Origin of the sequence: Pseudomonas sp. B5(2017), from assembly GCF_002112825.1 — a bacterium.
Taxonomy (GTDB): Bacteria; Pseudomonadota; Gammaproteobacteria; order Pseudomonadales; family Pseudomonadaceae; genus Aquipseudomonas; species Aquipseudomonas putida_Z.
The window spans coordinates 172,615-225,018 of sequence record NZ_NEIR01000009.1; the positions used below are offsets into that span (position 1 = coordinate 172,615).

71 protein-coding genes and 1 tRNA gene (1 of these 72 only partly in view) are annotated in these 52,404 nt (G+C 61.3%); 40 read left to right on the forward strand and 32 right to left on the reverse strand.

The genetic code is table 11. The features are described from left to right. From mnmA to CAG00_RS15525, 3 genes are all read right to left on the reverse strand, one after another. Positions 1-759, reverse strand: partial view of a tRNA 2-thiouridine(34) synthase MnmA gene (gene mnmA, locus CAG00_RS15515; RefSeq protein WP_075045646.1) — the 5' portion only. Its footprint begins 366 nt before the window's first position; the window shows 759 of its 1,125 coding nt (coding positions 1-759); its start codon is at positions 757-759; its stop codon lies off the left edge, out of view. Positions 760-818: 59 nt separating this feature from the next. After that, a complete protein-coding gene (locus CAG00_RS15520) occupies positions 819-1,259 on the reverse strand; it encodes an NUDIX hydrolase (protein ID WP_003251227.1) in 441 nt (146 codons plus the stop codon). A gap of 191 nt (positions 1,260-1,450) precedes the next feature. After that, on the reverse strand, positions 1,451-3,676 hold the full coding sequence (locus CAG00_RS15525) for an NADP-dependent isocitrate dehydrogenase (RefSeq protein WP_085664675.1): 2,226 nt from the start codon (positions 3,674-3,676) through the stop codon (positions 1,451-1,453). A 427-nt stretch (positions 3,677-4,103) separates the two neighbouring features. Here CAG00_RS15525 and icd point away from each other — a divergent pair, with 427 nt between their 5' ends. Next, the gene (gene icd, locus CAG00_RS15530; RefSeq protein ID WP_025339776.1) at positions 4,104-5,360 is read left to right on the forward strand and encodes an NADP-dependent isocitrate dehydrogenase; all 1,257 of its coding nucleotides are present in this window, start codon (positions 4,104-4,106) and stop codon (positions 5,358-5,360) included. A 73-nt stretch (positions 5,361-5,433) separates the two neighbouring features. Here icd and cspD read toward each other — a convergent pair whose 3' ends face one another. Further along, positions 5,434-5,688: a cold shock domain-containing protein CspD gene (gene cspD / locus CAG00_RS15535; protein ID WP_025339775.1), complete on the reverse strand. Its 255-nt coding sequence runs from the start codon at positions 5,686-5,688 to the stop codon at positions 5,434-5,436. Between the two features lie 230 nt (positions 5,689-5,918). Here cspD and clpS point away from each other — a divergent pair, with 230 nt between their 5' ends. Beyond that, the gene (gene clpS, locus CAG00_RS15540; protein WP_013973290.1) at positions 5,919-6,281 is read left to right on the forward strand and encodes an ATP-dependent Clp protease adapter ClpS; all 363 of its coding nucleotides are present in this window, start codon (positions 5,919-5,921) and stop codon (positions 6,279-6,281) included. A 30-nt stretch (positions 6,282-6,311) separates the two neighbouring features. Then, positions 6,312-8,582, forward strand: coding sequence for an ATP-dependent Clp protease ATP-binding subunit ClpA (gene clpA / locus CAG00_RS15545; RefSeq protein ID WP_025339774.1), 2,271 nt, complete (start codon positions 6,312-6,314; stop codon positions 8,580-8,582). Positions 8,583-8,747: 165 nt separating this feature from the next. On the opposite strand, the gene infA is transcribed toward clpA, so the two are convergent. The 3 genes from infA to aat form a co-directional block, all read right to left on the reverse strand. Then, complete coding sequence (infA, locus tag CAG00_RS15550; protein ID WP_002553999.1) at positions 8,748-8,966, reverse strand: translation initiation factor IF-1; 219 nt, start codon at positions 8,964-8,966, stop codon at positions 8,748-8,750. Positions 8,967-9,068: 102 nt separating this feature from the next. Further along, positions 9,069-9,776, reverse strand: coding sequence for an arginyltransferase (locus tag CAG00_RS15555; RefSeq protein WP_085664676.1), 708 nt, complete (start codon positions 9,774-9,776; stop codon positions 9,069-9,071). A 56-nt stretch (positions 9,777-9,832) separates the two neighbouring features. Then, positions 9,833-10,513: a leucyl/phenylalanyl-tRNA--protein transferase gene (gene aat / locus CAG00_RS15560; RefSeq protein ID WP_085664677.1), complete on the reverse strand. Its 681-nt coding sequence runs from the start codon at positions 10,511-10,513 to the stop codon at positions 9,833-9,835. 35 nt (positions 10,514-10,548) lie between these two features. Between aat and CAG00_RS28815 the strand changes: the two genes are divergently transcribed. The 7 genes from CAG00_RS28815 (at position 10,549) to cysG (ending at position 18,559) form a co-directional block, all read left to right on the forward strand. After that, positions 10,549-10,821 (forward strand): hypothetical protein, encoded by a 273-nt coding sequence (locus CAG00_RS28815; protein WP_162276771.1) that lies wholly within the window; start codon positions 10,549-10,551, stop codon positions 10,819-10,821. Between the two features lie 78 nt (positions 10,822-10,899). Next, the gene (locus CAG00_RS15565) at positions 10,900-13,449 is read left to right on the forward strand and encodes a DNA translocase FtsK 4TM domain-containing protein (protein ID WP_371257947.1); all 2,550 of its coding nucleotides are present in this window, start codon (positions 10,900-10,902) and stop codon (positions 13,447-13,449) included. 62 nt (positions 13,450-13,511) lie between these two features. Then, entirely contained in the window at positions 13,512-14,147 is a 636-nt protein-coding gene (gene lolA, locus CAG00_RS15570) for an outer membrane lipoprotein chaperone LolA (protein ID WP_015270967.1), read from the forward strand. A 12-nt stretch (positions 14,148-14,159) separates the two neighbouring features. Beyond that, positions 14,160-15,485 carry a replication-associated recombination protein A gene (locus CAG00_RS15575; RefSeq protein WP_013973284.1) on the forward strand — a complete coding sequence of 442 codons (1,326 nt, stop codon included), beginning with the start codon at positions 14,160-14,162 and terminating at the stop codon, positions 15,483-15,485. Further along, a complete protein-coding gene (gene crcB, locus CAG00_RS15580; protein ID WP_075045642.1) occupies positions 15,482-15,856 on the forward strand; it encodes a fluoride efflux transporter CrcB in 375 nt (124 codons plus the stop codon). Before CAG00_RS15575 ends, crcB begins: the two co-directional genes overlap by 4 nt. Positions 15,857-15,886: 30 nt before the next feature. After that, positions 15,887-17,167: a serine--tRNA ligase gene (serS, locus tag CAG00_RS15585; RefSeq protein WP_025339770.1), complete on the forward strand. Its 1,281-nt coding sequence runs from the start codon at positions 15,887-15,889 to the stop codon at positions 17,165-17,167. Then, entirely contained in the window at positions 17,168-18,559 is a 1,392-nt protein-coding gene (cysG, locus tag CAG00_RS15590; protein WP_085664678.1) for a siroheme synthase CysG, read from the forward strand. Between the two features lie 116 nt (positions 18,560-18,675). Here cysG and CAG00_RS15595 read toward each other — a convergent pair whose 3' ends face one another. From CAG00_RS15595 to CAG00_RS15635, 8 genes are all read right to left on the reverse strand, one after another. After that, a complete protein-coding gene (locus tag CAG00_RS15595) occupies positions 18,676-19,635 on the reverse strand; it encodes a glutathione S-transferase family protein (protein ID WP_013973281.1) in 960 nt (319 codons plus the stop codon). 92 nt (positions 19,636-19,727) lie between these two features. After that, on the reverse strand, positions 19,728-20,732 hold the full coding sequence (locus tag CAG00_RS15600; protein ID WP_085664679.1) for a glycosyl transferase family protein: 1,005 nt from the start codon (positions 20,730-20,732) through the stop codon (positions 19,728-19,730). Next, positions 20,729-21,064 (reverse strand): TusE/DsrC/DsvC family sulfur relay protein, encoded by a 336-nt coding sequence (locus tag CAG00_RS15605; protein ID WP_003258880.1) that lies wholly within the window; start codon positions 21,062-21,064, stop codon positions 20,729-20,731. Before CAG00_RS15605 ends, CAG00_RS15600 begins: the two co-directional genes overlap by 4 nt. Further along, positions 21,061-21,357: a sulfurtransferase complex subunit TusB gene (tusB, locus tag CAG00_RS15610; protein ID WP_085614914.1), complete on the reverse strand. Its 297-nt coding sequence runs from the start codon at positions 21,355-21,357 to the stop codon at positions 21,061-21,063. The genes CAG00_RS15605 and tusB overlap by 4 nt, the downstream gene beginning before the upstream one ends. Then, positions 21,357-21,716, reverse strand: coding sequence for a sulfurtransferase complex subunit TusC (gene tusC, locus CAG00_RS15615; protein ID WP_085664680.1), 360 nt, complete (start codon positions 21,714-21,716; stop codon positions 21,357-21,359). Before tusC ends, tusB begins: the two co-directional genes overlap by 1 nt. Before the next feature lies 1 nt (position 21,717). Beyond that, complete coding sequence (gene tusD / locus CAG00_RS15620) at positions 21,718-22,110, reverse strand: sulfurtransferase complex subunit TusD (RefSeq protein ID WP_013973276.1); 393 nt, start codon at positions 22,108-22,110, stop codon at positions 21,718-21,720. A 184-nt stretch (positions 22,111-22,294) separates the two neighbouring features. After that, positions 22,295-23,674 carry a nucleobase:cation symporter-2 family protein gene (locus CAG00_RS15625; RefSeq protein WP_013973275.1) on the reverse strand — a complete coding sequence of 460 codons (1,380 nt, stop codon included), beginning with the start codon at positions 23,672-23,674 and terminating at the stop codon, positions 22,295-22,297. A 293-nt stretch (positions 23,675-23,967) separates the two neighbouring features. Then, a complete protein-coding gene (locus CAG00_RS15635) occupies positions 23,968-24,639 on the reverse strand; it encodes a Bax inhibitor-1/YccA family protein (RefSeq protein ID WP_003251184.1) in 672 nt (223 codons plus the stop codon). 134 nt (positions 24,640-24,773) lie between these two features. On the opposite strand from CAG00_RS15635, the gene CAG00_RS15640 reads away from it, so the two are divergent. Further along, a tRNA-Ser gene (locus tag CAG00_RS15640) sits at positions 24,774-24,861 on the forward strand. 110 nt (positions 24,862-24,971) lie between these two features. Here CAG00_RS15640 and CAG00_RS15645 read toward each other — a convergent pair. Genes CAG00_RS15645 through CAG00_RS15685 form a run of 9 tightly spaced genes read right to left on the reverse strand, consistent with a single transcriptional unit; the run spans position 24,972 to position 29,217 of the window. Further along, entirely contained in the window at positions 24,972-26,033 is a 1,062-nt protein-coding gene (locus CAG00_RS15645; protein ID WP_085664681.1) for a tyrosine-type recombinase/integrase, read from the reverse strand. A 1-nt stretch (position 26,034) separates the two neighbouring features. Beyond that, the gene (locus CAG00_RS15650) at positions 26,035-26,280 is read right to left on the reverse strand and encodes a DUF4224 domain-containing protein (protein WP_085664682.1); all 246 of its coding nucleotides are present in this window, start codon (positions 26,278-26,280) and stop codon (positions 26,035-26,037) included. A gap of 36 nt (positions 26,281-26,316) precedes the next feature. Beyond that, a complete protein-coding gene (locus CAG00_RS15655; RefSeq protein ID WP_085664683.1) occupies positions 26,317-26,814 on the reverse strand; it encodes a hypothetical protein in 498 nt (165 codons plus the stop codon). Positions 26,815-26,865: 51 nt separating this feature from the next. Then, positions 26,866-27,177, reverse strand: coding sequence for a hypothetical protein (locus tag CAG00_RS15660; protein ID WP_085664684.1), 312 nt, complete (start codon positions 27,175-27,177; stop codon positions 26,866-26,868). Positions 27,178-27,220: 43 nt separating this feature from the next. Then, entirely contained in the window at positions 27,221-27,595 is a 375-nt protein-coding gene (locus tag CAG00_RS15665) for a hypothetical protein (protein ID WP_085664685.1), read from the reverse strand. Further along, complete coding sequence (locus CAG00_RS15670) at positions 27,592-27,987, reverse strand: phage protein NinX family protein (RefSeq protein ID WP_085664686.1); 396 nt, start codon at positions 27,985-27,987, stop codon at positions 27,592-27,594. Before CAG00_RS15670 ends, CAG00_RS15665 begins: the two co-directional genes overlap by 4 nt. After that, on the reverse strand, positions 27,984-28,283 hold the full coding sequence (locus CAG00_RS15675; protein ID WP_139832782.1) for a hypothetical protein: 300 nt from the start codon (positions 28,281-28,283) through the stop codon (positions 27,984-27,986). Before CAG00_RS15675 ends, CAG00_RS15670 begins: the two co-directional genes overlap by 4 nt. After that, positions 28,280-28,540: a hypothetical protein gene (locus CAG00_RS15680; protein ID WP_139832783.1), complete on the reverse strand. Its 261-nt coding sequence runs from the start codon at positions 28,538-28,540 to the stop codon at positions 28,280-28,282. Before CAG00_RS15680 ends, CAG00_RS15675 begins: the two co-directional genes overlap by 4 nt. After that, positions 28,537-29,217, reverse strand: coding sequence for a hypothetical protein (locus CAG00_RS15685; RefSeq protein ID WP_085664688.1), 681 nt, complete (start codon positions 29,215-29,217; stop codon positions 28,537-28,539). Before CAG00_RS15685 ends, CAG00_RS15680 begins: the two co-directional genes overlap by 4 nt. Positions 29,218-29,444: 227 nt before the next feature. On the opposite strand from CAG00_RS15685, the gene CAG00_RS15690 reads away from it, so the two are divergent. Continuing rightward, a complete protein-coding gene (locus CAG00_RS15690; RefSeq protein WP_256579000.1) occupies positions 29,445-30,851 on the forward strand; it encodes a hypothetical protein in 1,407 nt (468 codons plus the stop codon). Positions 30,852-31,095: 244 nt separating this feature from the next. After that, the gene (locus CAG00_RS15695; protein ID WP_085664690.1) at positions 31,096-31,275 is read left to right on the forward strand and encodes a hypothetical protein; all 180 of its coding nucleotides are present in this window, start codon (positions 31,096-31,098) and stop codon (positions 31,273-31,275) included. Positions 31,276-31,301: 26 nt separating this feature from the next. Here CAG00_RS15695 and CAG00_RS15700 read toward each other — a convergent pair whose 3' ends face one another. Next, entirely contained in the window at positions 31,302-31,847 is a 546-nt protein-coding gene (locus CAG00_RS15700) for a hypothetical protein (protein ID WP_085664691.1), read from the reverse strand. 99 nt (positions 31,848-31,946) lie between these two features. On the opposite strand from CAG00_RS15700, the gene CAG00_RS15705 reads away from it, so the two are divergent. After that, the gene (locus CAG00_RS15705) at positions 31,947-32,513 is read left to right on the forward strand and encodes a hypothetical protein (protein WP_085664692.1); all 567 of its coding nucleotides are present in this window, start codon (positions 31,947-31,949) and stop codon (positions 32,511-32,513) included. 75 nt (positions 32,514-32,588) lie between these two features. Here the strand turns inward: CAG00_RS15705 and CAG00_RS15710 are convergent, their stop codons facing one another. From CAG00_RS15710 to CAG00_RS15735, 6 genes are all read right to left on the reverse strand, one after another. Beyond that, positions 32,589-33,047, reverse strand: a complete 459-nt coding sequence (locus tag CAG00_RS15710; RefSeq protein WP_085664693.1) for a hypothetical protein — start codon at positions 33,045-33,047, stop codon at positions 32,589-32,591. Beyond that, positions 33,044-33,313, reverse strand: a complete 270-nt coding sequence (locus CAG00_RS15715) for a hypothetical protein (RefSeq protein WP_038408982.1) — start codon at positions 33,311-33,313, stop codon at positions 33,044-33,046. The genes CAG00_RS15710 and CAG00_RS15715 overlap by 4 nt, the downstream gene beginning before the upstream one ends. Positions 33,314-33,331: 18 nt before the next feature. Beyond that, entirely contained in the window at positions 33,332-33,715 is a 384-nt protein-coding gene (locus CAG00_RS15720; protein ID WP_085664694.1) for a response regulator transcription factor, read from the reverse strand. Positions 33,716-33,721: 6 nt separating this feature from the next. Next, entirely contained in the window at positions 33,722-34,573 is an 852-nt protein-coding gene (locus tag CAG00_RS15725) for a ParB N-terminal domain-containing protein (RefSeq protein ID WP_085664695.1), read from the reverse strand. Between the two features lie 146 nt (positions 34,574-34,719). Next, entirely contained in the window at positions 34,720-34,914 is a 195-nt protein-coding gene (locus CAG00_RS15730; RefSeq protein WP_085664696.1) for a hypothetical protein, read from the reverse strand. Further along, positions 34,911-35,348: a tellurite resistance TerB family protein gene (locus CAG00_RS15735; RefSeq protein ID WP_085664697.1), complete on the reverse strand. Its 438-nt coding sequence runs from the start codon at positions 35,346-35,348 to the stop codon at positions 34,911-34,913. Before CAG00_RS15735 ends, CAG00_RS15730 begins: the two co-directional genes overlap by 4 nt. 373 nt (positions 35,349-35,721) lie before the next feature. Here CAG00_RS15735 and CAG00_RS15740 point away from each other — a divergent pair, with 373 nt between their 5' ends. Next, positions 35,722-36,039, forward strand: a complete 318-nt coding sequence (locus CAG00_RS15740) for a DUF1654 domain-containing protein (RefSeq protein ID WP_085664698.1) — start codon at positions 35,722-35,724, stop codon at positions 36,037-36,039. 30 nt (positions 36,040-36,069) lie between these two features. On the opposite strand, the gene CAG00_RS15745 is transcribed toward CAG00_RS15740, so the two are convergent. Beyond that, positions 36,070-36,951: a LexA family transcriptional regulator gene (locus CAG00_RS15745; protein ID WP_085664699.1), complete on the reverse strand. Its 882-nt coding sequence runs from the start codon at positions 36,949-36,951 to the stop codon at positions 36,070-36,072. Positions 36,952-37,056: 105 nt separating this feature from the next. Between CAG00_RS15745 and CAG00_RS15750 the strand changes: the two genes are divergently transcribed. From CAG00_RS15750 to CAG00_RS15865, 25 genes are all read left to right on the forward strand, one after another. Further along, positions 37,057-37,251: a Cro/CI family transcriptional regulator gene (locus CAG00_RS15750; protein ID WP_176240891.1), complete on the forward strand. Its 195-nt coding sequence runs from the start codon at positions 37,057-37,059 to the stop codon at positions 37,249-37,251. A 158-nt stretch (positions 37,252-37,409) separates the two neighbouring features. Then, positions 37,410-38,267: a replication protein gene (locus tag CAG00_RS15755; protein WP_085664701.1), complete on the forward strand. Its 858-nt coding sequence runs from the start codon at positions 37,410-37,412 to the stop codon at positions 38,265-38,267. Then, positions 38,257-39,069, forward strand: coding sequence for an ATP-binding protein (locus tag CAG00_RS15760; RefSeq protein WP_085664702.1), 813 nt, complete (start codon positions 38,257-38,259; stop codon positions 39,067-39,069). Before CAG00_RS15755 ends, CAG00_RS15760 begins: the two co-directional genes overlap by 11 nt. 2 nt (positions 39,070-39,071) lie before the next feature. Continuing rightward, on the forward strand, positions 39,072-39,368 hold the full coding sequence (locus CAG00_RS15765; protein ID WP_013971297.1) for a DUF1364 domain-containing protein: 297 nt from the start codon (positions 39,072-39,074) through the stop codon (positions 39,366-39,368). Next, a complete protein-coding gene (locus tag CAG00_RS15770; protein ID WP_085664703.1) occupies positions 39,365-39,793 on the forward strand; it encodes a VRR-NUC domain-containing protein in 429 nt (142 codons plus the stop codon). Before CAG00_RS15765 ends, CAG00_RS15770 begins: the two co-directional genes overlap by 4 nt. After that, the gene (locus CAG00_RS15775; protein WP_085664704.1) at positions 39,790-41,088 is read left to right on the forward strand and encodes a site-specific integrase; all 1,299 of its coding nucleotides are present in this window, start codon (positions 39,790-39,792) and stop codon (positions 41,086-41,088) included. The genes CAG00_RS15770 and CAG00_RS15775 overlap by 4 nt, the downstream gene beginning before the upstream one ends. Beyond that, on the forward strand, positions 41,085-41,354 hold the full coding sequence (locus CAG00_RS15780; RefSeq protein ID WP_085664705.1) for a hypothetical protein: 270 nt from the start codon (positions 41,085-41,087) through the stop codon (positions 41,352-41,354). Before CAG00_RS15775 ends, CAG00_RS15780 begins: the two co-directional genes overlap by 4 nt. Then, positions 41,351-41,668: a hypothetical protein gene (locus CAG00_RS15785; protein WP_085664706.1), complete on the forward strand. Its 318-nt coding sequence runs from the start codon at positions 41,351-41,353 to the stop codon at positions 41,666-41,668. The genes CAG00_RS15780 and CAG00_RS15785 overlap by 4 nt, the downstream gene beginning before the upstream one ends. An 11-nt stretch (positions 41,669-41,679) precedes the next feature. Then, on the forward strand, positions 41,680-42,069 hold the full coding sequence (locus CAG00_RS15790; protein ID WP_085664707.1) for an antiterminator Q family protein: 390 nt from the start codon (positions 41,680-41,682) through the stop codon (positions 42,067-42,069). Between the two features lie 177 nt (positions 42,070-42,246). Beyond that, positions 42,247-42,567, forward strand: coding sequence for a DUF2513 domain-containing protein (locus CAG00_RS15795; RefSeq protein ID WP_085664708.1), 321 nt, complete (start codon positions 42,247-42,249; stop codon positions 42,565-42,567). Between the two features lie 175 nt (positions 42,568-42,742). Then, positions 42,743-43,066 carry a phage holin, lambda family gene (locus tag CAG00_RS15800; RefSeq protein ID WP_010952643.1) on the forward strand — a complete coding sequence of 108 codons (324 nt, stop codon included), beginning with the start codon at positions 42,743-42,745 and terminating at the stop codon, positions 43,064-43,066. A gap of 4 nt (positions 43,067-43,070) precedes the next feature. Then, positions 43,071-43,265: a hypothetical protein gene (locus CAG00_RS15805; protein WP_085664709.1), complete on the forward strand. Its 195-nt coding sequence runs from the start codon at positions 43,071-43,073 to the stop codon at positions 43,263-43,265. After that, entirely contained in the window at positions 43,265-43,603 is a 339-nt protein-coding gene (locus CAG00_RS15810) for an HNH endonuclease (protein WP_041506011.1), read from the forward strand. The genes CAG00_RS15805 and CAG00_RS15810 overlap by 1 nt, the downstream gene beginning before the upstream one ends. A 157-nt stretch (positions 43,604-43,760) precedes the next feature. Beyond that, the gene (locus CAG00_RS15815; protein WP_085664710.1) at positions 43,761-44,261 is read left to right on the forward strand and encodes a terminase small subunit; all 501 of its coding nucleotides are present in this window, start codon (positions 43,761-43,763) and stop codon (positions 44,259-44,261) included. Between the two features lie 3 nt (positions 44,262-44,264). After that, a complete protein-coding gene (locus CAG00_RS15820) occupies positions 44,265-45,944 on the forward strand; it encodes a terminase large subunit (protein ID WP_021784908.1) in 1,680 nt (559 codons plus the stop codon). Between the two features lie 150 nt (positions 45,945-46,094). Beyond that, positions 46,095-47,405 carry a phage portal protein gene (locus CAG00_RS15825; RefSeq protein ID WP_085664711.1) on the forward strand — a complete coding sequence of 437 codons (1,311 nt, stop codon included), beginning with the start codon at positions 46,095-46,097 and terminating at the stop codon, positions 47,403-47,405. Positions 47,406-47,408: 3 nt separating this feature from the next. Beyond that, complete coding sequence (locus CAG00_RS15830; protein ID WP_085664712.1) at positions 47,409-48,266, forward strand: head maturation protease, ClpP-related; 858 nt, start codon at positions 47,409-47,411, stop codon at positions 48,264-48,266. 2 nt (positions 48,267-48,268) lie between these two features. Further along, positions 48,269-49,456, forward strand: coding sequence for a phage major capsid protein (locus CAG00_RS15835; RefSeq protein WP_085664713.1), 1,188 nt, complete (start codon positions 48,269-48,271; stop codon positions 49,454-49,456). A gap of 48 nt (positions 49,457-49,504) precedes the next feature. After that, positions 49,505-50,038: a hypothetical protein gene (locus tag CAG00_RS28820; protein WP_176240892.1), complete on the forward strand. Its 534-nt coding sequence runs from the start codon at positions 49,505-49,507 to the stop codon at positions 50,036-50,038. Positions 50,039-50,042: 4 nt separating this feature from the next. Further along, positions 50,043-50,384: a head-tail connector protein gene (locus tag CAG00_RS15845; RefSeq protein WP_085664715.1), complete on the forward strand. Its 342-nt coding sequence runs from the start codon at positions 50,043-50,045 to the stop codon at positions 50,382-50,384. Continuing rightward, positions 50,381-50,707: a phage head closure protein gene (locus tag CAG00_RS15850; RefSeq protein WP_085664716.1), complete on the forward strand. Its 327-nt coding sequence runs from the start codon at positions 50,381-50,383 to the stop codon at positions 50,705-50,707. Before CAG00_RS15845 ends, CAG00_RS15850 begins: the two co-directional genes overlap by 4 nt. A gap of 8 nt (positions 50,708-50,715) precedes the next feature. Continuing rightward, the gene (locus CAG00_RS28825; RefSeq protein ID WP_176240893.1) at positions 50,716-50,886 is read left to right on the forward strand and encodes a hypothetical protein; all 171 of its coding nucleotides are present in this window, start codon (positions 50,716-50,718) and stop codon (positions 50,884-50,886) included. A 3-nt stretch (positions 50,887-50,889) separates the two neighbouring features. Further along, on the forward strand, positions 50,890-51,465 hold the full coding sequence (locus CAG00_RS15855) for an HK97 gp10 family phage protein (RefSeq protein ID WP_085664717.1): 576 nt from the start codon (positions 50,890-50,892) through the stop codon (positions 51,463-51,465). After that, positions 51,458-51,844, forward strand: coding sequence for a DUF3168 domain-containing protein (locus tag CAG00_RS15860; RefSeq protein WP_085664718.1), 387 nt, complete (start codon positions 51,458-51,460; stop codon positions 51,842-51,844). The genes CAG00_RS15855 and CAG00_RS15860 overlap by 8 nt, the downstream gene beginning before the upstream one ends. Before the next feature lie 55 nt (positions 51,845-51,899). Then, positions 51,900-52,397: a hypothetical protein gene (locus CAG00_RS15865; RefSeq protein ID WP_085664719.1), complete on the forward strand. Its 498-nt coding sequence runs from the start codon at positions 51,900-51,902 to the stop codon at positions 52,395-52,397. Positions 52,398-52,404: the final 7 nt, after the last annotated feature.

Below are 52,404 nucleotides of genomic sequence, written 5' to 3' on the forward strand. Positions count from 1 at the left end.
AATACCCAGGCCCTGGCGCTGGCCGATGGTGTGGTACATCAGGCCGTGGTGGCGGCCGATCACTTCACCGTCGGTGGTCTCGATGTTGCCCGGCTGGGCCGGCAGGTATTGCTTGAGGAAGTCGCTGAAGCGGCGCTCGCCGATGAAGCAGATGCCGGTGGAGTCCTTCTTCTTGGCGGTGGCCAGGCCGTGCTTTTCGGCAATGGCGCGTACTTCGGGCTTTTCCAGCTCGCCAACCGGGAACAGGGTGCGGGCGATTTCCTTGCCGCCGACGGCGTGCAGGAAGTAGCTCTGGTCCTTGTTCGGGTCCAGGCCCTTGAGCAGTTCGGTGAGCTCGCCGGTGTCGCGGCGGCGCACGTAGTGGCCGGTGGCGATCAGGTCGGCACCCAGCGACAGGGCGTAGTCGAGGAACGCCTTGAACTTGATTTCGCGGTTGCAGAGGATGTCCGGGTTGGGCGTGCGGCCGGCCTTGTACTCTTCGAGGAAGTGCTCGAACACGTTGTCCCAGTATTCGGCGGCGAAGTTGGCGGTGTGCAGCTTGATGCCGATGCGGTCGCACACGGCCTGGGCGTCGGCTAGGTCTTCACGGGCGGTGCAGTATTCGGTGCCGTCGTCTTCTTCCCAGTTCTTCATGAACAGCCCTTCCACCTGGTAGCCCTGCTCCATGAGCAGAAGGGCGGAGACGGAAGAGTCCACGCCGCCGGACATGCCGACGATAACGCGGGTCTTGGCGGGGTCTTTGAGTGCTGGGCTGGTCATGGTTACCGGTGTGTATCAAGGGGGAAAAACGCCGATTCTATCAAACCTGCGGCGGCGCGTCAGTCGCGCAGCAGGTCGAGGCTGTGCAAGGGGCCTTTCAGGTAGTCGTCGAGGCAGCGTGGCACCAGCTCGCTGCGCCAGCGGGTGGGGTCGGCCAGCAGTTCGTCGCGGGTCAGCCACACGGCGCGGACGATGTCGCTGTCCAGCGCCAGGTCGGCGTGATGGCGCACGGGGCGGGCGGCGAAGCAGATGCGCTGGTAGGTCACGCCGTTGCTTGGGGCGGTGTACAGGTAGATGCCGACCACGCCGGTGAGCTCGACTTCCCAGGCGGTTTCTTCGAGGGTTTCGCGCAGGGCGGCCTGGGGCAGGGTCTCGTTGGGTTCGAGGTGGCCGGCGGGCTGGTTGAAGACGTGCTGGTTGGCTTTGAATTCTTCGACGAAGAGGAACTTGCCTTCGTGTTCGACGATGGTGGCGACGGTGATGTGGGGTTGCCAGGTCATGAACAGCTCCTTAGAGGCCTGCACAGCCCCTGTGGGAGCGGGTTTACCCGCGAATGCGTCAGTGGATTCGCCATCGCATTCGCGGGTAAACCCGCTCCCACAGGGTCCGCGCTGGCGGCCAGAAATCGTTTATCCAGAAAGCACAAACCCCGGTGCGTGGCCGGGGTTTGTGCTGTTACTTCAAGCGAACCTTACAGGGCGGCAATGGCGCTGTTCAGGGTCTGGCTTGGGCGCATCACCTTGGCGGTCAGCTCGGCATCCGGAGCGTAGTAGCCACCGATGTCGGCCGGCTTGCCCTGGACGGCGTTGAGCTCGGCGACGATGGTCTCCTCGTTCTCGGTCAGGGTCTTGGCCAGTGGTGCGAAGCGTGCCTGCAGGGCAGCGTCGTCGTTCTGCGCAGCCAGGGCCTGGGCCCAGTACAGGGTCAGGTAGAAGTGGCTGCCGCGGTTGTCGATACCACCGACTTTGCGCGAAGGCGACTTGTTGGTGTCGAGGAACTTGCCGGTGGCCTGGTCCAGGGTGTTGGCCAGCACTTTGGCGCGCGGGTTGTCGTAGGTGTTGCCCAGGTGCTCCAGGGAAGCGGCCAGGGCCAGGAATTCACCCAGCGAGTCCCAACGCAGGAAGTTCTCTTCCACCAGCTGCTGCACGTGCTTCGGTGCCGAACCGCCGGCGCCGGTTTCGAACAGGCCGCCACCGCTCATCAGCGGCACGATCGACAGCATCTTGGCGCTGGTGCCCAGTTCCATGATCGGGAACAGGTCGGTCAGGTAGTCGCGCAGCACGTTGCCGGTCACCGAGATGGTGTCCTTGCCTTCGCGGATGCGGGCCAGGGAGAACTTGATGGCGTCGACCGGTGCCAGGATACGGATGTCCAGGCCGGAGGTGTCGTGATCCTTCAGGTACTTCTGCACCTTCTCGATCATCACGCCGTCGTGGGCGCGGGCCGGGTCCAGCCAGAACACTGCAGGGGTGTTGCTCAGGCGGGCACGGTTGACGGCCAGCTTGACCCAGTCCTGGATCGGCGCGTCCTTGACCTGGCACATGCGGAAGATGTCGCCGGCTTCGACGTTCTGCTCGAGAACGACCTGGCCTTTGCTGTCGACCACGCGCACGACGCCGTCGGCCTTGATCTGGAAGGTCTTGTCGTGGGAGCCGTATTCTTCGGCCTTCTGTGCCATCAGGCCGACGTTCGGTACGCTGCCCATGGTGGTCGGGTCGAAGGCGCCGTTGGCCTTGCAGTCTTCGATGGTGGCCTGGTAGATGCCGGCGTAGCAGCGGTCCGGGATGATCGCCTTGGCATCCTGCAGTTCGCCGGCGGCGTTCCACATCTTGCCCGAGTCACGGATCATGGCCGGCATCGAGGCGTCGACGATGACGTCGCTCGGCACGTGCAGGTTGGTGATGCCTTTGTCGGAGTTGACCATGGCCAGGGCCGGACGCTGGGCGTACAGGGCTTGGATGTCGGCTTCGATCTCGGCCTGCTTCTCGGCTGGCAGGTCCTTGATACGGGCGTACAGGTCGCCGATGCCGTTGTTGGCGTTGAAGCCTACTTCAGCCAGGGCGGCGGCGTGCTTGGCCAGCACGTCGTTGTAGAACTCTTCGACGATGACGCCGAACATGATCGGGTCGGAGACCTTCATCATGGTGGCTTTCAGGTGTACCGACAGCAGCACGCCGGAAGCCTTGGCATCGGCGATCTGCTCGGCGATGAAGGCTTTCAGGGCCTTGCGGCTCATGGTGGCGCAGTCGATGACTTCGGCAGCTTTTACCGCAGTCTTTTCTTTCAGTACGGTGGTGTTGCCGTCTTTGCCGACCAGCTCGATGCGCAGGCTGTCGTCAGCTTCGATCAGTGCGGCTTTCTCGCTGCCGTAGAAGTCGCCCTGGGTCATGTGGGCAACGTGCGACTTGGAGTCGGCAGCCCATGCGCCCATCTTGTGCGGGTGCTTGCGGGCGTAGTTCTTGACCGACAGCGGCGCGCGGCGGTCGGAGTTGCCTTCGCGCAGGACCGGGTTCACGGCGGAACCTTTGATGCGGTCGTAGCGGGCGCGGGATTCTTTCTCTTCCGCGGTGGCTGGCTCGTCGGCGTAGTCAGGGATGTTGAAGCCCTTGCCCTGCAGTTCCTTGATCGCGGCTTTCAGCTGCGGTACCGAGGCACTGATGTTCGGCAGCTTGATGATGTTGGCTTCAGGGGTGGTAGCCAGCTGGCCCAGTTCCGCCAGGTGATCGCCTACTTGCTTCTCTGCGCCCAGTTGCTCCGGGAAGGCGGCGAGGATACGGCCAGCCAGGGAGATGTCGCGGGTTTCGACGGCGATGTCAGCCGAAGCGGTGAAGGCTTCGATGATCGGCAGCAGCGAGTAAGTGGCGAGGGCGGGGGCTTCGTCGGTGAAGGTATAGATGATCTTGGAACGGGTGGGCATGCGGGTTAACTCTCTGTGTGCTGAGCGTGCTCGAGTCTCGTGGTGCGCAGGGTAGGCGCATCGCCCTGGCAACGCCATGAGCGGAAAGTCGAGAGGCTGCGAGCGGTGATGGTGGATGCATCAGTCGAGCGTCAAGTGCTGGGCTGCGGTAACAGTCCAGGCTTCGTGGCCAGGCTTTGTGTCCATTCATGGCCAAGGGCGGTCCGCATTTTTCCAAGGGATCGCCCCGATGACCCTTCGGTCGCGGCGGAGTATACCAAACCATTCGGGCTAATCAGCAAGGCCAAGTGATATCGGCCCATTTATAAGACCAAAGACTAAGCGGCAATGTGGCGGGTTGTCGCATGCCTTGCAGGTCGGCAGATGTGGTTTAGGCTCAGTGGATCGCATGATGTCCAATCACACCCGACAGCGGAGTAGTGCAAGCATGGGATACCAGAAAATCAAGGTTCCGACCGACGGCGCGAAGATCACCGTCAATGCAGACCATTCGCTCAACGTTCCCGACAACCCGATCATTCCTTATATCGAGGGCGACGGGATTGGCGTCGATGTCTCGCCGGTAATGATCAAGGTAGTCGACGCCGCCGTGCAGAAGGCCTACGGCGGCAAGCGCAAGATCGCCTGGATGGAGGTGTACGCCGGCGAAAAAGCCACCCAGGTGTACGACCAGGACACCTGGCTGCCCCAGGAAACCCTCGATGCCGTGCGTGATTACGTGGTGTCGATCAAGGGGCCGCTGACCACCCCGGTGGGCGGCGGTATCCGTTCGCTCAACGTGGCCTTGCGCCAGCAACTGGACCTGTACGTGTGCCTGCGCCCGGTGCTGTGGTTCCAGGGCGTGCCCAGCCCGGTGAAAAAACCCGGCGATGTGGACATGGTGATCTTCCGCGAGAACTCCGAGGACATCTATGCCGGCATCGAGTGGAAGGCCGGTTCGCCCGAGGCGAACAAGGTGATCAAGTTCCTCAAGGAGGAAATGGGCGTTACCAAGATCCGCTTCGACCAGGACTGTGGCATTGGCGTCAAGCCGGTGTCGAAGGAAGGCACCAAGCGCCTGGTGCGCAAGGCCCTGCAGTATGTGGTGGACAACGACCGCGAGTCGCTGACCCTGGTGCACAAGGGCAACATCATGAAGTTCACCGAGGGTGCCTTCAAGGACTGGGGCTATGAAGTGGCGCGCGACGAGTTCGGGGCCGAGCTGCTCGATGGTGGCCCATGGATGAAGTTCAAGAACCCCAAGAGTGGCCGCGAGGTCATCGTCAAGGACGCCATCGCCGACGCCATGCTGCAGCAGATCCTGCTGCGCCCGGCCGAGTACGACGTGATCGCCACCCTCAACCTCAACGGTGACTACCTGTCCGATGCCCTGGCGGCGGAAGTGGGCGGTATCGGCATTGCGCCGGGTGCCAACCTGTCCGACACCGTGGCCATGTTCGAGGCCACCCACGGCACCGCGCCCAAGTATGCCGGGCAGGACAAGGTCAACCCGGGTTCGGTGATCCTGTCGGCGGAGATGATGCTGCGGCACATGGGCTGGACCGAGGCGGCGGACCTGATCATCAAGGGTACCAATGGCGCGATTGCTGCCAAGACCGTGACCTATGACTTCGAGCGCCTGATGGACGGCGCCAGGCTGGTGAGCAGTTCAGGCTTTGGCGATGAAATGATCAAGCATATGTAAGGCAACGGAAAACCGGCCGCTTCCAGTCAGGAGGCGGCCGGTTTTTTCGTGTACCGGCAGGCAGCGCGGCAGTTCAGGCGTCGGCAGTGCTGCTGGTGTGCGGAGCCCTGGCGGCCGCGGCGGCAGTGGCGCTGCTGATATTCACCGCGTGCAGGCCTTTGGGGCCCTGGACGATGTCGAAGCTCACGGCCTGGCCGGCCTTGAGCGTCTTGTACCCGTCCATCTGGATGGCTGAATAATGAGCGAACAAGTCGTCAGTCTTGCCCTCTTCATTGATGAATCCATAGCCCTTGGCATTGTTGAACCACTTGACTTTACCGCTTGCCATCCCTATGTCCCTCTGCAAAGGACTCCATCACTGGAGTATCATCCACTTCATCCGCATACGAACCATGCGAAAAATCTGGTTGACTGCGCGGATCTTTATCGACCACGGTGGGTTCTTATTGGTTGTAACACCGTTTTGCCGATAGTCAAGGTCGCCCGGCGCCTGCGCTGGCCGTGCCCTTCGCAGTCAACCCACAACCTTAACCTGTCGCTCATGATGAAATTCTTTCCATGCATGCACCTAGTGAGATTCGACTAACATTCAATCAGGATCGCCCGCAATCGAATGAGGACGACGGCTCGGGTCTTGCAGTTCAGGAAGCCAAGCCGATCCTGCAGGCGCCACCGATGTACAAGGTGGTTTTGTTCAACGATGACTACACGCCGATGGATTTCGTCGTCGAAGTGCTCGAGACGTTCTTCAATCTGAACCGCGAGCTGGCGACCAAGATCATGCTGACCGTCCATACCGAAGGGCGGGCAGTGTGCGGATTGTTTACCCGTGACATCGCCGAAACAAAGGCTATGCAGGTCAACCAATACGCCAGGGAAAGCCAGCATCCGCTACTCTGTGAAATCGAGAAGGACGGTTAATCGCCGACCACTTGGGTATGAGGTGAAGCTATGTTAAACCGCGAGCTCGAAGTCACCCTCAATCTTGCCTTCAAGGAGGCTCGTTCGAAGCGTCATGAGTTCATGACCGTCGAACATCTGCTGCTGGCACTCCTTGACAATGAGGCTGCCGCGACCGTTCTGCGCGCCTGTGGCGCCAATCTCGACAAACTCAAGCACGACCTGCAAGAGTTCATCGATTCCACCACACCCCTGATCCCGGTCAACGACGAAGATCGTGAAACCCAGCCGACCCTGGGCTTCCAGCGTGTGCTGCAGCGTGCCGTGTTCCACGTGCAAAGCTCCGGCAAGCGTGAAGTCACTGGCGCCAACGTGCTGGTGGCGATCTTCAGCGAACAGGAAAGCCAGGCCGTGTTCCTGCTCAAGCAGCAGAGCGTGGCCCGCATCGACGTGGTCAACTACATCGCCCATGGCATCTCCAAGGTGCCGGGCCATGGTCCGCATTCCGAAAACGACCAGGAAATGCAGGATGAAGAGGGCGGCGATACCGCCTCTTCGAGCAACCCGCTGGATGCCTATGCCAGCAACCTGAACGAACTGGCCCGTGCCGGCCGTATCGACCCGCTGGTAGGCCGCGAGCAGGAAGTTGAGCGCGTGGCGCAAATCCTAGCCCGTCGGCGCAAAAACAACCCGCTGCTGGTGGGTGAGGCAGGCGTGGGCAAGACCGCCATCGCCGAAGGCCTGGCCAAGCGTATCGTCGATGGCCAGGTGCCCGATTTGCTGGCGCAGAGCGTGGTGTATTCCCTCGACCTCGGCGCACTGCTGGCTGGTACCAAATACCGTGGTGACTTCGAGAAGCGCTTCAAGGCGCTGCTCGGCGAGCTGCGCAAGCGCCCGCAGGCGATCCTGTTCATCGACGAAATCCACACCATCATTGGTGCCGGTGCGGCGTCGGGCGGGGTGATGGATGCGTCCAACCTGCTCAAGCCATTGCTGTCGTCCGGTGAGATCCGTTGCATCGGTTCGACCACCTTCCAGGAATTCCGCGGCATCTTCGAGAAGGACCGTGCCCTGGCGCGGCGCTTCCAGAAGGTCGATGTCAGCGAGCCATCGGTCGAAGACACCGTGGGCATCCTGCGTGGCCTGAAAGGGCGCTTCGAAAGCCACCACAACATCGAGTACAGCGACGAAGCCTTGCGCGCCGCCGCTGAACTGGCCTCGCGCTACATCAATGACCGGCACATGCCCGACAAGGCCATCGACGTGATCGACGAAGCCGGTGCCTACCAGCGCCTGCAGCCGGAGGCCAACCGCGTCAAGCGCATCGACGTGCCGCAGGTCGAAGACATTGTCGCCAAGATCGCGCGGATTCCGCCGAAGCACGTCACCAGTTCCGACAAGGAACTGCTGCGCAACCTCGAGCGTGACCTGAAGTTGACCGTATTTGGTCAGGACCAGGCGATCGATTCGCTGGCCACCGCCATCAAGCTGTCCCGCGCCGGCCTCAAGTCGCCGGACAAGCCTGTCGGTTCGTTCCTGTTCGCCGGCCCGACCGGCGTCGGCAAGACCGAAGCAGCACGGCAGCTGGCCAAGGCGCTGGGCGTGGAGCTGGTGCGCTTCGACATGTCCGAGTACATGGAGCGCCACACCGTGTCGCGCCTGATCGGTGCGCCTCCTGGCTATGTTGGCTTCGACCAGGGTGGTTTGCTGACCGAGGCGATCACCAAGCAACCGCACTGCGTATTGCTGCTCGACGAAATCGAGAAGGCCCACCCGGAAGTCTTCAACCTGCTGTTGCAGGTGATGGACCACGGTACCCTGACCGACAACAACGGGCGCAAGGCCGACTTCCGCAATGTGATCCTGATCATGACCACCAACGCTGGCGCAGAAACCGCCGCCCGGGCCTCGATCGGCTTTACTCATCAGGACCATGCGTCCGATGCCATGGAAGTCATCCGCAAGAGCTTCACGCCGGAGTTCCGCAACCGCCTGGACACCATCATCCAGTTTGGCCGCCTGAGCCACGAGACGATCAAGAGCATCGTCGACAAGTTCCTTATCGAACTGCAGGCGCAGCTGGAAGACAAACGTGTGCTGCTGGAAGTCAGCGATGATGCACGCGGCTGGCTGGCGGCCTCGGGCTACGACGTGCAGATGGGTGCGCGGCCGATGGCGCGGCTGATCCAGGACAAGATCAAGCGGCCGCTGGCCGAGGAGATCCTGTTTGGCGAACTGGCCGAGCATGGTGGTGTGGTGCACGTCGACCTGCGCGATGGCGAGCTGGTGTTCGACTTCGAGACCACGGCTGAGGTTGCGTGACAGATTGGGCCGCTATGCGGCCCTTCGCGGGCACGCCCGCTCCCACAGGGGGATAGTTAATACCTGTGGGAGCGGGCGTGCCCGCGAAGGGCTGCAAAGCAGCCCCTACAATCCTGAAGGCACAAAAAAGCCCGGCACATGGCCGGGCTTTTTCATGGCTTGAGCTTAGCGCGCACGGTAGGTGATGCGGCCCTTGCTCAGGTCGTAGGGCGTCAGTTCGACGCGGACCTTGTCGCCAGTGAGAATACGGATGTAGTTCTTGCGCATCTTTCCGGAGATGTGCGCGGTTACGACGTGCCCGTTTTCCAACTCCACGCGGAACATGGTGTTGGGCAGGGTGTCGACGACAGTACCTTCCATTTCGAAGCTGTCTTCTTTCGACATGCAGTAGAGCCCTCGGATCCAGTGTTGGCCCGACGCATAACCGCACCGGGCAAAAAAGTGGCGTGGATTATGCCCGAAAACTGTGTGTCAAGCCAATGCCTTTCAGTTGAGGGTGACCCAGCGCTGATTTATCAACAGTTCGATAGGCCGATACTGCGTCTTGTAGTTCATTTTCTTGCAGTTCTTGATCCAGTAACCCAGGTAAACCGCCTCGAGGTCCTGGCGCAGGGCTTCGGTGATCTGCCAGAGGATGGCGAAGCGGCCCAGGCTGCGACGTTCTTCGTCCGGCTCGTAGAAGGTGTACACCGCTGACAGGCCGTTGGGCAGCAGGTCGCACACCGCTACCGCCACCAAGCGGCCTTCCAGGCGGAACTCGTAGAACCAGCAGAACGGCAGGTCGCGCACCAGGAAGGTGGAGAACTGGTCGCGGCTGGGCGGGTACATGTCACCGTCGGCGTGGCGCGTTTCGATATAGCGCCGGTACAGCTCGAAGTACTCTTCCTTGAACGCCGGGCGCGCGGCGGTCACGGTCAGGTCGGCGTTGCGCTTGAGGATGCGCCGTTGCTGGCGGTTGGGGATGAAACGCGCCGCCGGGATGCGTGCCGGCACGCAGGCATTGCAGTTCTGGCAATGCGGACGGTACAGGTGGTCGCCACTGCGGCGGAAGCCCATTTCCGACAAATCGGCGTACACGTGCACATCCATCGGCTGGCTGGGGTCGAGGAACAGTGTGGTTGCCTGTTCGTCGGGCAGGTAGCTGCAGGAGTGGGGCTGAGTGGCATAGAACTTCAACCGCGCCAACTCTGTCATGATCAACCCCCTCGGTGAGACTTTGCTTTAAGTGTAAGCCAGCTATGGGAACTCGCCTAGGGACGCCATGTGGCGCTGTTGGGCTGGTCGAGGTGGCGTGCCAGGTAGCCGGCGAACTCGGCGCGGCTGATGGCGTGGGCGCCCAGGCTGTGCAGGTGGTTGGTCGGCATCTGGCAGTCGATGAGGACGAAACCGGCCTGGCGCAGGTGGTTGACCAGGGTCACGAAGCCGACCTTGGAGGCATTGTCGGCGCGGCTGAACATCGATTCGCCGAAGAACAGCTGGCCCATGGCCAGGCCGTACAGGCCGCCGACCAGCTCGCCATCCTGGCGCACCTCCACCGAATGGGCGATGCCGCGCCGGTGCAGCTCGCAGTAGGCGGCGCGCATGGTGTCGGTGATCCAGGTACCGTCGGCGTAGTCGCGTGGCGCGGCGCAGGCGGCGATCACCGCCGGGAAGTCGGTGTCGAAGCTGACCTGGTAACGACCCTGACGCATCAGCTTGGCCAGCGAGCGCGACACGTGCAGCTGCTCCGGGAGCAGCACCGTGCGCGGGTCGGGCGACCACCAGAGGATCGGCTGGCCGTCCTGATACCACGGGAAGCAGCCATGGCGATAGGCCTGCACCAGGCGCTCGGGGCTCAGGTCGCCGCCGGCAGCGAGCAGGCCGTTGGGGTCGTGCAGGGCCTTTTCCAGGGGCGGGAAGGTCAGCGAGTCGCGGGTCAGCCAGGTGAGCATGGTCTATCGTGCGGTGGGGGAGGGGAGAGGGCAGCATGGCGCGGGTGAAAAGCAGGGTCAATCTCTTTGGCTTCTTCGCGGGCGCGCCCGCTCCCACAGGCCATGTGCAGGCGCTGAAGCCTGCTGGGGTACCTGTGGGAGCGGGCAAGCCCGCGAAGAGGCCGGCACAGGCGATGAAAATAGGCAATTTCCTACACATTCATGAGACAGCAGGCACCATCCGCTACATTTGCTGTCACACCTGTGCAAAAACACAGCATAAGCCTTTGTCACAAAAGAAAATGCATGCTCAAATTGCAGCTATATGAAAGTCGCCCCCGGCCATACCCCCATCTGGCGTGCCGCCATGGCGGCTGGCGGGCAGTAATGTTAAAAGTAGTGGTTCATTGGCCGCACCGTCGGCCGATCACTATTGGACGCGCAGCACGCGCAGGAATAGACGCGTTTTGAAGAAATCCACCGCAACTCCAGCTCCCTTGCCCGTCCCCCTGTGGCGGCAGCAGCTGCATTATCGCCTCAAGGAAGGTGCGTTGATCGCTGTCGGCGCCCTGTGCCTGTACCTGTGGATGGCGCTGCTGACCTACGATACGTCGGACCCGGGCTTCAGCCACACCAGCAACGTCGACCAGGTGCAGAACGCCGCCGGGCGTGCCGGTGCCTACTTCGCCGACATCCTGTTCATGGTGCTGGGGTACTTCGCCTACATCTTCCCGCTGCTGCTGGCGATAAAGACCTGGCAGATCTTCCGCGAACGCCACCAGCCCTGGGACTGGAGCGGCTGGCTGTTCTCCTGGCGGCTGATCGGCCTGGTGTTCCTGGTGCTGTCTGGTGCGGCGCTGGCGCATATCCATTTCCACCCGCCTGCGAGCATGCCGTTCTCCGCCGGTGGCGCACTGGGCGAGAGCCTGGGCGACCTGGCGCGCAACCTGCTGAACGTGCAGGGCAGCACGCTGATGTTCATTGCCCTGTTCCTGTTCGGCCTGACCGTGTTCACCGACCTGTCGTGGTTCAAGGTGATGGACCTGACCGGCAAGATCACCCTCGACCTGTTCGAGCTGGTGCAGGGCGCCGCCAACCGTTGGTGGGAAGCACGCAACGAACGCAAGCGCCTGGAGGCGCAGCTGCGCGAGGATGAACCGGTGGTCAAGGCCGCGCCAATGGCCGCCGACAAGCGCGAACCGGCCAAGCCGGCGCTGCGCGAGCGCATCTTCAAGCGTGAAGAAGCACCTGCCCAGCCGGTCGAGCCACGTGAGCCAACCCTGTCGCGCGAGCCTGTGGTGCCACGCGAGTCGCCGGCACCACGTGAGCCGGTAATCTCCCGCGAACAACCTGCCGCGGCCCCTATGATCGTGCCGCCGACACCCGCCAGGGCGCCGGAGCCGAGCAAGCGGGTGATGAAGGAGAAGCAGGCGCCACTGTTCGTCGACAGCGCGGTGGAAGGCACCTTGCCGTCGATCTCCATCCTCGACCCGGCCGAACAGAAGAAGATCGAGTACTCGCCGGAATCTCTGGCCGGTGTCGGCCAGCTGCTGGAAATCAAACTCAAGGAATTCGGCGTGGAAGTGGCGGTGGACTCGATCCACCCGGGCCCGGTGATTACCCGTTACGAAATCCAGCCGGCCGCCGGTGTGAAAGTCAGCCGTATCGCCAACCTGGCCAAGGACCTGGCGCGTTCGCTGGCAGTGACCAGTGTGCGTGTGGTCGAGGTCATCCCCGGCAAGACCACCGTGGGTATCGAGATCCCCAACGAGAACCGGCAGATGGTGCGTTTCTCCGAAGTGCTGGCTACGCCGCAGTACGACGAGCAGAAGTCGCCGGTCACCCTGGCCCTGGGCCACGACATCGGCGGCAAGCCGGTGATCACCGACCTGGCCAAGATGCCGCACCTGCTGGTGGCCGGTACCACCGGTTCCGGTAAGTCGGTGGGTGTGAACGCTATGATCCTGTCGATCCTGTTCAAGTCCAGCCCGGAAGACGCGCGGCTGATCATGATCGACCCGAAAATGCTTGAACTGTCGATCTACGAGGGCATCCCGCACCTGCTGTGCCCGGTGGTCACCGACATGAAGGATGCCGCCAACGCCCTGCGCTGGAGCGTGGCCGAGATGGAGCGGCGCTACAAGCTGATGGCGGCCATGGGCGTGCGTAACCTGGCCGGCTTCAACCGCAAGATCAAGGACGCCCAGGAAGCCGGCGAGATCATCCATGACCCGCTGTACCGCCGCGAGAGCATGGACGATGAGCCGCCTGCGCTGAAAACCCTGCCGACCATCGTGGTGGTGGTCGACGAATTCGCCGACATGATGATGATCGTCGGCAAGAAGGTCGAAGAGCTGATCGCCCGTATCGCCCAGAAGGCACGTGCGGCCGGTATCCACCTGATCCTCGCTACCCAGCGCCCGTCGGTGGACGTGATTACCGGCCTGATCAAGGCCAACATCCCGACCCGCATGGCGTTCCAGGTGTCGAGCAAGATCGACTCGCGGACCATCATCGACCAGGGTGGTGCCGAACAGCTGCTGGGCCACGGTGACATGCTGTACATGCCGCCGGGCACCAGCCTGCCGATTCGTGTGCACGGCGCGTTCGTCTCCGACGACGAGGTGCACCGCGTGGTGGAAGCGTGGAAGCTGCGCGGCGCCCCGGACTACAACGACGACATCCTCAACGGCGTCGAGGAGGCCGGCAGCGGCTTCGAAGGCGGCGGCGGTGGTGGCGATGGCGAAGATTCGGAAAGCGACGCCCTGTATGATGAGGCCGTGCAGTTCGTGCTGGAGAGCCGCCGCGCGTCCATCTCGGCCGTGCAGCGCAAACTGAAGATCGGCTACAACCGCGCCGCCCGCATGATCGAAGCCATGGAAATGGCCGGCGTGGTCACCCCCATGAACAGCAACGGCTCGCGGGAAGTGATAGCCCCGGGCGGCCCGCGCGACTGACGAACACCTTGCCGGGCGCCAACGGTGGCGCCCGGCCTTTTCAATGCTCGATGAGGACTCCCATGCGCGCGATTCGCATGCTGTTGGTTTCTGCCCTGGCCGCGGCTTCTGTGTCGGCCACCGTATCGGCTTATGCCGGTGAGCAAGACGTACAACGCCTGACCCAATTGCTGGAAAAGTCGCAGACCATCGAGGCCAACTTTTCCCAGCTGACCCTGGACGCCGGCGGCACCAGCCTGCAGGAAACATCCGGCAAGATGACCGTCAAGCGCCCGGGCCTGTTCTACTGGCACACCGATGCGCCGCAGGAGCAGGTGGTGGTATCCGACGGCAAGAACGTCACCCTGTGGGACCCGGACCTGGAGCAGGCCACCATCAAGAAGCTCGACCAGCGCCTGAACCAGACCCCGGCGCTGCTGCTGTCCGGTGACGTGTCGAAGATCAGCCAGAGCTTCGACATCAGCTCGAAGGAGCAGGGCGAAGTGATGGACTTCACCCTCAAGCCGAAGACCAAGGACACCCTGTTCGACTCGCTGCGCGTGTCGTTCCGCAAGGGCCTGATCAACGACATGCAGCTGATCGACAGCGTCGGCCAGCGCACCAACATCCTGTTCAATGGCGTGAAAGCCAACCAGGCGGTGCCGGACAGCAAGTTCAAGTTCGACATCCCCAAAGGCGCGGACGTCATCAAGGAGTAACCAGAGCTCGCCATGGACCTGTTTCGAAGCGAACCCGTCGCCCAGCCCCTGGCCGCTCGCCTGCGCCCGTCCAACCTGGACGAGTACGTCGGCCAGGAGCACCTGCTGGCGCGCGGCAAACCGCTGCGCGAGGCGCTGGAGCAGGGTGCGCTGCACTCGATGATCTTCTGGGGGCCGCCTGGGGTGGGCAAGACCACCCTCGCGCGGCTGCTGGCGCAGTTCTGCGACGCGCACTTCGAAACGGTGTCGGCGGTACTGGCCGGGGTGAAGGAGATTCGCCAGGCGGTCGAAGTGGCCAAGCAGCAGGCTGGCCAGTACGGCCGCCGTACCATCCTGTTCGTCGACGAAGTGCACCGCTTCAACAAGTCGCAGCAGGATGCCTTCCTGCCCTATGTGGAAGACGGCACCCTGCTGTTCATTGGCGCCACCACCGAAAACCCGTCGTTCGAGCTGAACAACGCATTGCTGTCGCGGGCGCGGGTGTATGTGCTCAAGAGCCTGGACGAGGCGGCGCTGCGCAAGCTGGTCAACCGCGCGCTGACTGAAGAGCGCGGCCTGGGCAAGCGCAACCTGCGGGTTGGTGACGACGCCTTCAAGATGCTGATGGCCGCCGCCGATGGCGATGGCCGGCGCATGCTCAACTTCCTGGAAAACGCCTCGGACCTGGCTGAAGACGGCAGCGAGATCGACGTCGAGATGCTGCAGAGCCTGCTCGGCGACAGCCGCCGCCGCTTCGACAAGGGGGGCGAGGCGTTCTACGACCAGATTTCCGCGCTGCACAAGTCGGTGCGCGGCTCCAACCCCGATGGCGCCCTGTACTGGTTCGCGCGCATGCTCGACGGCGGCTGCGACCCGCTGTACATCGCCCGCCGCGTGGTGCGCATGGCCAGCGAGGACATCGGCAACGCCGACCCGCGCGCGCTCAGCCTGTGCCTGGCGGCCTGGGATGTGCAAGAGCGCCTGGGCAGCCCCGAGGGCGAACTGGCAGTGGCCCAGGCCATCACCTACCTCGCCTGCGCACCGAAGAGCAACGCGGTGTACATGGGCTTCAAGACCGCCCTGCGCGAGGCCGCCGAGCACGGTTCGCTGGAAGTGCCGCTGCACCTGCGCAACGCCCCGACCAAGCTGATGAAGCAACTGGGCTATGGCGACGAGTACCGCTATGCCCACGATGAACCCGACGCCTATGCCGCCGGCGAAGACTACTTCCCCGAGGAGCTCGAGCCGCGCCAGTACTACCAGCCGGTGCCTCGTGGCCTGGAACTGAAGATTGGCGAGAAGCTGCGCCACTTGGCCGACCTTGACCGCAACAGCCCCCGCCAGCGGAGAAAACCGTGATTGCACTGATTGCCGCCGTCAGCGCTGGCGGTATTGCCGGTACCTTGTTGCGCTTTGCTACCACCAACTGGGTGGCTGCCCACTGGCCACGGCACTTCTATCTCGGTACGCTGGCGGTCAACCTGATTGGCTGCCTGCTGATCGGCCTGCTCTATGGCCTGTTCCTGCACAAGCCGATCGTGCCGGTCGAGCTGCGCGCCGGGCTGATCGTCGGCTTCCTCGGTGGCCTGACGACTTTTTCCTCCTTTTCGCTGGATACCGTACGCCTGCTGGAAAGCGGGCAAGTGCCGCTGGCTCTGGGCTATACCGGTATCAGCGTGGTGGGCGGGCTGCTCGCGACCTGGGCCGGCCTGTCCCTGACCCGATTCTGAACCAACACCTACACATAACGAGAGAACGATATGCTCGATTCCAAACTGTTACGCGGCCAACTTCAGGAAGTGGCGGATCGCCTGGCCTCCCGTGGCTTCAGCCTGGATGTCGCGCGCATCGAATCACTGGAAGAGCGCCGCAAGGCTGTGCAGACCCGCACCGAGCAGCTGCAGGCCGAGCGTAACGCCCGTTCCAAGTCCATCGGCCAGGCCAAGGCCAAGGGCGAAGACATTGCGCCGCTGATGGCCGACGTCGAGCGCATGGCCAACGAACTGGCTGCCGGCAAGACCGAGCTGGACGGCATCCAGGCTGAACTGGATGGCATCCTGCTGACCATCCCCAACCTGCCGGACGCCAGCGTACCGGTCGGTGCCAGCGAAGACGACAACGTCGAAGTGCGCCGTTGGGGCACGCCGAAGGCCTTCGACTTCGAAATCAAGGACCACGTCGCCCTTGGCGAAGTCAGCGGTGGCCTGGACTTCGAAGCCGCCGCCAAGCTGTCTGGCGCACGCTTTGCCGTGCTGCGCGGCCCGATCGCCCGCCTGCACCGCGCCCTGGCGCAGTTCATGATCAACCTGCACACCGGCGAGCACGGCTACGAGGAGCACTACACCCCGTACCTGGTCCAGGCCCCGGCCCTGCAGGGCACCGGCCAGCTGCCGAAGTTCGAGGAAGACCTGTTCAAGATCAGCCGCGAAGGCGAGGCCGACTTCTACCTGATCCCGACCGCCGAAGTGTCGCTGACCAACCTGGTGGCCGGTGAAATCCTCGACGCCAAGCAGCTGCCACTGAAACTGGTTGCCCACACCCCGTGCTTCCGCAGCGAAGCCGGTGCTTCCGGCCGTGACACCCGCGGCATGATCCGCCAGCACCAGTTCGACAAGGTCGAGATGGTGCAGGTGGTCGAGCCATCCAAGTCGATGGAAGCCCTGGAAGGCCTGACTGCCAACGCCGAGCGCGTGCTGCAGCTGCTGGAGCTGCCGTACCGCGTGCTGGCCCTGTGCACCGGCGACATGGGCTTTGGTGCGGTGAAGACCTACGACCTGGAAGTGTGGGTACCAAGCCAGGACAAGTACCGCGAAATCAGCTCGTGCTCCAACTGCGGTGACTTCCAGGCGCGCCGCATGCAGGCCCGCTGGCGCAACCCGGAAACCGGCAAGCCAGAGCTGGTGCACACCCTCAACGGCTCCGGCCTGGCCGTAGGCCGTACCCTGGTTGCCGTGCTGGAAAACTACCAGCAGGCCGACGGTTCGATCCGTGTGCCGGAAGTGCTGAAGCCTTACATGGGCGGCGTCGAGGTTATCCGCTAAATGGATTACCTGCCGCTGTTCCACAAGCTGCAGGGCGGCCGCGTGCTGGTCGTTGGCGGCGGTGAGATCGCCTTGCGCAAGGCGCGCCTGCTGGCCGATGCCGGCGCCGCGCTGCGCGTGGTGGCACCGGATGTCGACGGCCAGTTGGCCGCGCTGGCCCGGGAAGGTGGCGGCGAGGTGCTGGTGCGCGGCTATCAGGCAGCCGACATGGTCGGTTGCCGGCTGGTGATCGCGGCCACCGACGACCCCGGGCTCAATGCCCAGGTGTCGGCGGATGCGCAGGCCCTCAGCCTGCCGGTCAACGTGGTGGATGCGCCGGCCCTGTGCACGGTGATCTTCCCGGCGATCGTCGACCGTTCGCCGTTGGTGGTTGCGGTATCCAGTGGCGGGGATGCTCCGGTGCTGGCGCGGTTGATTCGCGCCAAGCTGGAGGCCTGGATCCCGTCCGCCTATGGCGAGCTGGCCGGCCTGGCCGCGCGCTTCCGCGACAAGGTCAAGGCCTTGTACCCGGACGTCAACCAGCGCCGTGGCTTCTGGGAAACCGTGTTTCAGGGGCAGATTGCCGAGCGCCAGCTGGCCGGGCAGGGCGCCGAGGCCGAGCGCCTGTTGCAGGCGATGGTCGACGGTGCACCGGTGCAGCAGGGCGGTGAGGTGTACCTGGTGGGGGCGGGCCCGGGCGATCCGGACTTGCTGACCTTCCGTGCCTTGCGCCTGATGCAGCAGGCCGATGTGGTGCTGTACGACCGCCTGGTGGCACCGGCGATCATCGAGATGTGCCGCCGCGATGCCGAGCGTATCTACGTGGGCAAGCGTCGCGCCGACCATGCCGTGCCTCAGGACCAGATCAACCGCCTGCTGGTCGACCTGGCCCGGCAGGGCAAGCGTGTGCTGCGCCTGAAGGGCGGCGACCCGTTCATCTTCGGCCGGGGCGGCGAAGAGATCGAAGAACTGGCCGAGCATGGCATCCCGTTCCAGGTGGTGCCGGGCATTACCGCGGCCAGTGGGTGTTCCGCCTATGGTGGGATTCCGCTGACTCACCGCGACTATGCCCAGTCAGTACGTTTCGTGACCGGGCACCTGAAGGATGGCACCAGCAACCTGCCTTGGCATGACCTGGTGGCGCCGGCACAGACTCTGGTGTTCTACATGGGCTTGGTGGGCTTGCCGACCATCTGCGCCGAGCTGATTCGCCATGGCCGCGCGGCCAGTACCCCGGCGGCGCTGGTGCAGCAGGGGACTACGCGTAATCAGCGGGTGTTCACCGGCACCTTGGCGGACTTGCCGGAGCTGGTGGCCCAGCATGAAGTGCATGCGCCGACCCTGGTGATTGTCGGGGAAGTGGTGCAGTTGCGTGACAAGCTGGCCTGGTTCGAAGGTTCGCAGAACAGCTGAAATCGTTGGGGCCGCTTTGCGGCCCATCGCGACATAAGGCAGCTCCTACAGGAGATAGCGATCCCCTGTAGGAGCTGCCTTGTGTCGCGATGGGCTGCAAAGCAGCCCCTGCAATCTCAAGCCTGCCAAATCCCCTTGCCTGCCAACCGCTCCCGATCATGGGGCAGGTTGAAGTCTTGCAGCGGCCCCTTGGGCACGATCCCGTTCGGGTTGATGGTCTTGTGGCTCATGTAGTAGTGCTTCTGGATATGCTCCATGTCCACTGTGCCCGCCACCCCCGGCCACTGGTACAGCTCACGCAGCCAGTTCGACAGGTTGTGATAATCGCTCAGGCGGCGCAGGTTGCACTTGAAATGTCCGTGGTACACCGCATCGAAGCGCACAAGGGTGGTGAACAGGCGCACATCGGCCTCGGTCAGGTATTCCCCGGCCAGGTAGCGGTTGCGGCTCAGCAAGTCTTCCAGGTAGTCCAGTTCGTTGAACACTTCGTCAAACGCCGCCTCGTAGGCTTCCTGCGTAGTGGCAAAGCCTGCGCGATACACGCCGTTGTTCACCGCCGGGTAGATGCGCTCGTTCAGCGCCTCGATGGTCGGGCGCAGCGGCTCTGGGTACAGGTCCAGTGTATTGCCGGTCAGTTCGTTGAACGCGCTGTTGAAGATGCGGATGATCTCCGACGACTCGTTGTTGACGATGCGTTTCTCTTTCTTGTCCCACAGCACCGGTACAGTCACACGGCCGGTGTAGTGCGGGTCATCCTGGGTGTAGCGCTGGTGCAGGTACTGCAGCGCGTCGAGGTGGTCACCGCTGGAGCCTTGCTGCTGGTCGAAAGTCCAGCCATGGTCCTGCATCAGCCAGCTGACCACCGACACATCGATCAACGGCTCCAGGCCCTTGAGGGCACGGAAGATCAGGGTGCGGTGCGCCCATGGGCAGGCCAGCGAGACGTACAGGTGGTAGCGGCCAGCTTCGGGAGCGGGCAGCTGATTGCGGCGTTGGGCGTTTTCGCGTTTGAACGTGCCGTCCTTGCCGTTTTCATACCACTGGTCATGCCAGCGGCCGTCGATCAAAAGGCCCATGGTGAGCTCCTCGGAACAAAGTTGTTTGTCGTTGGAGCCCAGTCTAGGGGAAAACGTTCGAATAACTAGCGCAAAGACTGCACTCTTACTATCTAGTTATTCGATTGGTTGCGTGCGCCCCAGTAACCGCGTGCCGTGGCGAAAGCCTGCTCACGGTCCTGGCCCAGGCCGCGCAGGGCCAGGGCGATGGTCGCGACCACGGCCATTTCACCGTAGCTGTCCTCGGCCTCGCCACGCCAGACCGCCAGCAATTGCTCGGGTTGCAGGCTTGGCGGCTTCACGTGGCGGCGTTCGCTCAGCGCTGCCCATTCCTCGTCCCAGGCTTCGCCGGCGGTGGTGCCGTACAGATGGCTGATGACATCGGGGTTTACCTCGATCTCGCCGCCATCACCCTTGATTACCACGGCATGGTCGCCCAGCAGGCGGCTGGCCTCGCGGTGCACCGCCTGGTAACCGGGGTGGAAGATGCTCTGCAGGCCACAACGCGCAGCCAGCGGGTTGAGCACCCGGGCCAGCGAGTGGATGGGCGAACGCAGGCCCAGGGTGTTGCGCAGATCGATCATGCGCTGCAACTGCGGGGCCCAGTCCTGCAGCGGGAAGAAGGCCAGGCGCTGCTGGTCCAGGGCCCGGCTGACCGCAGCCCAGTCACGGCACAGTGGAATTTCCAGCAGGGACAGCAGTTGCTCGGTGTACATGCGCCCGGCGGTATGCGCACCGCCACCGTGCATCAGGATGCGCACACCATTGTTGGCCAGGCATTTGGCAGCCAGCAGGTACCAGGGCAGGTGGCGCTTCTTGCCAGCGTAGGTGGGCCAGTCCAGGTCAACGGCGATGCGCGGCGCCTGCAAGTGGGCGCGCAGGGCCTCGGTGAAGCCGGCCAGTTCTTCGGCGCTTTCTTCCTTGTGCCGCAGCAGCATGAGAAAGGCACCGAGCTGGGCATCTTCGACCTTGCCTTCCAGCAGCAGGGTCATGGCCGTGCGAGCTTCTTCACGGGTCAGGCCACGCGCGCCGCGCTTGCCTTTGCCAAGAATGCGCACGAACTCGGCGAACGGGTGTTCGGCAGGGGTTTCCAGGGTAAGCGGGCGAGGTTCTGTCATATGCAGTTGGTCGGCTTGGGCAGGCCCGCCAGCTTGGCGGCCAGTTTGGCGGGAGTGCCGTTGAACAGGCGGTTGAGGTGCGGGCTGTTGCCCTTGTCCGGGCCCAGTTTGAGGGCCGTGTACTTGATCAGCGGGCGCGTGGCCGGGGACAGCTGGAATTCCTGGTAGAACTGGCGCAGCAGTTCGAGGATTTCCCAGTGGTCCGCCGTCAACGGGATGCCCTCGCGCGCGGCCAAAGCCTCGGCGGCGGCATGCGACCAGTCTTGCAGGTCGACCAGGAAGCCGTCCTTGTCCAGGGCGATCGCCTGATCGCCAACGTTGAGGGTATTCATAGCCAGCTGTTGACCTTGTCGTAATGCAGCGACAGTTCGACGAACCCGGCGTAGTCCACGGCCTTGGCCAGCTCGTTGCCGACCGCGCGGGCCTGCACGTCTTCTTCCAGGGCGAACAGGCGCTGGGCCAGGCCGGCGGCTTGCAGCTGTTGGTGCGGTTCGCTGCCGCTGCGCAGGGCATATACAGCATCGCCGCACAGCAGCAGGGCGTCGTCGGTGCCGAGCAGGCGCAGGCAGCTGGCCAGGCGCTCGTCGCCAAACGGGGAGTGGGCAATTACATGCAGGGTCGTCATCAGAGCGTTACCACCTGGTCGAAACGGGCGATCAGCGCGGCCAGGGCCGTGTCGTCCAGCACTTGCACCGGCAGCACCAGAGTGTCGGCTGCCAGGCCGCGGCGAGTGAGGCTGTGGCTGCAGGCGAACAGCTCCTCGACGCCGAACATTGGCAGCGCCTGCAAGTTGGCGGCCAGGTTCTTCTGTTGCACGGCGGTGGGCTGCTGGTCTGCAGCGAGCTGGAACACGCCGTCATCGAGGAACAGCATGCCCAGCGGCAGATCGAACGCGCCGCCAGCCAGGGCGATGTCCAGTGCTTCACGGGCCGATGGGCCGTTCCAGGGCGCCTGGCGGCTGATGATCAACAAGGATTTGGCCATTTCAGTCGCCTCCGAAGCAGACAAGGCGATCGGCAACCTGTGCCGCCTCATGTAGCTGGCCAAGCCCCGACAGCTCCCAAGGCTTGGGCAGGTTCACGGCCGGGCGCTGGTAGCGGTTGGCCTCGGCCTCGTCGAGCACGCCACGGCGCAGCGCGGCGGCGATGCACACCACGGCGTCCAGCTGGTTGGCTGCAATGAAGGCGCGCCATTGGCCGGCAACATCCAGCTCGTCCTGGGGGGCGACCACGTTGGCCGAGGCACTGTGTACCCCGTCCTGGTAGAAGAACAGCCGGGCAATCTCATGCCCGCCGGCCAGCACCGCCTCGGCGTAGCGCAGGGCGCGCCGCGAGGAGGGCGCATGGGCCGGGGAGAACACCGCGATAGCGAATTTCATGGATAACTCATGCAAAAGGAATGGTGCCATGATAAAGCAAAAAAGCCCGCGCCCGCTTGTGCATGGCGGGGCGGGCTTTCTGTCTTGCACCAATCTTCAGGTCTACGCGGCTTCGTGTAGGAGCGGCCTTGCGTCGCGACGGGCTGCAAAGCAGCCCCATGGCCCTGACAGAAGGACTCCAGGCTCAGGCCTGTTCCTTGCTCTCCGGCAAGAACCAGTTCAACACCAGGGCACAGATACCCCCGGTAGCCACGCCCGACTCCAGCACATTGCGAATCGCCGCCGGCATGTGCGCCAGGAACTCCGGCACCTGCGCCACACCCAGGCCCAGGGCCAGGGATACAGCGATGATCAGCAGGGCACGACGGTCCAGGCGAGTGCTGGCCAGGATATTGATCCCCGAAGCCGCAACCGCCCCGAACATGACCATGGCCGCACCACCCAGCACCGGCTCCGGCACCGCCTGGATCACCCCGGCAACGCTCGGGAACAGCCCCAGCAGCACCAGCATCACGGCAATCCACATACCGATATGGCGGCTGGCGATCCCGGTCAGCTGAATCACGCCATTGTTCTGGGCAAAGATTGAGCTCGGGAAGGTGTTGAACAAGCCGGCCAGCAGCGAGTTGGCCCCGTTCACCAGTACACCGCCCTTGATCCGCTGCATCCACACCGGCCCTTCGACCGGCTGGCGCGACACCTTGCTGGTGGCGGTGACGTCACCGATGGCTTCCAGCGAAGTTACCAGGTAGATCACCAGCATTGGGATGAACAGTGCCCAGGAGAAGCCCAGGCCGAAGTGCAGCGGCGTCGGCACCTGGAACAGCGCGGCTTCGTGCATGCCGGTGAAATCCAGGCGGCCCAGGTAACCGGCCAGCGCATAGCCGACCGCCAGGGCGATAACGATGGCGCAGCTGCGCATCCACACTACCGGAATGCGGTTGAGGATGACGATGATCGCCAGCACCACGCCCGACAGCAGCAGGTTCTCGCCATTGGCGAAGGTGCCATTGGCCATGGCGCCGAAGCCACCACCCATGCTGATCAGGCCGACCTTGATCAGGGTCAGGCCGATCATCAGCACCACGATGCCGGTGACCAGCGGGGTAATCAGGCGTTTGACGAAGGGCAGGATGCGCGACACGCCCATCTCGACGAACGAGCCGGCGATTACCACACCAAAGATGGCCGCCATCACGCCTTCAACCGGCGTACCTTGCTTGACCATCAGCGCCCCGCCGGCAATCAGCGGGCCGACGAAGTTGAAGCTGGTGCCCTGGACGATCAGCAGCCCGGCACCGAACGGCCCGAAGCGCTTGCACTGGACGAAGGTGGCGATACCCGAGATGACCAGCGACATGGAGACGATCAGGTTGGTATCACGTGCGGAAACCCCCAGCGCCTGGCAAATCAGCAGGCCAGGGGTGACGATCGGCACGATGATCGCCAGCAGGTGCTGCAGTGCTGCCAGCAGGCCGATCAACAGCCGTGGCTTGTCCTCAAGACCAAGCACCAGTTCATTGGCAGGCGCCGCCGCGCCTGGGCTGTGTTCGTGTGAGCTCATTGCGAAAAGCTGCCCCGGAAGAAAAAAGGAGCGCATTCTACGGGGTGATGGCGAATTGGGGTAGAGAAAAGCACGATGGCGGCATGATCGACGACCATTCGCCTGATTATCTGACTTTATGGTCAATTATTGGTGCTGTTTGTTCAAGCCTGAAACCTGCGCGGACCCTGTGGGAGCGGGTTCACCCGCGAAGAAACCAACGCGGTGCCTGGCACCGGCTGCGCCGGTGTTCGCGGGTGAACCCGCTCCCACAAAAAAGCCCGCCGAAGCGGGCTTTCTCTTGCAGCAATCAATCAGTCATCACGACCCATGATGCCAAACAGCTGCAGCAGGCTGACAAACAGGTTGTAGATCGACACATACAGGCTGATGGTCGCCATGATGTAGTTACGCTCGCCACCGTGAATGATCGCGCTGGTCTGGAACAGGATGCAGACCGACGAGAACAGCACGAAGCCAGCGCTGATCGCCAGTTGCAGGCCGCTGATCTGGAAGAAGAAGCTGGCCACGACAGCACCCAGCAGGACAAAGAAGCCCGCAGTGATGAAGCCGCTGAGGAAGCTCATGTCCTTGCGGGTAATCAGCACATAAGCCGACAGACCACCGAACACCAGGGCAGTCATGGCAAATGCCGAGCTGACCACTTCGGCGCCACCGGCCATGCCCAGGTAGCGGTTGAGGATAGGGCCGAGGATAAAGCCCATGAAGCCGGTGAGGGCGAAGGTGGACACCAGGCCCCAGGCCGAATCACGCAGTTTGTTGGTAAGGAAGAACAGCCCGTAGAAGCCGATCAGCACCACGAACACGTTCGGGTAGCCGACGCGCATCTGCTGGGCCACGAAGGCCATGACACCGCTGAAGGCGAGGGTGAGCGCCAGCAGGCTGTACGTGTTGCGCAGGACCTTGCTGATCTCCTGCTGCTCGACCTGCTGGCCGTGGTGTACGGCGTAATCCTGTTCGCGCATGGCGACACTCCTTGGTAAACCTGTGGTTTTCAGACGTTCAGATGCTAGGAGTCTATCAGAGCTCCCGCAACCCGCGACACAGAGAGTTTGACAGCTTGTTTCATTACGGTATTATGGCGGCCGCAAAACGAGCTGGAAGCGTGGCCGAGTGGTTTAAGGCAACGGTCTTGAAAACCGTCGATGGGCAACTATCCTAGAGTTCGAATCTCTACGCTTCCGCCACATTCAAAGCCCTGATTATTCAGGGCTTTTTGCGTTTTTGGGGCATAGAAAAACTCCCCATGGGAACACCATTGGGAATGGTTTATTTCGGAAGCGCTTCCGATACTTTCTTACTTGGTCGGTTTCGCCAGGGCCCCAACTCGGCGATATACCCGCTCGGTTATGTCGCCCTTGGTGTGGCCCAGAAGCAGACTCGCGTGGTCGACATCAACGATTTCGGATGCTGCTTTCGGGCGGATGTCACGGAACTGGAATTGGCTAATACGGCCAGCCAGCACCTGGTCGCCTGCGGCTACTGCTTCTTTCACAGCTTCCTCCCGGGCATCGTCCCAGCGATGGCGAAGCATGGCGGCCGTGACGCGCTTTCCTGACTCGGTCAGCAGGAGATACGGCGAGCCGTGCGGTGCGTTCCGCTCCAGTATCTTCCGGATCAAGGCGCCCAGGCCGCTTTCAACCCCATCCACCTCAAGCATGATCCTCAGCTTCTTGTGGGTCTTCTTCTGCTTCACACCGAGGGCCTTATCCTCGATGTCATCTCTTCTCATCACCAGTACGTCCGCCGGACGCTGGCCCGTCAGATACGCCAGGTCCATGGCGTCCTTCAGCTCGCCCACCGCTTTCGCGTAAACCGCGTTCCAGATTGCATCGTTCGCATAGAAGTCTCGGGGCACTTCTTTGTTCTTCCGTACGCCCTGGCAGGGGTTCTCTTTGGTGGTTAGCCCCCATTCCCGCGCCATGTTGTAGACGTGCGATAGGAGGGCGATCTCCCTATTTGCGCGCACCGGCGCCGACCGTGCATCTCGGTACTGGGCGACAAGCGCTGGCGTAATTGCCTCGATGGGAGCTTTGTCGAAAAACGGTCGCAACTGCCGGAGCTCTGCCAGGTTGTCTTTCTGTGTGCGCTCGCCCTTCTTGGGGATAATGTCGCGCTCATAGCGATCAAAGATTGCCCCCATCAGCAGCAAGTCGCGCGGTTTTTCCCGGGCCTCCAGCTCTGCCCATTTTATCCGGGCCAGACTGAGGTCCGTGCCCAAGGCGATTTCCTTGCCGTCCTTGTCGCGGTAGTAGTAGCTAATCCACGCCTTGTTCGGGTTCTTCTTGCTCTTGCTGGTGCGCTTGCGCCGGTACACGCCCGGCGGTAAATCCCTGTTCTCTGTGCTACGGGGGCGCATATCACCTCACCTTTGAAAAATCTGGCGTCCACGCTGGTGTGGGTGGCGGGGGCGGCGGTGCCAGCGGCACTACCTCAAGGGTTACGCCCAACTTCATGCGGGCATACTGACGGCCTACCAGGGGCCGGCCGCCGCGGCTTTCGACGAAGTGCCAGCCGCGCTCGTTGAGCCAGCGGCGCTGCCAGCCCCTGGCCTTGTAGCCGGTCAGGTCGGCCAGCTCTTCGTCCGAAAGAATCTCGGTTTCCATGGGATGGTCTCCACGCCGCCGGTGGCGGCAGGCTAGTCAGGCGGGGATTTTGTCCAGTACCGAGTTGGCTTCCTTGATGGCTGCCTGGGCGTCGTTGACGTAGGCCGGGTCGAATCCGCCGGCGTAGTGGATCACGCGCTGGCAGGCGTCCAGCTCTTTGCGTGCCAGGCGCAGGGCATGGACAAGCTCGTGTTGCAGCGCGCCTTCGGCTCGCCCGATATCCCAGAACTCCTGGCCCCAGTGGCCAGCTGGTGGAGGGTTGTTGTTCTGCTTGCCAGCTGCAAGGGCTCCGATGATGACGTCACAGACCGAGCGCTTGTAGGCGTTGTCGCCATCAAGACTGAGGCCGCCGCGGCGGCGCAGAGTGTTGATGACCTCGTCAACGTTCAGGCCGCTGTCCTTGAGCACGATGTCGAGCTCGGGCTTATCCGGGGTGTAGATGACCAGGGCCAGCTTTGCGCCTGGCCAGAGTTCGGCCGCGATGCGCTCCAGGCAGTCATTGGCGGTTTGATGAAATTGGTGAGTTACGGACATAGGAAATCCTCGCCCGCGCATGTCGGCGGGCTTGAGTAATTGGGGGAGGGGTTAGCGTTGGCGGTCGAAGAAGTTGCCTGCTTTGCGCTGGAAGGTCAGGTGAGCCCATTGGCGGGCTGCGTTTCCTGCCTGAACGAGTGAGGTGGCGTCGGTTGAGTAGCCGACATGCAGGACTTCGTCACCTGCTGCACTGCTGAGTACGATCATGGCTGCCAGCGGCTCGCGCTCCACCTCGTTGCCTTCGATGTGCTGGGCGATTTCGCGGAACCAGTCGGCCAGCCTCTTGCGCTCTGCTTGGTTGGCCAGCACCTGGTTGTTTTGGGCTCGGCGCTTAAGCGGAAACTGGAAAACTTCGGCGCTCATCGCGGCCCCCTGTAGATCAGGTAGGCCATGTAGGCGAGGGCGATCATTCCTGAGCATCCTGCGTCACGCCCAGTTCGCCCATTACCTCGGTGGCAATGGCGAAGCCCGGCGAGCCCAGCGGGCACTCCTGAATGATGCGGTTCAGCCCATCGATCAAGTCGCGGGCCGTGCCGATCATCATGTCTGCGTCGGCGTCCATATCCAGGCCGAGAGCTTCGCCAATGCTGCCGATGGACACACAGGCATCCAGCAGCATGCTTTTACTGCGCTCGGCCTCCTTGCTCAGAGCCTCGTTCTCGGCCCTAAGCTTGTCGTAGGCCTCAGCCATCACGACATCCGGGCCGTGCGGGTCGTAGTTGATGCGGTTGCCCGCTTCGGAAAGCATCTTGACGGCTTTGTAGCGGTGAACTTCGGTCATGGCATGAGCTCCTTCGGCACCTGGACGGTATCGCCGAGTTTGTAGTGGACGAGTCCGCGGCAGAACGCGATGAGGGCGGTGGGGCCGTAGCACCAGACGCCCGCGCCCTCCGGACCGCCGCTATAGCAGGCGTCATCGGCCATTCCTGGGCAGTGCTGGGCGCTGCCTCGGTGCCTGTCGATTAGCTGGCCGCCTTGCGCCCAGTGAGTGGACGGGCGGTAACCGAAGCCCTCCGTAGCGCCTCGGATGCTGATGCTGGTAGGTATACCGTCGCGGTGCCATACGGTTGTCCGGCATTCCGGATCTATGATGAACCCCGCGGCCTTGGCCACCGCCCAGTCCAGGGGTGCGCCGATGAGGTTGGATACCCTCAATTCGATCAGGTCGGTCATGGCGCCACCTTCAGGCCATGAGCCTCGATGGCCATCCGCACGTCGTGGATGTAGGCCGCCTCATTGAAACAGCCGCCCTCCACGTCATCGAAGTGTTCTTGGTAGGCCTTGCTGGCACGATCCGGCATCTTTACCACCACGGCATCGCGGGACTCTTTCCAGCCGGCAACCCAGGCGCAGTAGAGCCAGTGCGTACCGCTCACGGCGTAGGAGCCGTGATTGCCCTTGGTCAGGTCGACCTCGATGAACGCCGATTCCGTCCAGGCCTCGAACTGCTCGCGCATCATGTTCGTCACAGCTGATACCTCTCATCAATCCAGCGCCCAGGCGCCAGTGCGGGTGTAGGTTCGGGTTGTGTTTCGTGCGGGGAGAGCTGGCGCTGGTTGCCGGCCTGCGGGTTGATTACTGGCGCGCATTTCGTTTGCGGCTCGGGGTCAACTCCAGCGCCGGTGACGAAGACCAGCAGGCAGAACAGGAAGGCAACTGCGATGATCTCGTCCAAGTCGAAAAGGCCGCCCGTTGCTTTACGGACTGGATCGTTGGCGCCGATCATTGCTCGACCCTCTTGAACTCGACGACCCAGACCCATGGGTTGGCGTCCCAGTCCCCGCCGGTGGAGTTCCACAGCTCGGCGAAAGCATCAAAGGCCTGGGTGACGGGCATGAACTCGTACATTGAGCGGGCCAGGCCTTCTTTGCAGATCTGGCCGATGGTGATGTGCTGCAGCAGCTCGATTCGAACCTCGGTGATCTCCAGCAGAATGCGGCTTGCCCAGCGGGGCATGTGGATGCTCGGTCTTGCACGCCAAATCCGGTCCGGGTCGGCGGCGGAGTAGGAACCGTTGCGCAAGGCACGGGGATAGTGGCGGTTCGGCTCATTTGGCGGCTCGCCATCAGCGCGGTAGTGGATGCGGCGAGAGCCATTCCACTTGTCGCAGTCGCCTTCAGAGTATGAGGAAGTCCATTCACCTGCCTGCCAGAAGCTTTCTCGCCCCCACAACAGGTCACCTGGTTGGCCATAAGGGCAGAGGTCGGCGTAATAGCCGGCGCTGTTCGGGTGCACCTTGCCATCCGCCGGCAGCTTATGGCACTCGCCCAACTGAACGCCGTAGCCAATTTCCTTGAGTGACCTTGCGCTGACCACGCGACGGGTAACCGTTTTTCGGCCATCCAGTACAGCGCTGGCCATCGGCCCGTTGAACAGCATCGGCCGTTCCTTTGCTTGAGACATAGCTTCGCCTTGGCCGCCATATCGCGGCAGTGAATAGACATTGAGGAAAGGTGGTTTAGTGGAAGGAGAACAGGTCTACATCCGCTGGGCTGTAGAGGCGGGTGGCCTGGTTTGCGGACGCTCTATAAGGCAGATCTGTTGCCTGGGATACCATAGACTCCGGCTTTTTTGCGGCAATGCGTTGTGCCATCATTAAGCCTTCATGGTATCTCAGGAAGGGTGTCAGGTTGAACGACGGTAGCGCTGATGAGGGTGTAAAGATGGCAATAGACCAGTTGGGAATTGAGGCTGAAGTTGATGACGATGATTTTGAATCCCTTGAAGAGGAACTTCATCTTATAGCGAGCGCCATTGAACGTTTCGTACATACCGTCAGGGATATCCAAGAATGCGCTAGAACTTGCCTTCCGCAGGCGAGCAAAAGATTCACTGATAACTACAATGAAATCAGAGAATCGCTTGATGCCAATCAAAAAATCCTCGAGTCTGAAGCTTCGCCCGAAGAAAAGCTGGTTGCTGCTAGAGAACTTAGGAAAGCAATCCGAAAAAGCGAAAGATTCCAGAATGATGCGACTGTTAGTACATTAGAGCGTAGCTTGTTTATTGGCATGTTTACCTGCTTTGACAGTTTTGTGGGTGAGTTGCTTGAGGGTGTTTACTCTGTTTGCCCGGAGTTATATAAGGCCCTTGGGTCTCAGTACACAGCTGCTGAGGTGCTAGAGTACGATACTCTTGGAGAGTTTAAGGTTGCAGTTCTTGAAAAAGAAATTGAAACGATAAGGCGCAAAAGTTATGGGGAGCAGTTCAAGGAGTTCGAGCGAAGATTTAAGTTTGAGAGTCTAACTAAATTTGATAGCTGGCCATTGTTTATCGAGGCGTCGCAGCGACGTAATCTGTTTACACATTGCAATGGAATAGTGAGTCAGCAATACCTGAAAGTCTGTGCAGAAGCTGGATACAAAATCCCGGAAGATTGCGAGATCGGTAAGCAGCTAAGCATCAATGTAAAATATTTTTGGACTACGAGCAGGATAATAACCGAAGTTGGGGTAATGCTTGGTCATACAGTGTGGCGAAAATTGCTTGAGTCCGAGAGGCGTAAGGCAGATTCAGAGCTAAATTATCTCATTTATGATTTTCTTCAGTTGGGGCATTTTAGGACAGCAGAGTCGTTATGTAAGTTTGCAAGCGGAATCCCTAAGAAATCCGATGATGTAATGGCCAGAATGTTTACTTTGAATCATGCTATCGCCGCAAAAGAAATTGGCGGGTTGAGCGCAGCGAAGCGAATATTGGATAAGAAGGACTGGTCTGCCGTTATCTATGATTTTAGATTGGCGAGGGCTGTTCTTCTGGAAGAGTATGAAGAGGCTAAATGTCTAATGATAAGGATTGGCAGAAAAGGTGAGATTGTATGCGAAGAGGCATATCATGATTGGCCACTTTTCAGAAAGTTCAGAGAACGGCAAGAGTTCCTAGAAGGGTACGAGACGGTTTATGGGGTTAAGTATCTGACTAAACTTTCAGAAATCGTGCACGACACACATGCTGATACGGTGGCTAAAGCTGAGGCAGAAGCTAAAGCAGAAGCTGCAGAAGATGCCGATGTAGTAATAGATACAGCGCGGTCTTAGGTCCTTGCGAAGGTTGGAAAACAAAAAGCCACTTAGTAGTGGCTTTTTGTTTATTGCCAGGGTTTAACGATTACATTTCTTTCATCGCAGTTTCCCTTCTGCTGGCTATGTTTGCACTTCATTCTTTATCATTTAGAGCCAACGGAGTCAAGTGGGCTCGTCCTGAGTGGAAGGCACCTAAGCTGGCGCGCATTGTTCTGCTGAGCTATCAATTCATGGCTGACTCGACCCCGTGGAGGTCGCCATGACACTGAAAAGCGATACCCAGGCCCTTGCCTCGATCGAGGAAGAAGCCCAGGCAATGCTGAAAAAGATCGGTCTGCCGGATGACCACCTGAAGAAGGAAATGGTCATCAGCCTGCGCCAGATCATCGCGATTGCCCGCTACCGGAAAGGCCTTGGCACCGACCCTGCCGTTGAATAGGGGAAGGCGCTGGCGGGCAGCGCGGGTCAGGTGGTGATCGGGAATTGCTTGGCCAGGGCCTGCTGCACTGTCGCGATTATCCGGCAGAGGTAGTCCCAGTCAGGATTGCGCTCCATGGCGTCGGTTGGCAGGTTCCACCAGTCGTCACCGAACACGCGGTGCATAAACTCGCGGTGGGCACCGCCGCACTCATCGAGCGAGCTGGTGTGTCGAACATCCTCGGCCTCGTCGAGCAGGCTTCGGGCATCTTCTGCGTCCAGGTCCCGGTCACGCCGCATTTGCACGATCACCTTCCGCGCTTTGTCGGCCAGCGCTTCAGCACTGAACCGGCGAGAGCTCAGCGCCCGGTCGAAGTAGCCGATGATGTAGGCGTCGTGCAGCTTGCAGAAGAACTGGCCGATGGTCAGGCCATCCCACATGCCGCCCCAGTAGGCGTGCCAGGTCTTGTCGTAGCAGCTGACGGTGATCTTGCCCTTGCAGGGCGCGAAGTCTTCCAGGTAGACGCTGATCGGGTCGAGGCCGTGTACCTCGGTGATCAGCAGCTTAGTAACCGTCGAGGTTTCGACGTTCATGGCTTTCTCCATGCATGCGCCGCCCTCCGTGGCCGGATGCGGCTGTGATGTGAAAAAATAAAGATGCTGATAAATTAGTGCCTCCGAATGGGAGGGCATATGGAAGACGCACTAATCATCCCGCTTGTAGGCGCGATAGCAGTAGCTCTGATAGGTGGCGGTATATCTCTTGCGCTTGCGATATTAACTAAGGATCAGAAGACATCGGAGTTTCGACAGGCGTGGATTGATGCCCTAAGGGATGATGTTTCAAAGCTCGTTGCTCATATGTCCGTTGTTAAGTCAATATCCACTATCGTTAAGGAGATGCCAGAGGATGAGAAGCAAAAATTTATCCTATCAAAGCAAGAGCATTTCCTTGAGACCGTTGTGGTTGTTACTCGAATCAGACTTCGTCTGAACCGAAAGAAGGATAAAAAACTCATTGACCTTGTCGCCAAAACAGACGGTCTTGGCAAAAACCCGGATGCATACGTCCAGCGAGTAGAAGATATTGTTGTCGAGGCCCAGTCTGTTCTGAAGACTGAGTGGAAACGAGTCAAAAAAGGAGAATGGTCCTTCCGGCTGCTCAAGTATTTTTCTCTTTTGGTGTTACTCGGAGGAACATGGATGAGTTACACGGTTTGGAAACATGGTTTGGCAGGGTTGGCGGCTCTAATTGGGTAGAACTACTCAACCCGCTGGGGGGCAGATTGATGTGCTGCTGGCGCCGGCCGTGCCGGACGCGTGCGGTGATGCGTTTCATGCTGCTTTCTGCTGATTCCAGGCGCCGACAGCGGCAAAGATCTTGGCGGCCTCTGCTTCGTCGAGCGTTGTGTCGGTGGGGATGGCGATCCAGCCGGCCGCCACCAGGTGTTTGGGGTTGGCTGTGGCCCGCAGGTCGGTGTAGGTAGCCTCGATCACATCGGTCAGGTGCTCGGCCCGGTAGTTGCCCTGTGGAGCGACCTCGATCGATTTGTGGTAACGCTCGCCGAACTCCGTCCGGCACAGCACGCTGAGGTAAATGGTCCAGCGGTGCGGGATGTCGCAGACGGCGTCTACGACCTGGCGCACGCGGATCTGCTTGAGGTTCTTCCAGTTGATCAGCACCTGCTGGCCGCTGGGGTCGATATTAACCACGGCCGCGTGGTTGGCCGATACCAAGGCCCTGCAGGTGCGCTCCAGCCTGGTACGCATGTTGTGCGGCTTGCGCTTGCTCATTGCATGCCGCCTTGCTTGCTCGCCGCGCCTGCCTCCATCGCATCCACAAACCGCATGGCCGTCTGGTAGCTGTAGGCAAAGCCCTGCTTGGCGCCCGTGGCGATTTCGATCACATCCCAGATCTTGCCCTTGCCAGAGGCCTGATAGCGCGGGGCGCCTTTGCCTATCTTAGCGAAGGCCTCGTCACGGGCTTCCTGAGTGCGAGCCAGGAGCGCCTTGAGCGTGTCCACCTTCTCTTGGAAGGCCGGGTGCATTGTTGTCTGCATGGGGGATCCTCGGGAGGGTCAGGCGTGGAGCTCGAAGGCCTCGGCCTTGCGAACGATTCGAACTTGGGCGGTGCGGCGCTCCGGCGCGCGGCGGTCGCGGCGCATGGGGTCGCTGTCGTTGATCACCGCATGCATGGCAATGAGAGCGGCGAGGGCGATGCAGAGCGGGCTGATGATGTTCTGGCGCATGGCCTTGGTGACCGCCTCGATACGGCGGCCGGCTTCGAGTTTGTACAGCGCGGCCTCGATGCGGTTGGCCACGGTGCCTGGGCTCACCGCCATCTGCCGGGCGATTTCTTTGGTGGTGAGGCCTTGAGCCACCCATAACAGTGCTTCGAGCTCACGGGGAGCCAGCGCCTTGCCGAGCTGGCCAATCCATGAGCCGCAGGTGATCGTGTCCATGAGGTGCTACCTCGGTTTGGCACCGTCCAGCGCTTCGCGCAGCTGCAGGACGAGCGCGGTGGGAATGGTGAGTGATCGGCTGTCCTCGTCGATCGAGTCCAGCGATGCAATTAAATTGCGCGATGCGGCGTGTACGGCTTCGAGCCGTGGCTTCGGGATCGAAGGGCCCTTCATAGAGCCGGCTGTTACCCGCTTCTTGCCGCTTGCCTGGGCTTTTTCCAGCTCGGCGCCTAAAATCTTCCCGGCGCCGTCGCCGTGTTCTCGAACAACCTGAGCAGCTGTAGTCGCCGAAACATGGCCGGCGGCTACCAGGTTCTGCACATCAGTGTTTGCGTTGCCTACCGTGAGAACCTGTTCGACATGCTGCCGCGTCTTCCCAACCTTCGTGGCGATTTGCTCTACCGACCAGCCAAAAGCGCGGAGCCGCTTGTAGCCTTCAGCCAGCTCAAGAGGGGAAAGCTTTTCGTTCTCCTGGCTGGTGATGATGCGTGCCACCCGATCAGCATCGCTGCCTTCGAAGGCGATCACGGGCACCCAAGCTTCATGCACCTCAGGACGGTCTTTGTTCGGTGTCCGAGGAAGCCTTCCTTCGGCGTCGAGCTTCAAAAGCGCTCGGCGCCGGCGGTGACCATCGACAAGCCAAACACCACCTTCGGCTCGAGGACGAACTTCCAGCGGTGGGATCTGGCCGCCCGCAGCTATGAATTCTGCAAGTGCGTTGATACTCGCTTCGAGAGCATCACCCTCCGTGCGCAGGTTAAAACCAGGTTCTTCGTGCAGGTCCTCGAGTTGAACCTTCATGGCATCGGCGCGCCGCACCTCGCCATCCTTGATCATTTGTTTGAACGACTTTGCCATTTGAGTTCGCTTCCGTTGGGCTGCATTGGTCGTGACGCTCGCTGCCGTCTACCTCCCGGACCAGGGGAGGGCAAACGCCACGACCGATGCAGCCTGGTGATGGGGAACCAGGTTGATCGGGCAGTTTTCGTCAGGCTGACGCGGAGCTACTGCTGGGTTCGCAGTTCGTTGCGTGGCACCCATCCGTTGCTGGTTTTCACCATGCAACCGACGAATGCGGCGTAGCGGGTGTCGCGCTCGGTTTGGTGGCCGTACCAGGCGCAGGTGCCGTAGTCGATGCCGCGCATGACCAGCCACACGACTGCGCCGGCCATGATCGCGAACGACGCGATACGGATCACAGGTAGTCCTTCAAGCTGAGGCCCATCAGCTTCGCCGACTTCTCAAGGACGGCCATTTCCTTGTCGTCGATGTCGCCCGAGGCTTCGGCGATGGTCAGCATGACGTTGAGGACGATGGCCGCTTCTTCTGGCGAGTGGGCCAAGTCCTTCAGCTCCTTCTCGGCGTTCATGCGCAGGATGCGATGGCCGCCGTCGTGGAAGTCCTTCTCGGCGCGGTCCATGGTGTTGGATAGCTCCGGACCGAAGCCCTTGAGCTGAGGCGTGTTGGCGATCAGCTTCTCGGTCTTCTTGATCTCGTCTTCGCCGATATCGCCGTCGGCAGCAGCGACGTAGAAGGCGCCGTAGACGATCGCCTGCATCAGGTCGCGGTTCTGAACCACCTGCATTGCAGCGCGGGCTTCACGACCTTTCTTGCCGAACAGTTTTCCAAGCATGGGGTGTTGCTCCGTGGGGTTGATTTCCCGTCTGGCCCTGTTGCCAAGGCCAGCCAGTGAAATCGAAGTGATCCAGGCGCCCATCGCTCTCTGGGCTACGCGCTTCCCCGCATTGGCATGCGCGCCACTTGGTTACCTGAACCCAGCTCACTGCATGAGGCAGCTGCTGCCCTCATGTGCCGCTGAGGGTGACGGGTGTCGAGTTGTGTAAAGAGCGGTGGCCTACTAGGCCGGCGAGGGGCAGGTGCGCCTCGATGAACAAAGTTAACCATCGGTATGCTTTTCGCGTCAATACCGATGGTTAATTTATTTTCAATGGCTGTACGCTATGATCCGGTTTACTGGATGTATGTACAGTTACTCAGGAGGTGTCATGGCCAAGCAAAACAAGACGGCGCCAACGCAGCAGCGCCAAGGAATGACCGCACTAGAGCGGTTGGGCTTGAGGGTAGCCAACATGATCAATCACCCAAAAGCGCAGGAGCAACGCTGGGTGGCCATTCATCGACTGGATACAGATGGTGATGTTGAGTGGGCCGAGATCATGAGGATTCTGGACGAAACCGACGGCCTGGAGATCACGCAGCTGGAGGAAGGTGGAATAAAAATCGAATGGGAAATGCAGAGCGACGAAGACCGAGAGGCGCCGCCTGAGGAGCTGGAGGCGCTGGAAGAAGAAGCCCCGTTCTGAAAATAAAAAGCCCGCTCACGGCGGGCTCAATCAGGCTTTTTTGGCATTCCAGATCAGCAGGACCTTCGCATGGATCGTAACGTCATCAATCCTGGCCTGCTGGTCTTTGTGTTTCTCGTTGTCGGAAATCAGCCAGAAGTGATCTTCATCGAAGAACTGCAGGCGCTTAATGTAAAGATGTCCATGCCAGGTCAGGACGTAAATGCCATCTCCGACGAACTCGTTTACCCCACGGTCAACGATTAGCGGGTCTTTGTCGTTGATAGTGCCCTCCATGCTCTGCCCCCAGCCGAAGATCATGGCCAATGCAGATTGGGAGGTATAGCTGACCCCTTTTTCGTGCAGCACGGACTCTTTCACGATCACGTTCCGCATGACTTCGGTGTAGTCGGGAGGTACCTGTCCGTGCCCCATCGAAGCGCGTATGTCGTACTGTGGGATGAAGATCTCGTCCTTCTTCACTTTCAGGCCTGAGAAATCCGCAGATACGACATTGCTTCGGCGTTCTTCGACCAGAGAATCTGCAACTGCGGCCGCGATCTTCTGCTGGGCGTCCTCGTCCAGCGTCTTGCCCGCGTGCTTTTTCAGCATCGCCATTACCTTTTCTGCTGCGCCTTTCTTGTGCTCCTGATCACCGGTCGGAAGCGAGCGCAGAGATCGAATCTCGTCCGCCAGCCGCGGGCTGAACTGTTCGACAGGAACCTCCAAAAGTCTGGCCAGCACCGCCGCGAACTTCGCATTCAGTGGGTTGAGACCCTTGAAATAGAGGTTTACCGCAGCTGGTGTGATGCCGGCCTCGTCCGCGATTTTCTTCTGACTGAGCTTCAGCTCGTTCTTGCGAGCGAGGAAAAGCGCGTGTGCCGCTTCGCATTCAGCCAGGCGGTCGGGAGGGAGGATTCGTTTCTTGGTCATGGCGCGAACATATACCAATGGTTAAAGAAAAGGGAGAAACCATCGGTATGGACAGATAATCAACCGATGGTTAATATCCGGGGTATGAACAACCGAGGCCTGATCATGAGCGAGACCCCCCTCGACAAATTCGTTGCTGAAAAAGGGCAGTCCGAAGCGGCCAGGCTTCTGCGCGTCACGGCTCCTGCCATTCACAAAGCGCTTCTCGCAAAGCGAGATATCAGCGTCTACGAACTTCCAGATGGTGGCTATTCAGCTGTCGAGCGGAGGCCTTTTCCATCCCAGCGATCTGCTGCCTGACGAAGAACTTCGCCATCTGATGGTGGTGATTATGTGAGATCTGGCATTGCGCCAGTAGATGGTTGAAACACCTGCGAATCCATCCAGTATTGGAATTGCAGACGAAAAAAAACCGCCTGGCAGGGCGGCTTTCTCTACAACTTGACACGAGTTGAAGCATGACAAACATCGTCCCACTTGACAAGTCCAGGGGGTTCACCCGGATGGACAACCAGCTCATGGATGGCCTGCTGGCTATCGATCTCCCGGCCCGGGAGATGAAAATTGTGCTGTACGTGGCCAAGGCCACCATCAACTACGGCGCGGGCGCTCAACGCATCCCGGCGACTGACATCGCGAAAGCCATTCACGCCCACCCTGACTCCGTATCCAAGGCAATCTCGAGCTTGCTGCGTCGTCGGGTTCTGTTCCGCGAGGGCGGTGCACGGGGTGATATCGGCGTGAATGAACCGAAAGACTGGGTCTACGTCATTGAGCCGAAACAGACCAAAACAGCCGATTCGGCAGAAGTGGTCCGAATCGGCGATGAGTCGAAACAGACCAAAACCGCCGACTCCCTTCTTTATTCTAAGAATCTAACCCCCTATGTATTTCTTCCTTCGGAAGAAAATACATGCCCCCCCAGCGATGAGCAGCCGGCTCCGGCCAAAACTGATCGCAAAGCACCGTTCGGGAAGGCCGCGATGCTGGCTGACAACCCTCACGGCCTGGATGAATCGCTGATCGCTGACTACCTGACTGTCCGCAAGGCTGCCAAGGCCCCAGTAACCGCCCGGATTTGGGCGGGGCTGAACGTCAAGCTGGAGCAGTGCAAGGCCTTCGGCATCCAGCCAGCCCAAGCCCTGGAAGTCGCCGTCGAGAACGGATGGCGCGGTTTCGAAGTGGAGTGGGTCACCAAGCGCATCAGCGCCCAGCTGCCGTCACAGGCAAAACCTCACAGCCGTCACCACGGCTTCGACGACCGCGACTACACCGCCGGCCTGGCCGCGCGAGAGGACGGCACCTATGCGATCTGAATCGGTGATCACCATGTCCGAGGTGAGAAACACCGCTGGCTTCCGCGTCCAGCCCGCGCACTGCGAGCATCACGGCGACTTCGAGCAGCGTGTAACCATGCTGATGGGCCGCGAAATCGTCGGGCGCTGCCCTGTGTGCGAGAAAGCAGCCGTTGCCGAGCGCGAAGCCAAGCAGCTGGCTGAGGACACCCGCCTGAAGCGTGAGGCCATGACCCGCAAGCTGGGTTCGGCGCTGATCCCAAAACGCTTTGCCGATCGCACCCTGGCCAACTACCGCGTTGAGCACGAAGGGCAGCGCAAGGCCTTGGCCTACTGCACTCGCTACGTGGCGGCGTTCGAGGAAATCGAGCGCACCGGCCGCTGCCTGATGCTGCTGGGCAAGGTCGGTACCGGCAAGACGCACCTGGGCGCCGGTATGGCCAACGAGCTGATGCGCAACACCTCGGCAACGGCCGTGTACCGGACGGTGGGCGCCGTCCTGCAATCCATCCGCGCCACGTACGACCGTCACAGCGAACAGACCGAAGCCGACATCCTGTCCAGCCTGATCGAACCTTCGCTGCTGGTGCTGGACGAGGTCGGGGTGAGCAAGGAGCAGCCGAGCGAATTCGAGCTGACCACCCTGTTTTCGATCATCAACGGGCGCTACGAGCAGATGCGCCCCACGGTGGTGATTTCCAACCTGGAGGCCAGCCAGCTGCGCCACGCCATGGGCGAGCGGTGCTATGACCGCCTGCGCGAAGGCGGCGGGGTGGTGGTGCCTTTCGAGTGGGAATCGCACCGTGGCAAGGAGGAGTTCTGACCATGCGGCAAACCAAGCTGACCAAGGCCGCGCGCGGCCGGGAGTGCCAGGTGCGCATCCCGGGCGTGTGCAACGGCAATCCCGAGACCACCGTACTCGCGCACTACCGCCTGGCCGGCACCTGCGGCGTCGGCAAGAAGCCGCACGACCTGCAGGGCGCGTGGTGCTGCAGCGCTTGTCACGACGCCTGCGATGGGCGTAGCCGGGCTGTGGACCGGGATACCGCCCGCCAGTACCACGCCGAGGGCGTCATGCGCACCCAGGCGCTGCTGCTGAACGAGGGGGTGCTGATCGCATGAATGCTCCCGCCCTTCGCCCGTTCAAGGCCAAGCCGGCCCGCGCCAAGCCCGTCGACCGGGAAGGGCAGGAGCAGGCCGCGTTGATGCAGGAGCTGCAGATGCGCTACCCGCAGGCCTACAAGTTGATTTACCACGTGCCGAACGGTGGGCACCGGGTCAAGGCCGTGGCCGCCAAGCTGAAGGGGCAAGGCGTGAAGGCCGGTGTTCCCGACCTAGTGCTGCCGATGGCGCGCGGCCGCTACTTCGGTCTCTACATCGAGTTCAAGGCCATGCCGCCGTTCGATGCGCCGGTATCGCCCAGCCAAGACGCCTATCTGCAGGCGCTGGCCGGCCAAGGCTACCTGGCGATCGTGTGCCGGGGCAGCATCGATGCCGTTGAGGCCATCCGCGCCTACCTGCTGCTGCCTGCGACGGTGGCCGCATGAGTGCTACCCGGGAAGTGAAACTGAGTGAAGCCGAGGTGCGCCGGCAGGCCGCCGACAAGTCGGTGCGTGACTTGCGCGACCCGCGTCACCCAGGCCTGTACCTGCGCTTCTGGAGCAACCGCGAGCGCGGTACCTGGCACCTGGTGCGCGGCAAGAAGTGGGTGCCGGTCGCCCGTTGGCCAGAGCTGAGCGTGGCGGCGGTGATTGCCGAGCTGCCCGCGCTGCGTCAGCGCCTGCTGCGCGACCCGGCCACCGCGCCGGTGGTGTCGGGCATGGCCACCGTGGGCCAGCTGCTCGACTGGTACGGCGACCGGATGGCGCGGGACCGCTCGCTGTCGGCAAAACGCAAGGCCGGCGCCCGATCCGCCATTGTCCAGCACCTGAAGCCGCGCCTGGATGACCTGGCCGTGGCCGGTGTGAATGCCGAGGTGCTGGACAAGCACCTGATGTGGCCGTGCCAGGCCGAAGTGTCGTTGTCCTATCTGCGGCAGATGTTCGCGCTGCTGCTGACTGCTTTCCGTCAGGCCCTGCAGCTGGGCCTCATCGACCGCAACCCGATGGCAGGGATGCGCTTCAACGACTTCACCAAGGCCCGGATCCTGCCCAAGGCGTCGCGGCTGCGGGGTGTGCAATTGCCCGAACTGATGCAGCAGCTGGACCAGGCCTTCGAGCAGGAACCCGGCGACGCCATGCTGGCCCTGATGATGCTGGCCCACGGCACCCGGATTGGCGAAACCCGCATGGCGCGCTGGAGCGAGATCAGCCTGGCCGCTGCCGAGTGGTTCATTCCCGCGGCCAACACGAAGACCCGCACCGAGCACCGTCTGCCGCTGACCGCCCAGGTGTCGGCGCTGCTAAGCCGGTACCGGGCGATTCAGCATGCACAAGGCTACGAGGGCGTGTACCTGTTCCCGAACCGGCGCGGGCTGCCGCTGAGCGAAACCCAGGCAAGCATGGTGTTCACCCGGCTGGGGCAGGGCGAGTGGACCAGCCACGACCTGCGCAAGGTGTCCCGCACCACATGGACCGACCTCGGCATCGACGGCCACATCGGTGAAATGCTGCTGAACCACACGCTGGGCAAGATCGCCAGCACCTACATCCACACCCAGGCCATGCAGCAGCGCCGGGCAGCCCTGGAGAAGTGGCACGCCTGGTTAGACGGCATCGGCTTTGGTGCCATTCACGGCCTTACCAAGGCCTTATCCGAAAATTCACAGAATTCGGGCGAGCCAGCGGAACACAAGGCGACCAGCGACCTTACCGAATTTGTAATTAGCGAGGATTCGAAATGAATAATGGCGACAAGGCGCGCTCCGACCTTCCTTCGGTGCTCAATCAGTCGATCACCGACCATCCTGGCTATCCGGACTTCGCTGCGTGGTGCGAGAGCCAGCTGATACACCCTTACCCGATCTATTTCCTGATCTGGCAGGCATCTCGCGAATCGCTGCGGATCAGGAATCCTTTCGAACTGATCGTGGGTGACCCTGATGGGCAGTGGGCGCACGAGGTGGCTGAAAAGTCGCTGCGCGCCCAAGGGCTGAAGGTGGTCGGCTGATGAAGAAGCACGGCCCAGCCTTCAAGAAGGCCGTGATCGAGCTGGAAAAGTGCCCTTTGTGCCGTGGGAGAGCGGTCACTCAGGGTGTGTTTCACGAACTGCCATGCGACCACTGCAACGCCTCGGGCTGGGTAGTGGCTGCAACTGGCGAGGCCCTGGCCCTGGATGAACTGGTGACCCAGCTCAGCATGAGACTTCGGGCAGCGCTCCGGCAGATCGAGCAGTTGAAGAACCCTCAGGCATCCGGGCCTGAGGCGACATATCAGGGAAGCAACCGGCGCGGCGCCGGCGGCACCAACTACACCGGGGATTGAGGGGGAAGGACATGAAAAAACGAACCTACGCAGACAAGGCTCTTGGTGACACTGCGTACATGCTCGAGCAATGGGGCTGGTGGCGCATGGATGGCATGGGCGTGCCTCAGTATGTCTGCCCGCTGTATGCGCTTATGAAGGAACATGCCCCGGCGGAAGGCGGGCTCAAGCAATACGTGATCACGGACGACCTAGCTCTTGCAGTGGACGGCGCCGTAGCCAGGCTGAACAAGCGCAACCCGCAGATGGGCGGTTTCGTCTGGCTGTACTTCGGTGCTAAGTGGCCGGCCCTGCGGATCGCTCGCGAGCACAAGATGGGTGAAGCCAAGGCTCGGGAGCTGATCAACACTGGAGTGGCCTGGATCGATTGCGCTCTGGAGCAATTGCGCGAGGCTGCATAAAAAGCTTTCCGCGCGGATAAACAACTGTTTTCATAGCAGCGTGTCCAGCTTGCAAGCAACGCGACACAGTGAAACCCCGGCCAATGCGTCGGGGTTTTTTGTGAGCGCGCTTCTCCAGTAGTATCGGCAATCTGATGGCATTGTGCTGTTAGGTTATCGTTCGAAGGAGTTGTGGCGATGGAGCGGAATGAAGAGTTAGCTGTAACCCTGCTCAGCTATATCGAGGCAGAGGACCATGAAGGTGTAGGTCTTTATCGTAAAGAGCTGCGACACCTGCACGAGAACACTTTGGTAGGCGCAGATGTTGATAGCACCCAGGTGTTGTTGCAGGTCGATTACCACCTGCATCTGCTGGAGACTGCAGGATTTGTAACGAGGGAGGCTGAAGGCGAAAAAGGCCGGGATGAACTCGACATCTTCGAACTTACCTGGGCTGGGCACGATTTCCTCGCCAAGAACACACCTCTAGATTTCTCAGGCGATTTCGTTACCGGCTGAGAACTGTCACTGACGAGCTCCCGCCATGCGCGGGGCTCTGTATGTCTAGCGCAACCTTTCCAAGCCTCGGCATTTGCTGGGGCTTTTTCGTTTCGGCTCCACCACCCCCATCGCCCCGAGCTGGGAGTGCTGTTGGGCCCGAACCTATTCCGCTCCCCAAAAGGGAGGAACCGAGATGCCAAACATGCCCGAGAAGGATCCTGGCCTGTGGGCCGCTGTGCTCACCTGGGTGCTGGCCCATCAGCCTCAGCTGTATGCCGCTGGCTTGTCAGTCGCCATCGCCGTCCTCCGGGTGGTTTATGGCGGTGGCACCCGCCGGCAGATGTTCTTGGAGGGCGCCTTGTGCGGCCTCATTACCCTAGCCCTGGTCCCGCTGCTTGAATGGATGGGCTTGCCGCAGGGCATGGCCACCTTCGCCGGCGGCATGGTCGGCTTCATGGGGGTGGAGAAGCTTCGCGGCTACTCCGACCTGTTCCTATCTCGCAAGGCTCAGGGGTAAGCAGATGATCACATTGACCGACAGCAACGGCCTCAAGCGTTACCTCGCTCCCGCTGCCATCGCACGTGTAGACGAAGCCTGCACCAGCAGTCAGTGGCACGGCATCTGCGCCATCGTTCGCACGTTCGACGGTCAGGTACTGGAGGTTAAGCAGCGGACTGATGACATCGTGCGCTTGATCACCGAGTCGAAAGACTGATGGCCAGGCTCAAGACGCTCGGCTCTCGTATAAAGGAGAGCGCAGGCTCTCGGGTCAAGGTGGTGAGCCCTGGCAGTTGGCGAAGCGGCATGACCAGCTCCCAGCGCGGCTATGGCTACAAGTGGCAGCAAGCCCGAGAGCGGTACCTGCGCGACAACCCGTTGTGCGTCTACTGCGAGCGGAACGGCCGCACTACTGCGGCCAGGGTTGTCGACCACATTGTTGCTCACCGTGGAGACATGGTCCTCTTCTGGGATCAGACCAACTGGCAGAGTCTCTGCAAGCCTTGCCACGACTCCGTCAAGCAGGCCGAGGAGGCGGCGGGGCTGGGTGGTTGACACGTCAATGGATCGCCGAAACCCAGCGCGGTGCCATAGAGGCACGCCAGTGACGTGCCGCGGAAGGGGTAGGGGGGCAAAAGTTAGGGATTCTCATCTAGCTAGACCGCCACCGACCCCACGTAGACATTTTTCTCCCCCCTAAAGGTTTTTGTTAATGGTGTTAACAGACAAACAGCGACAGTTTGTTGACGCTAAGGCCCGGGGCGCGTCCAACAAAGAAGCGGCGGAGGCCGCGGGTAGCAAGCCTTCGACCGCTGCGGCAGCCGGTTCACGCTGGGCCAATGATCCGAAGATCGCATCGGCAATTCTCGCTCGCCGAGCCGAGCTCAGTGTTAACCCTGAGCCGAAAAAGCGCAGAGCCAAACCGAAGGCTGATGAAGCCAGTGAAGACTCAGTCGAGATCAACGAGGCTGACGGCGAGTTCCTGAGCTGCCTGCCGTCCACTGACGACCCACTGGTGTGGCTGCTCGCTTTGATGAACGAGCCCCGGGCCAAGGTCTTCGACCGGCGCAACGCCGCGCAGACGGCCATCCCGTATATCCACGGGAAGAAGGCAGAGGCAGGCAAGAAAGAACAGAAGGCGGAAGCTGCGAAAGAGGCCGGCAAGGGCAAGTATTCCCAGAGCAAGCCGCCCCTCACAGTCGTCAAGGGGTGATGCATGCTTTGGACTACGGCCTGCCCAGACTGGTGGCGGCGCCTGGCTGCCGGCGAATCCATCATTCCCGACCCGCTCTTCCCCCAAGAGGCAGAAGAGAGCCTTGAGGTTTTCAAGGGGCTGCGCATTGTCGATGCCCCGGGCAGCCCAACCATCGAGAGCGCATGCGCCCCATGGGTGCTCGCATTCGCAGGGGCTGTGTTCGGCAGTTACAACAGCGAGACCGGTGAACGCCTGATTCGGGAGTTCATGCTCTGTATCCCGAAGAAGAACAGCAAGTCGACGATTGCTGCCGCGATCATGTTGACGGCGTTGGTTCGTAACTGGCGGATGTCGGCCGAGTTCATCATTTTGGCGCCGACCAAAGAGATTGCCGACAACGCTTTCGTTCCGGCCAAGGACATGGTCAACAACGACGAGGAACTGAAGGATCTGTTGCACGTGCAGCCACACCTTCGCTTGATCACGCACCGGGAGACCGGCGCCACGCTGAAGGTGGTTGCTGCAGACAGCGATGTGGTTGGTGGCAAGAAGGCTGTCGGCGTACTGATCGATGAGGCCTGGCTGTTCGGCAAGAACCCGAAAGCGGCCGACATGATTCGGGAGGCCACCGGCGGCCTGTTGTCAAGGCCTGAAGGCTTCGTCATCTGGCTGACCACGCAATCGAACGAACCGCCGGCAGGTGTGTTCCGGTCGAAACTGAATTACGCCCGCGGCGTGCGTGATGGCCGCATCAACGACAACCGCTTCCTGCCGATCATTTACGAATTCTCGAAGGAGATGATCGACAGCGGTGAAGCCCGTAAACCAGAGAACTTCCATCTGGTTAACCCCAACATGGGGTTCTCGGTCGACCGTCCGACGCTTGAGCGCTTGTTCATGCAGGCGGAGATCGATGGTGAGGCGGAACTGCGTGGCTTCCTGGCCAAGCACCTCAACATAGAGATTGGTCTGGCACTCATGTCGGACGCCTGGGTCGGAGCCGAGTTCTGGGAGCCCCAAGCGGCCACCTGGCTCAACCTGGATGAAATCCTTGAGCGTTGTGAAGTCATCGATGTTGGTGGTGATGGAGGGGGGCTTGACGATTTGCTTGGTCTTGCCGTCCTCGGCCGGGAAGCTGGCACTCGTCGGTGGTTCCACTGGGCTCACGCCTGGGCACACCCATCAGTGCTTGAGCGCCGCAAGTCCGAGGCTCCTCGGATCAGGGATCTTGAGGCAGTTGGCGACCTGACCATCGTGAAGCGGATTGGGCAGGACGTCGAGCAATTCGCGGCCATCGTCGCCCGCATCAATGAGACTGGACTGCTGGACAAGGTCGGGCTCGACCCGGCAGGAATCGGTTCGGTCCTCGACGCCCTGGCTGATGCTGGTGTCGAGGAAGACAAGATCGTTGGTATTTCCCAGGGCTGGAAGCTCACCGGCGCGATCAAGACGACAGAGCGGAAACTTGCCGAGGGTACTTTGCTGCACTGCGGCCAGCCGCTCATGGCCTGGTCGTGCGGAAACGCTAAGGGTGTGCCGTCGGCCAACGCCTTCTTGATCAACAAGCAGGCCTCGGGCACCGCCAAGATCGACCCGCTGATGGCGACTTTTAACGCCGTTTCACTGCTCAGCCTCAACCCAGAAGGCCGTGGGGGAATGGACAATTTCATGGCAGGCATTCGGGATCCACTGATCGCATGAACGCATTTCACATATTCATCGCCTGCGCGTTGGTAGCTTTCGGCCTGGCTTGTGCCGGGGTCTGGATGTTGGCTGGCACTGGTTGGGCATTGCTCGCCGGATCGCTGAGCTTCTTCTGCATCGCCGGCTTCATCCGCAGAGGGCTTGTCAGTGATTAAATCTCTATCCCAGGCATTGGGGGCTGCTGCCGCCAAGCCTTCAGCCAGTATGAGTGAATGGTTGGGCAAGACCATCAAGCTGTCAGATGGAGGTTTCTGGAGTGCTTTTAACGGCGCCCAATCCAGCAGTGGCAAATCGGTCAGCGTCGATAAGGCCATGCGCCTGTCTACCGTGTGGGCATGCGTTCGGATTATCTCGACCTCGGTAGCTGGCTTACCGTTGAGCATCTACCGCCGCATGCCAGATGGCAGTCGCGAGAGCGCGCGAGACTTCCCGCTCTACGATGTGGTCCACACCAGTCCCAACGAAGATATGGCTGCCTTCCATTTCTGGCAGGCCGTCGTCGCCTCGATGCTGCTATGGGGCAATGCTTACTGCGAGATCCACCGATCAGCCGGGCGCGTGATTGCCCTCGACTTTCTGATGCCTTCGCGAGTCGAGCTTGAGTTCGACGATGATGGGCGGCTGAGGTATTTCTTCAGGCCCCGAAAGGGGCCCCGCCGAGAGATCCAGCGGCAGGACATGCTACACATTCCGGCTTTTACCCTGGATGGTCGGGTTGGGCTCTCCGCCATACGTTACGGCGCGGATGTGTTCGGTTCAGCGATGTCAGCAGATGATGCCGCCAATAGCACCTTCCGCAACGGCATGATGCCCACTGTCGCGTTTTCGGTCGACAAGACGCTGAACCCGGCCCAGCGTGTTGAGTTTCGTGAGTACGTGAAGACGATCTCCGGGGCGTTGAATGCGGGCAAGAGCCCTGTGCTCGAGCAGGGCGTGAAGCCGGAGATGATCGGCATCAATCCCGCCGATGCGCAGTTGCTGGAGTCGAGAGGGCATAGCATCGAGGAGATCTGTCGCTGGTTCGGAGTCCCGCCCTGGATGGTGATGAAGACCGATAAGGGCAGCAACTGGGGCACCGGCTTGGAACAGCAGCAGATCGCGTTTCTCACCTACTGCATCATGTCCTTCACTGCTCCCATTGAGCAGTGCGTGAACAAGTGGTGCATGACGGCGGTTGACCGGATCAAGTTCTACGCCGAGTACTCGCTTGAAGCATTTCTACGTGCGGACAGCGCGGGCCGTGCGGCCTATCTCAGCACGATGGGGCAGAACGGCTACATGACCCGAAACGAGGGCCGGCGGAAAGAGAACCTGCCAAGTATGCCTGGTGGCGATGTACTGACCGTGCAATCGAACCTCGTGCCGCTGGACCAGCTGGGCAAGCAAAACGATGGGCAAGCTGTTCGAGCCGCCCTGATGAACTGGCTGCAAGAGCCGGATAGCACCTCTCGGGAGTGACCCATGAAACACAAGATTCAGTCTCGCGGCCTGCGCAGCGAGATGAGCCCGCGCGCGCTCGAAAAGTGGAATCCGGCAATCCAGGCGGCTGTCGAGAACACCTCTGACACCATCACGGTGTACGGCGTGATCGGCGAGGACTGGTACGGCGAGGGTGTGACCCTCAAACGAATCGATGCTGCACTTCGCTCTATCGGTGAAAAGGATGTGACGGTCTACATCAACTCGCCTGGCGGTGACATGTTCGAAGGCATCGCCATCTACAACCGTCTGAAGGAACACAGCCACAAGGTCACCACCAAGGTGCTCGGCATGGCTGCCAGCGCCGCATCGATCATCTACCTGGCCGGTAGCGACCGGCAGGTAGCCAGCAGCGCCTTCCTGATGATCCACAACTGCTGGACGTTCCTCGCGGGCAACCGTCATTACCTGCGCGATGTGGCTGATGACATGCAGGAGTTCGATGCCGCGATGGCCGACCTCTATGCCGAAACCAGCGGCCAAGCTGTCGATGACATGGCCGAACTGATGGATGACGAGACCTTCATCCGTGGCAAGCGCGCTGTGGAGCTGGGCCTGGCCACCAGCGTCCTGTCGTCAACCGAGATCACCGAGCGCGAGAGCGAAGAGTCGACGCAGAGCAATGCGCTCAAGGCGATGGACGTCGCGTTGGCAAAGGCCGGAATGCCTCGTTCTTCGCGCCGCGAACTGTTCGCCAATTTCAAGTCCGGCATGCCTCGCGCTGCCGGCGGGGGTACGCATAACGCTGCCCCGCCCGATAAGCCCCGCGCTGTCGCGCCAGACCTCTCCGCCTCTCTGAGCGCGGCAACCAATCTCCTCAATTCTCTGAAAGGAAAGTGACCATGGACTTTGAAGCCCAAGTCAAGGAACTCAACGCCAGCCTCAAGGGCATTGGCGATCAGATCAAAAGCCAGGCCGAGGCCACCGAGAAGCAAATCAAGGCTTCCGGTGAAATGAATACCGAAACCCGGGCCAAGGTCGATGAACTGCTCACCAAGCAGGGCGAACTTCAGGCGCGCCTGGGTGAGGCCGAGCAGAAGCTCGTGAACGCAAGCCGGGATCGCAGCCATCAGGAAGAGCCGCAGAAATCGGTAGGCGCGCTCGTGATCGAAAGCGAAGAGATGAAGGACATGAACTCGTCCTTCCGCGGCTCTCGTCGCGTATCGGTGCCGCGGGCAGCTATCACCACCGCAACCGGTGGTGATCTGGTGCAGACCCAGCGCCTGCCGGGGATCATTGCCCCGCCGCAACGCCGACTGACCATCCGCGACCTGGTCGCGCCAGGCATGACCGAATCGAACTCGATCGAGTACATCCGCGAGACCGGCTTCACTAACAATGCGCGCACCGTCGCGGAGACTACTGCCAAGCCATACTCCGACCTGACCTTCGCGCTGGCGACGGCGAACGTTCGTACCATCGCTCATCTGTTCAAGGCCAGTCGCCAGATGCTCGACGATGCCAAGGCGTTGCAGAGCTACATCGACGGTCGCGCGCGCTACGGCCTGACCATGGCGGAAGAAGCTCAGTTGCTCTATGGCAACGGTACCGGTGCAAACTTGCAGGGCCTCATGACTGTGGCTCAGCTGTACGCGGCTCCGGCTGGCGTAGCCGTAGTGGGCGAGCAGCGCATCGACCGTCTGCGTCTGGCGCTGTTGCAGGCCGAGCTGGCCGAGTTCCCATCCGACGGTATCGTGCTCAACCCGATCGACTGGGCGGCCATTGAGCTGACCAAGGACGGGGAAGGCCGCTACATCATCGGTCAACCGCAAGAAGGCACCAACGCGAAGCTGTGGAATCGTCCGGTGGTTTCCACCCAGGCCATGACCCAGAACGACTTCCTGGTTGGTGCCTTCAAGCTCGGCGCTCAGATCTTTGACCGCATGGAAATCGAAGTGCTGATCTCTACCGAAAACGACAAGGACTTCGAGAACAACATGGCGACGATCCGCGCTGAAGAGCGTCTGGCCTTTGCCATCTATCGCGATGAAGCGTTCGTCACTGGCCCGCTGACCACCGTCACCCCCTAAACCATCCGCGATGCGGCGCCAGTAATGGCGCCCGACTGGAGTACTCCTATGGCACGTAAACAGGAAGCACCAGCAACCACGGCAGATGTGAAAGATCCTGCCTCGCCCGCGGAGGACAACGGTGTTCAGTCGGAAGGTGGCAGCGTGCCCCCTTCGGCTGACACTGCGGCCATGCCGACCATTGGTGAGGGTGAACCTCTGGTAACTGATCCAGGCCTGTCGGAGGGCACGGTGCAGAAACTACCAGCAGGTCAGGTAGGTTCGAGCGTCGAACCTGAAGCGGCAGCGCCCAACCAGGCTATTGACACCGATGCTCCTGCTGCTAATTCAGGCGATTCCGAGGGGGCCGGCCAAGTAGGATCGGTGGCAGCAGAAGACGGCAATGATTCTGATCAACTTACGACCGGAGAAGATCCTGCGGCCAGTCCCAACCCTGCGGTTCTTAAGATTTACCCGCTGCGGTCCTACATGGACGAAGGCGAGCTTCGTCGTCGTGGTGGTCCGGCTTATTCGGTCCCGCGGCGTCACGCGGAAGAACTGGTGCAACGGAAGCTGGCATCGCTCGACCCGCTGACGGAGTAGAAGCATGCCGGTTATCAGCTTGACCATCGCCCGTCATCACCTTCGAGACCCTGACGATGCCGACGAATACCTGGAGCTTCTGATCGACGCAGCAGAGGGGCAGGCGATGGACTATCTGAACCGTCGCTTCTACGCCGATCAGCAGGCGCTGGATGAGGCTGTCGCCGCTGGAGATGCCGGCGAATTCCCCATGGTCAGCAACAAGCAGATCAACGCGGCCTGCTTGCTGATCCTTGGGCACCTTTACACAAACCGTGAGGACGTTGTGATCGGGACCATCGCCACTGAACTGCCGCAAGGTTCTAAGGCGCTTCTGACTCCACACCGTGTCGGGTGGGGCGTATGAGAGCCGGGCCGCTACGTCACCTGTTTGAGGTGACCCACCGACATGAGGAGCGCAATAAGTCCGGGGGAGCCACAGTGACGTGGCTTCCTGCAGTTCGCCCTGAAATGTGGGGCGAAGTCCGTACCCCTACCGGGCGTGTAACGGCAGTTGCTGAAAAACTGAGTGCTGTTGTCACGGCCGAAATCATTGGCAGGCCGCGCTCAGACATCGTTGCCGGGTCGCGTCTGACACGCCGCGGGGTCACTTACCAGGTCGAGGCAGTTTTGCCGGACAACGAGAACACCCTGATGAGGCTGCTCTGCTCATCGGTACCGAATCCATGAGGTGAACCATGAAAATTCAAGCACTGGGACCGCTGACTGGCGCTTCTGGCGAGCGTGAGAAGGGCGAAATCTTCGATGTAAAGGATGAGTACGGCAAGGGCCTGATCGCTCGCGGTTACGCAGTCGAAATCATTGAGACGGCCGAAAAGCCAGCAAAGGCCGCCCAGGCCAAGGAGTAGGCCATGGCGCGCCGGTCCAGTATCCGCGGCGATATCCGGCTGCGCCGGACGCTGCGCAACATACACCAGACGATGGACAACGAACTGCAGCCGGCCATGGCCAAAGCGGCCGCGCGCGTGCTGGCTACCCAGCAGCAGCTGATCCCGAAGGACACCGGTGCTGCTTCGGCGGCGCTGCGGGTCTACGTCGCTCCCAGCGGACTGGATGCCCAGGTCGGCATCAGAGGCAAGCGGGACAACCGCCGATTTTTCTACCTGCGGTTCCTCGAGTATGGCACCAAGGGCTATTCCGGCAGCATCTACCAGCGAGCCGACCGCAACGCGGTTGGCGGTGTGCACACCAATAACCGCGACAAGTCCAAACTGAAAGGGCGCCGCAATGCGTTCCGTCAGCGCGACACCAAGAACAAGTCGGATGGGCAGCACTTCTTCGGTAAGTACCCGGACATACCCGCCAGGCCGGCTCACCCGTGGCTACGACCGTCTCGGGATGTCAACCGCGAGTACGTGATGGCCGACCTTGAGGAAGCCGTCCGACGTACGCTGCGCAAGGCGAGCCAGGGGGTAGGCAATGGCTGATCCATCGCTGGCCCTGCAGGAGGCAATCTTCGCCAGGCTTCAGGCCGAGGTCAGTTGCCCTATTTACGACGGTGCGCCGCTGAATGCGGCTATGCCGTACGTTTCCATCGACCGGGAAGTCTCGGTCAACAGCAGCCCCATCTCTGGCCGAAAGCGCGAAACGCGCCTGCTGTACCTGTCGGTCTGGTCTGATGCCGTGGGCCAGGCTGAGGTCAAGCGCATCAACGGCGAGGTCATCGTCGCCCTGGACGAGCGCCGTCTACCGCTGGAGGTGGGGCGTGCCGTTTCCGTCCGGGTCGAGCAGGCTGATGCCCAGCGCGATGCCGACGGTATCACTTACCAGGGCTCGATCACCGTCCGCGTGATTACCACCCACTGAACCACCCAACGGCCGCACCGCGGCTTTTATCCAATGAGCCTTTGGAGGACCCCCCATGGCCGATGACAACCTCAACACAGCCGCCGGCTGCCGCTTCTTCATCGGCGGCAAGACCGGCGCGGACACCGAAACCGAGTACAAGGCCGACACCTACGTTGAAGTGGGCGAGATCGAGGACCTGGGTGAGTTCGGTGACACCTTCAGCAGTGTGAACTTCACCTCGCTGAAAGACGGTCGCGTGCGCAAATACAAAGGTACTGCTGACGCGGGCGACCTGACTATCACCGTCGGCCTGGACAACGGTGATGCTGGCCAGAGCGCAGTGAAGACCGCGCATAAGGACCGCAGCAAGGGCGACTACAACATCAAGATCACCCTGAACGACGGTGATCCGACCGCCACCCCGGTCATCAATCCGACCACTTTCTACATGCGGGTCAAGGTGATGAACAACACCGTTGCGCCTGGTGCCGCCGACAACGTGGTGCGCCGCAACATCACCCTGGGTATCAACTCCGACGTGCTGGAAATTCCAGCCGCTGCGGCTGCCTGATAGGGGG

Excerpts from the sequence above, each read along its gene's own strand:
- CAG00_RS15520 (WP_003251227.1), bottom strand. The coding sequence starts at position 1,259 with ATGACCTGGCAACCCCACATCACCGTCGCCACCATCGTCGAACACGAA.
- CAG00_RS15525 (WP_085664675.1), bottom strand. The coding sequence starts at position 3,676 with ATGCCCACCCGTTCCAAGATCATCTATACCTTCACCGACGAAGCCCCC.
- icd (WP_025339776.1), top strand. The coding sequence starts at position 4,104 with ATGGGATACCAGAAAATCAAGGTTCCGACCGACGGCGCGAAGATCACC.
- cspD (WP_025339775.1), bottom strand. The coding sequence starts at position 5,688 with ATGGCAAGCGGTAAAGTCAAGTGGTTCAACAATGCCAAGGGCTATGGA.
- clpS (WP_013973290.1), top strand. The coding sequence starts at position 5,919 with ATGCATGCACCTAGTGAGATTCGACTAACATTCAATCAGGATCGCCCG.
- clpA (WP_025339774.1), top strand. The coding sequence starts at position 6,312 with ATGTTAAACCGCGAGCTCGAAGTCACCCTCAATCTTGCCTTCAAGGAG.
- infA (WP_002553999.1), bottom strand. The coding sequence starts at position 8,966 with ATGTCGAAAGAAGACAGCTTCGAAATGGAAGGTACTGTCGTCGACACC.
- CAG00_RS15555 (WP_085664676.1), bottom strand. The coding sequence starts at position 9,776 with ATGACAGAGTTGGCGCGGTTGAAGTTCTATGCCACTCAGCCCCACTCC.
- aat (WP_085664677.1), bottom strand. The coding sequence starts at position 10,513 with ATGCTCACCTGGCTGACCCGCGACTCGCTGACCTTCCCGCCCCTGGAA.
- CAG00_RS28815 (WP_162276771.1), top strand. The coding sequence starts at position 10,549 with ATGGCGCGGGTGAAAAGCAGGGTCAATCTCTTTGGCTTCTTCGCGGGC.
- lolA (WP_015270967.1), top strand. The coding sequence starts at position 13,512 with ATGCGCGCGATTCGCATGCTGTTGGTTTCTGCCCTGGCCGCGGCTTCT.
- CAG00_RS15575 (WP_013973284.1), top strand. The coding sequence starts at position 14,160 with ATGGACCTGTTTCGAAGCGAACCCGTCGCCCAGCCCCTGGCCGCTCGC.
- serS (WP_025339770.1), top strand. The coding sequence starts at position 15,887 with ATGCTCGATTCCAAACTGTTACGCGGCCAACTTCAGGAAGTGGCGGAT.
- cysG (WP_085664678.1), top strand. The coding sequence starts at position 17,168 with ATGGATTACCTGCCGCTGTTCCACAAGCTGCAGGGCGGCCGCGTGCTG.
- CAG00_RS15595 (WP_013973281.1), bottom strand. The coding sequence starts at position 19,635 with ATGGGCCTTTTGATCGACGGCCGCTGGCATGACCAGTGGTATGAAAAC.
- CAG00_RS15600 (WP_085664679.1), bottom strand. The coding sequence starts at position 20,732 with ATGACAGAACCTCGCCCGCTTACCCTGGAAACCCCTGCCGAACACCCG.
- CAG00_RS15605 (WP_003258880.1), bottom strand. The coding sequence starts at position 21,064 with ATGAATACCCTCAACGTTGGCGATCAGGCGATCGCCCTGGACAAGGAC.
- tusB (WP_085614914.1), bottom strand. The coding sequence starts at position 21,357 with ATGACGACCCTGCATGTAATTGCCCACTCCCCGTTTGGCGACGAGCGC.
- tusC (WP_085664680.1), bottom strand. The coding sequence starts at position 21,716 with ATGGCCAAATCCTTGTTGATCATCAGCCGCCAGGCGCCCTGGAACGGC.
- tusD (WP_013973276.1), bottom strand. The coding sequence starts at position 22,110 with ATGAAATTCGCTATCGCGGTGTTCTCCCCGGCCCATGCGCCCTCCTCG.
- CAG00_RS15625 (WP_013973275.1), bottom strand. The coding sequence starts at position 23,674 with ATGAGCTCACACGAACACAGCCCAGGCGCGGCGGCGCCTGCCAATGAA.
- CAG00_RS15635 (WP_003251184.1), bottom strand. The coding sequence starts at position 24,639 with ATGCGCGAACAGGATTACGCCGTACACCACGGCCAGCAGGTCGAGCAG.
- CAG00_RS15645 (WP_085664681.1), bottom strand. The coding sequence starts at position 26,033 with ATGCGCCCCCGTAGCACAGAGAACAGGGATTTACCGCCGGGCGTGTAC.
- CAG00_RS15650 (WP_085664682.1), bottom strand. The coding sequence starts at position 26,280 with ATGGAAACCGAGATTCTTTCGGACGAAGAGCTGGCCGACCTGACCGGC.
- CAG00_RS15655 (WP_085664683.1), bottom strand. The coding sequence starts at position 26,814 with ATGTCCGTAACTCACCAATTTCATCAAACCGCCAATGACTGCCTGGAG.
- CAG00_RS15660 (WP_085664684.1), bottom strand. The coding sequence starts at position 27,177 with ATGAGCGCCGAAGTTTTCCAGTTTCCGCTTAAGCGCCGAGCCCAAAAC.
- CAG00_RS15665 (WP_085664685.1), bottom strand. The coding sequence starts at position 27,595 with ATGACCGAAGTTCACCGCTACAAAGCCGTCAAGATGCTTTCCGAAGCG.
- CAG00_RS15670 (WP_085664686.1), bottom strand. The coding sequence starts at position 27,987 with ATGACCGACCTGATCGAATTGAGGGTATCCAACCTCATCGGCGCACCC.
- CAG00_RS15680 (WP_139832783.1), bottom strand. The coding sequence starts at position 28,540 with ATGATCGGCGCCAACGATCCAGTCCGTAAAGCAACGGGCGGCCTTTTC.
- CAG00_RS15685 (WP_085664688.1), bottom strand. The coding sequence starts at position 29,217 with ATGTCTCAAGCAAAGGAACGGCCGATGCTGTTCAACGGGCCGATGGCC.
- CAG00_RS15695 (WP_085664690.1), top strand. The coding sequence starts at position 31,096 with ATGACACTGAAAAGCGATACCCAGGCCCTTGCCTCGATCGAGGAAGAA.
- CAG00_RS15700 (WP_085664691.1), bottom strand. The coding sequence starts at position 31,847 with ATGAACGTCGAAACCTCGACGGTTACTAAGCTGCTGATCACCGAGGTA.
- CAG00_RS15705 (WP_085664692.1), top strand. The coding sequence starts at position 31,947 with ATGGAAGACGCACTAATCATCCCGCTTGTAGGCGCGATAGCAGTAGCT.
- CAG00_RS15710 (WP_085664693.1), bottom strand. The coding sequence starts at position 33,047 with ATGAGCAAGCGCAAGCCGCACAACATGCGTACCAGGCTGGAGCGCACC.
- CAG00_RS15715 (WP_038408982.1), bottom strand. The coding sequence starts at position 33,313 with ATGCAGACAACAATGCACCCGGCCTTCCAAGAGAAGGTGGACACGCTC.
- CAG00_RS15720 (WP_085664694.1), bottom strand. The coding sequence starts at position 33,715 with ATGGACACGATCACCTGCGGCTCATGGATTGGCCAGCTCGGCAAGGCG.
- CAG00_RS15725 (WP_085664695.1), bottom strand. The coding sequence starts at position 34,573 with ATGGCAAAGTCGTTCAAACAAATGATCAAGGATGGCGAGGTGCGGCGC.
- CAG00_RS15735 (WP_085664697.1), bottom strand. The coding sequence starts at position 35,348 with ATGCTTGGAAAACTGTTCGGCAAGAAAGGTCGTGAAGCCCGCGCTGCA.
- CAG00_RS15740 (WP_085664698.1), top strand. The coding sequence starts at position 35,722 with ATGGCCAAGCAAAACAAGACGGCGCCAACGCAGCAGCGCCAAGGAATG.
- CAG00_RS15745 (WP_085664699.1), bottom strand. The coding sequence starts at position 36,951 with ATGACCAAGAAACGAATCCTCCCTCCCGACCGCCTGGCTGAATGCGAA.
- CAG00_RS15750 (WP_176240891.1), top strand. The coding sequence starts at position 37,057 with ATGAGCGAGACCCCCCTCGACAAATTCGTTGCTGAAAAAGGGCAGTCC.
- CAG00_RS15755 (WP_085664701.1), top strand. The coding sequence starts at position 37,410 with ATGACAAACATCGTCCCACTTGACAAGTCCAGGGGGTTCACCCGGATG.
- CAG00_RS15760 (WP_085664702.1), top strand. The coding sequence starts at position 38,257 with ATGCGATCTGAATCGGTGATCACCATGTCCGAGGTGAGAAACACCGCT.
- CAG00_RS15765 (WP_013971297.1), top strand. The coding sequence starts at position 39,072 with ATGCGGCAAACCAAGCTGACCAAGGCCGCGCGCGGCCGGGAGTGCCAG.
- CAG00_RS15770 (WP_085664703.1), top strand. The coding sequence starts at position 39,365 with ATGAATGCTCCCGCCCTTCGCCCGTTCAAGGCCAAGCCGGCCCGCGCC.
- CAG00_RS15775 (WP_085664704.1), top strand. The coding sequence starts at position 39,790 with ATGAGTGCTACCCGGGAAGTGAAACTGAGTGAAGCCGAGGTGCGCCGG.
- CAG00_RS15780 (WP_085664705.1), top strand. The coding sequence starts at position 41,085 with ATGAATAATGGCGACAAGGCGCGCTCCGACCTTCCTTCGGTGCTCAAT.
- CAG00_RS15790 (WP_085664707.1), top strand. The coding sequence starts at position 41,680 with ATGAAAAAACGAACCTACGCAGACAAGGCTCTTGGTGACACTGCGTAC.
- CAG00_RS15795 (WP_085664708.1), top strand. The coding sequence starts at position 42,247 with ATGGAGCGGAATGAAGAGTTAGCTGTAACCCTGCTCAGCTATATCGAG.
- CAG00_RS15800 (WP_010952643.1), top strand. The coding sequence starts at position 42,743 with ATGCCAAACATGCCCGAGAAGGATCCTGGCCTGTGGGCCGCTGTGCTC.
- CAG00_RS15805 (WP_085664709.1), top strand. The coding sequence starts at position 43,071 with ATGATCACATTGACCGACAGCAACGGCCTCAAGCGTTACCTCGCTCCC.
- CAG00_RS15810 (WP_041506011.1), top strand. The coding sequence starts at position 43,265 with ATGGCCAGGCTCAAGACGCTCGGCTCTCGTATAAAGGAGAGCGCAGGC.
- CAG00_RS15815 (WP_085664710.1), top strand. The coding sequence starts at position 43,761 with ATGGTGTTAACAGACAAACAGCGACAGTTTGTTGACGCTAAGGCCCGG.
- CAG00_RS15820 (WP_021784908.1), top strand. The coding sequence starts at position 44,265 with ATGCTTTGGACTACGGCCTGCCCAGACTGGTGGCGGCGCCTGGCTGCC.
- CAG00_RS15830 (WP_085664712.1), top strand. The coding sequence starts at position 47,409 with ATGAAACACAAGATTCAGTCTCGCGGCCTGCGCAGCGAGATGAGCCCG.
- CAG00_RS15835 (WP_085664713.1), top strand. The coding sequence starts at position 48,269 with ATGGACTTTGAAGCCCAAGTCAAGGAACTCAACGCCAGCCTCAAGGGC.
- CAG00_RS28820 (WP_176240892.1), top strand. The coding sequence starts at position 49,505 with ATGGCACGTAAACAGGAAGCACCAGCAACCACGGCAGATGTGAAAGAT.
- CAG00_RS15845 (WP_085664715.1), top strand. The coding sequence starts at position 50,043 with ATGCCGGTTATCAGCTTGACCATCGCCCGTCATCACCTTCGAGACCCT.
- CAG00_RS15850 (WP_085664716.1), top strand. The coding sequence starts at position 50,381 with ATGAGAGCCGGGCCGCTACGTCACCTGTTTGAGGTGACCCACCGACAT.
- CAG00_RS28825 (WP_176240893.1), top strand. The coding sequence starts at position 50,716 with ATGAAAATTCAAGCACTGGGACCGCTGACTGGCGCTTCTGGCGAGCGT.
- CAG00_RS15855 (WP_085664717.1), top strand. The coding sequence starts at position 50,890 with ATGGCGCGCCGGTCCAGTATCCGCGGCGATATCCGGCTGCGCCGGACG.
- CAG00_RS15860 (WP_085664718.1), top strand. The coding sequence starts at position 51,458 with ATGGCTGATCCATCGCTGGCCCTGCAGGAGGCAATCTTCGCCAGGCTT.
- CAG00_RS15865 (WP_085664719.1), top strand. The coding sequence starts at position 51,900 with ATGGCCGATGACAACCTCAACACAGCCGCCGGCTGCCGCTTCTTCATC.